The sequence below is a fragment of the Streptomyces sp. YS415 genome (assembly GCF_023544665.1).
In the GTDB taxonomy this organism is placed as follows: Bacteria; Actinomycetota; Actinomycetes; order Streptomycetales; family Streptomycetaceae; genus Streptomyces.
This window is the reverse complement of the sequence record NZ_JAMJFL010000020.1, coordinates 1-56,043: the sequence shown is the minus strand read 5'-3', so window position 1 is coordinate 56,043 and position 56,043 is coordinate 1. Positions and strand designations below refer to the sequence as shown.

Genomic DNA, 56,043 nt, shown 5'->3' with positions numbered 1-56,043 from the left:
CCGACCTGCTGACCGACCTCGCCGTCCAGGGCGTGCGCTCGGTCGCCTTCGTCCGCTCCCGGCGTGGCGCCGAGCTGATCTCGGTGATCGCCCAGGAACGCCTCGCCGAGGTCGACCGCTCGCTCGCCCGGCGCGTGGCGGCCTACCGCGGCGGCTATCTCCCCGAGGAGCGCCGCGCCCTGGAACAGGCACTGCACTCCGGCGAACTCCTCGGCCTCGCCGCGACCACGGCCCTGGAACTCGGCATCGACGTCTCCGGCCTGGACGCCGTGCTGATCGCCGGATACCCCGGCACGCGCGCCTCCCTGTGGCAGCAGGCGGGCCGGGCCGGCCGCGCCGGGCAGGGCGCGCTCGCCGTCCTGATCGCCCGCGACGACCCCCTGGACACCTTCCTGGTCCACCACCCCGAGGCCCTCTTCGACCGGCCCGTGGAGTCCACCGTCCTCGACCCCGACAACCCGTACGTCCTCGCCCCGCACCTGTGCGCCGCAGCGGCGGAACTGCCGCTGACCGAGGAGGACATGGCGCTGTTCGGCCCCGCCTGCGAGGAGCTGCTGCCCCAGCTGGAGGCCGCGAAGCTGCTCCGCCGCCGGACCAGCGCCTGGCACTGGACCCGCCGGGAACGGGCCGCCGACCTCACCGACATTCGCGGCGGGGGCGGTCGGCCGGTCCAGGTCGTCGAGTCCGGTACCGGCCGGCTGCTCGGCACGGTCGACGCGGGCGCCGCCCACGCCACGGTGCACGAGGGCGCGGTCCACCTGCACCAGGGCCGCACCTACCTGGTGCGCTCCCTGGACCTGGAGGACTCCGTCGCCCTGGTCCAGGAGGCCAGCCCCTCGTACGCCACGGTCGCCCGCGACACGACGTCCATCACCGTCCTGGAGACGGACACCGAGATCCCCTGGGGCGACGGCCGCCTCTGCTACGGCTCCGTCGAGGTCACCAACCAAGTCGTCTCCTACCTCCGCCGGCGCCTGATCACCGGCGAGGTCCTGGGCGAGACCAAACTCGACCTCCCTCCTCGGACGCTGCGCACCCGCGCGGTGTGGTGGACGGTCACCGAGGACCAGCTCGACGCGGCCCGGATCACCCCGGAGATCCTCGGCGGCGCCCTGCACGCCGCCGAGCACGCGTCGATCGGCCTGCTGCCCCTCTTCGCGACCTGCGACCGCTGGGACATCGGCGGTGTCTCCGTCCCCCTGCACCCCGACACACTGCTCCCGACGGTCTTCGTCTACGACGGCCATCCCGGCGGCGCGGGCTTCGCCGAGCGCGCCTTCCACACCGCCCGCGCCTGGCTCACCGCCACCCGCGAGGCCATCGCCTCCTGCGAGTGCGAGGCCGGCTGCCCGTCCTGCATCCAGTCCCCGAAGTGCGGCAACGGCAACGACCCGCTGCACAAGAGGGGCGCGGTACGGCTGCTCACGGAACTCCTGCGGGCGGCGCCGGAGAAGGAGTCCCCGGCGGAGACGGGGGCCCCGCCCGCGCTCTGACCTCGACGGCGAACGGTCCCCGGCCCGCCGCCGCGGACACGTCCGAGACGTCACCCACGAGCGCGCACCGCACCAGCCGGGTGCCCTGGGCCCGGGCCACCCTCTCCGCCCGCTCACAGGCCGCTCCGGCGCCCTCCACCCAGTGGTCCGCCGCCGCGAGGGCGGCGAGATCGGCACCGCCCGCCGCGCGGTGCCGGGTGACCACGGCTTGGCCGAGCGCGAGCACGACCCCGAACACCACGCAGAGGACGGCAAGGGTGGCGACGGTCCATACGGTGGCGGAGCCGCGGTCGCCGGGGCGGGGGGCGGTCGGGGGGTGAGTGCTTGGGAGTCGGCAGTCGGGGCCGCGGGCGGCCGGGGAGTGGGTGCCCGGGAGTCGCTGGGTGCTCGGGGGGTGATGGCCCGGCCGGGGGTCACCCGAATGGCGGTCACCCGAGTGGCGAGGGCTCATGGATTCACCCCGGTCCCGGGATCGGTACCGATCCCGGTCGCGGCTTCCGGCACCGGGTCGGTGTCCGGCGCGACCTCGGTGTCCGGCACTGCCGGCGAGCCCGGCCCAACCCCAGTAGCTGGCCCCATCCCCGTGTCGAGCCCCACCCCGCCCTCCTCCACCGCCGCCACGGCCTCCTCCCGTACCTCGAAGGGCAGCCCCCGCAGCGCCGGCGGCTTGGCGACCACCAGCACCCGGACCTGGTCCCCGGCCCGGGTGACGGTGACCTTCGCGCCGGACGGAGCCGCCTCCCGCGCGACCGCGGCGACCGCACCGGCCTGGTCCTGGCGCGCCGCAGCGCGGGCGCCCGTACGGGCCGCGTCCACGCACTGGATCTGGGCGGCGATCACCAGCAGCCCCCACACCAGCGCCATCGCGAACATCACCAGCACGGGCAGCACCACGGCCGACTCCGCCGTCACGAACCCCCGGTCGGCGCCGCGCCGCTCACATCCGCGCATCGAGCGCCTGCTTCACGATGGCCTGGAGCTCCGCGCTGACCTGCCCGCTGGTGACCACCTTGTAGAGCACCACGGCGAACGCCACCGCCGCGATGATTCCCATCGCGTACTCGGAGGTCACCATCCCCGAGTCCCGCCGACCGGTGAAGGCCCGCATGCGCGCCCGTACTGCCGTCACTGCCTTGTGCATTGCCGTGCTCATTGCCTTGTTCATCACAACCCCCGTGAGGATTCGGTTCCGTCGACTACGACTGGTCAGTGCCGAAGGCCGGTCATCCGCCACCCCCTCCCAGCACCCCGTCGGCCAGCCCGATCACCACGGGCAGCACGCCCACCGCGATGAACGCGGGCAGGAAGCACAGCCCCACCGGCGCGGTGACGAGGACCGCCGCCCGCCGCGCCCGGGCCGTCGCGGCGCGTGCCCAGGTGGCGCGGGCGTCCGCGGCGATGCGGGCCACCGGCCCGGCCGCCGCAATCCCGGACACATCGGCCCGCTCCAGCAACCGCGCCAGCGCCCCGGCGCCGGGCAGCGCCGCCAACGTCCGCCACGCCTGGCCCGGTTCACCCCCGAGCCGTACCTCGGCCGCGCCCCGCGCCAGCCCTTCCCCCACCGGCCCGCCCAATGCCTCACCCACGGCCTGGGCCGCGATCACCGGCCCGGCACCGGCGGCGATGCAGGCCGCCAGCAGATCAGCGGCGAGGGGAAGTTGCCGTGCCGCCTCGGCGGCGTCGTACACCGCTCTCTCGGAAGCGACACGCCGCCCCCGCCACCGGTCCACGACGACCGCACCGGCCAGGCCCACCCCGGCCCCGACGACACCACCGACCAGCACCCACCCGGCACACCCCACCGCCGCCGCGGGCAGCCACCGCCGTACCAGGGGCCGCACCTCGAACCTCGGCGCGCCCGGCGCCACTTCCACGGCGGCCACCAGTTCGGCGAGCCGCCGCCGGACCCTCCGCTCACACCGCACCACCCCCACCCACCGCACCAGCCACACCAGGCCCAGCACGATCCCCACCATTACCCCCAGCCTGTGGACAACTTCCGCACTCACCACGCCTCCCTTCGCCGGCCCTTCAGCCGACTTGACCCGTCCGCCGCCCTCGCCCGGACCTCACCTGGACCCCAGTCGCCCTCTGCCGAACCCCCGTCACTCCTGACACGCCCCCCACACCGCCCTCACACCGCCTCCGCTCCTCGCACGATCCGCAGCGCCCACCACACCCCCACCCCCTCCAGCACCCCACCGGCGAACAGACACCCCAGCCCGGCGCCGCTGTGCAGCAGCACCCGCAACGGGTCGGCGCCCATGACCGCGCCGAGGAGCAGTCCCAGGACCGGCAGCCCCGCGAGCATCAGCGCCGTCGACCTGGCGCCCGCCAACTGCGCCCGCAGATCGGCCCGCTGGTCGCGCTCGGCACGCAACGCCGCTTCGAGCCGGTCGAGTCCGGCCGCGAGGCCCGCGCCCTGGTCCACGGCCACCCGCCAGCACGCGGCGAGACCCAGCAACCCTTCGGCGCCCGGTCTCCGCGCCGCCGCCGCGAGGGCGCCTGGAACATCGCCGCCGAACCGCGCGGCCGCCAGCACCGCCGCCTGCGCGTCCCCGAGCCCGCCGGAGTCGAGCGCCGCCCGCAGCAGCGCCTCGCCCGGCTGCCGTCCCGCCCGCACCTCCCCGGCGAGCGCCGCGCACAGGGCGATCACCGCGTCCCCCCGGCGGTCCCGGGCCCGCCGCGCCGCACCGGCCAGCCGTACCCGGCGCAGCAACGGAACCGCCGCAGCACCGGCGACGAGCGGCAGCACCGACGCCCCGAGCACCGCCAGCACCATCCCCGCGACCACCGCCCACCACTCGACCCGCAACCGCCCACGCAGCCGCCGCAGTTCACCGGCCGCCTGCCGCCACCCGGGCGGCCCGGCCCCCACCACCCCGCCGCCGGCAAGCAGCAGCCGTGCCCGCCGAGCCCCGGCATCCCGCCCGCTCAGCAGCCACAGGGCGGCCCCGGCGCACACCACGGCCGCTCCCGTCGACGCCCCGCTCACACCCGTCTCACCCATGCCCGCTCCCCAACTCGCAGTCCTCGTCCCCGAGCAACTCCCGCAGCCGCCCCCAGCCCCGCTCGACCGCGAACGCCCCGGCTCCCCACCGCAGGGCCGGAACCGTCCGCACCAGCCCCGACGGATCCCGCTCCAGCACCTGCACCTCGGCGATCCGCCGCCGGCCGTCACGCCCCCGCACGAGATGCAGCACCACCGACAGCGCGGCCGCCACCTGGCTGTGCAGCGCCGCCCGGTCGAGCCCCGCCGCCGTGCCGAGGGCCTCCAGCCGGGCCGGGACATCGGCCGCCGCGTTGGCGTGCACGGTGCCGCAGCCGCCCTCGTGGCCGGTGTTGAGCGCGGCCAGCAGGTGGACCACCTCCGGTCCGCGCACCTCGCCCACGACCAGCCGGTCCGGCCGCATCCGCAGCGCCTGGCGGACCAGGTCCTGGAGCGTCACCAGCCCGGCGCCCTCCTGGTTGGCGGGTCTGCTCTCCAGCCGTACGACGTGCGGATGGTCGGGCCGCAGCTCCGCCGAGTCCTCGGCGAGCACGATCCGTTCGCCCGCCCCGACCAGCCCGAGCAGCGCGCTCAGCAGCGTCGTCTTGCCGCTGCCGGTGCCGCCGCTGATGAGGAAGGACAGCCGCGCCTCGATCAGTGCCCGCAGCACCCGGTCCCCGCCCGGCGGTACCGTGCCCGCCGCCACCAGTTCGTCCAGCGTGAACGCGCGCGGCCGTACCACCCGCAGGGACAGGCAGGTGCAGCCGACGGCCACCGGGGGCAGCACGGCGTGCAGCCGGGTCCCGTCGGGCAGCCGGGCGTCGGCCCAGGGGCGCGCGCCGTCCAGGCGCCGCCCGGCCACCGCGGCCAGCCGCTGCGCCAGGCGTCGTACGGCCGCCGCGTCGGGGAAGCGGACGCCGGTCAGCTCGAGGCCGCCGCCGCGGTCCACCCAGACCCGGTCCGGCGCCGACACCAGCACGTCGGTCACCGACGGGTCGGCGAGCAGCGGTTCCAGGGGCCCGCTGCCGACGAGTTCGGAGCGCAACTGCTCCGCGGCGCCGAGGATTTCGGCGTCCCCGAGCACCCGCCCCTGTTCGCGCAGTGCCTGCGCCACGCGCGCGGGGGTCGGCTCGCCCCCCTTCTCCGCGAGTCTGCGTCGCACGCCGTCGAGCAGGGCCGGTGTCATGTCGGATCCGGCCGCAAACGTCTCCTGGCCCAGGTAGGTGCTCATGCCGCCCCCGCCTCCAGCAGCGCCCGCTCCCAGAACGTGCGGCAGAAGCGCGCCAGCGGTCCGCGTCCGGCCGCCGCGGGCGGCGCCTTGCCGTCCTGCGGGCGGCTCAGCCCCGCTTCGACCGGTACCTCTCCGGCCAGCGGCAGTCCGAGGAGCCGGGCCACCTCGCGGTCGTCGAGTCCGGGAGCGTAGGGCCCGCGTACCGCCACCCGCAGGTCCCCCAGCACCATCCGGACCGCCGAGGCCACCCGTCCGGCGGCCGCGACGGCGCGCAGTTCGGCGGGGACCACGAGGATGCCGAGGTCGAGCTGGGCGAGCACTTCGGCGACGCCGTCGTCGATCCGGCGCGGCAGGTCGACGACGACCGCGCCGCTGCGGCGCCGGGCGGCGGCCAGCACCGCCCGTACGGCCTGCGGCGGGACGGCGACACAGTCCCCCCGGTCCCAGCTGAGCACCCGCAGGTTGTGCAGCCGGGGCAGCGACTCCTCCAGGGCGCCGCCGCCGACCCGGCCGCGTGAGGCGGCGAAAGCCGGCCAGCGCAGCCCCTCGGCCGTCTCGCCGCCGAGGAGTACGTCGAGTCCGCCGCCCAGTGGATCGGCGTCCACGAGCAGGGTGCGCAGTCCCTCCCGCGCGGAGGTGACGGCGAGGGCGCACGCGAGCGTGGACGCACCGGCGCCGCCCCGGCCGCCGATCACGCCGACGGTGAGGGCGGGCCGACCCACGCCCTCGGCCACGTCGGCGATGCGGTCGACCAGCCACTGCTCCCCGTCCGGGAGCATCAGGACATGGTCGGCGCCGATCTCGACGGCCCGCCGCCAGACCCCGGAGTCGTCCTGGTCCCGGCCGACCAGGACCACGCCCCTTCTGCGCGGAGCGCCGCGCACCCGGCGGGCGGCGTCGTCGCCGACCAGGACCAGCGGCGCGGCCTCCCAGTTGCCGTGCGGTTCGGGAACGCCGTGATGGACCTCGGGCGTGGCGCCCGCTGCCGCGCACAGCCGCAGCAGGTCGTCCAGCAGCTCGGCGTCCTCGGTGACGATCAGCGGTGCCCCCGGCCGCCCGGAGGCGGCGGGCGGCGGTTCCTGTGTGGCGGCTGCGGCCATGGTTTCTCCCCGTGTCGTGTCCCTCGCGGAGCCCTTGCGGCCGCGCGATTCCCTAAGGCGCGGAGAACCGGCGTCCGGTCTCCGTATGAGCGGCCGATACGAACCGGCCAAACGCGCCCGACTAACCGGAACCGGTCCTGAAGTCCGCCCGGCGGGACGCGTTGGGAATCACGGTGCAGCGATGCCGGAAATCGTGTGGATCTTGGTCGATAACTGTGGACAACTCGATGGTTGTGAATATCGCCGTCACCCATACCGGTGGCCCGTGTACGGGTCCCGTACGACTTCCGCAGAGCAGTGTTTCGACTACGCACCGTGACGGATCATGGGCATGACGAAGAGGCGGCCTCAGCCGCCTCGCTACGACCTAGCGGTCGGTCAAAGAAGGGGGAAAACGCATCCGGACATGCGACGACCCCCGCCGGGGGGGAGAGCGGGGGTCGTCTCCACGGCCGACTCGGGGGGGGAGGAGCCGGGCCGGGTTAGCACGGTCGCGAACGATCCGTGACTTCCATGGTGTACCCGAGAGGCCTCTCAGGCAAACCCACACGCCCCACCTTACGCCGAATGGGCTGCGCCTATGCTCAGGTCGTGGAAAACCACTCCTTGCCCCGCACAGCGGCCTTCTTTGACCTGGACAAGACGGTCATTGCGAAGTCGAGCACGCTCACCTTCAGCAAGTCGTTCTACCAAGGCGGCCTGATCAACCGCCGGGCCGTCCTGCGGACCGCTTACGCCCAGTTCGTGTTCCTCGCGGGCGGCGCCGACCACGACCAGATGGAGCGCATGCGCGCGTACCTGTCCGCGCTGTGCCGCGGCTGGAACGTCCAGCAGGTCAAGGAGATCGTCGCCGAGACCCTGCACGACCTCATCGACCCGATCATCTACGACGAGGCCGCCTCCCTGATCGAGGAGCACCACACCGCGGGCCGCGACGTCGTGATCGTGTCGACGTCGGGCGCGGAGGTGGTGGAGCCCATCGGTGAGATGCTCGGCGCCGACCGCGTGGTGGCCACCCGCATGGTCGTGGGCGACGACGGCTGCTTCACGGGCGAGGTGGAGTACTACGCGTACGGCCCGACGAAGGCCGAAGCGGTCAAGGAGCTCGCCGCGTCCGAGGGGTACGACCTCTCCCGTTGCTACGCCTACAGCGACTCGGCGACCGACGTGCCGATGCTCCAGTCGGTCGGCCATCCGCACGCCGTGAACCCGGACCGCGCGCTGCGCCGTGAGGCACTCACGCGCGGGTGGCCCATTCTCGACTTCCACCGCCCGGTACGGCTCAAGCAGCGGCTGCCCTCGCTCTCCGTCCCGACCCGTCCGGCGCTCGTGGTGGCGGCCGCCGTAGGAGCGGCGGCGGCCACCGCGGGACTCGTCTGGTACGCCAGTCGGCGCCGCACCGAACTCGCCTGACCTGCGCCCACGCCCGCCCTTGGGCCGGTTCGGCAGACTGCCGCCCGGTTAGCTCCTGTTTGAACGCAAAAGTAAAGAACGGCGGCCAGGGGTTCCACTTGCTCCGGACCTGGAGTAGAAAGGATTCAACGGCCCGCGAGACCAAGGACATCCGCGAGGATCACCTTTAAAACGCAACCGGCCCCACGGACCGAGCATGAACACCGGGCACCCACGCGACGTCGACCCGTCGATTACGGGCCAGCCGCACCAGGGCACGGGCAAAGTTCCCGACCTGATGGGCAACATATCGAGGACGCTTGGTAACCCGGTGGACATGCCAGCGGCGGTACGAACCTCTTCGTACCGCCGCAACCCTTTTCCCGGGGGCTGCTACGCCGCCCCGCGCTGCAGCGCCTCGCACACCGCCGTCGATTCGCGCGCGCCCAGCTCGATCGCCCTGCCGCAGTGGGCGATCCAGGCCGCCATGCCTTCGGGAGTGCCGGAGACGTACCCGTCGAGCGCCGCGAGGTAGGCGGCGCGGCCGAGTTCGCCGTGGCCGGCCTCGGACGGGCAGACCGACTTGGGGTCGAGCCCGCTGCCCACCAGCACGATGCGCTCGGCCGCGCGCGCGACCAGGCCGTTGTGGGACGTGAAGGGGCGCAGCGCCAGCAACTCGCCGTGCACCACGGCGGCGGTCACCAGCGCCGGAGCGGACCCGCCCGCGATGATCAGTTCGGAGAGGCCGTCCAGTCGGCCGTGGACCTCGTCCGCGCCGGGCAGCGGCAGCTCCACGAGCGGCTCGTCGACCCGCTCGCCGGCCTGGCGCGGGCGCCCGACCTCCGGACCGTTGGTGGCCGCCGCCACCAGGTGCAGCCGCGCCAGCACGCGCAGCGGCGACTGCCGCCAGATGGACAGCAGTTGGCCCGCCTCCGCGGTCAGCCGCAGGGCGGCGCCCATGAGGCGTGCCTCGTCGTCGCCGCTGAAGTCGGTGCGCCTGCGCACCTCCTCCAGGGCCCAGTCGGCGCCGGACAGCGACGCCGAGCCGCGGGCGCCGCGCAGCGCCGCCTCGGAGGTGATCTCGTTGCTGCGGCGGCGCATGACCCGGTGCCCGTAGACCCGGTCCACGGCCTTGCGCACGGACTCCACGGACTCGGCCACACCGGGCAGCGCACCCAGGGCCGCGAGCGGATCGGCGGTCCCGCCTGTCGTACTCATGAGTACGACATTACGCATCCCCGCGCTCCGCCCCACGATCGAGTGGCCTTCTTCACGTTTGTCCGCCCCTCGCACCCGGCCCGCCACTACGCTTACTGAACATGAAAATTGCTTTCGTCGGGAAGGGCGGCAGCGGCAAGACCACCCTGTCGTCCCTGTTCGTCCGGCATCTCGCGGCGACCGGGGCGCCGGTGGTCGCGATCGACGCCGACATCAACCAGCACCTGGGGGCCGCGCTCGGCCTCGACGAGCCCGAGGCGGCCGCCCTGCCGGCGATGGGCGACCGGCTCCCGCTGATCAAGGACTATCTGCGCGGCGCGAACCCGCGGATCGCGTCCGCCGAGACGATGATCAAAACGACCCCGCCGGGCGAGGGCTCCCGGCTGCTGCGGGTGCGCGAGGACAATCCGGTCTACGACGCCTGCGCCCGGCCGGTGGAACTCGACGGCGGCACCGTCCGTTTGATGGTCACCGGCCCCTTCACCGACGCCGACCTGGGGGTCGCCTGCTACCACTCCAAGACGGGAGCGGTGGAGCTGTGCCTGAACCACCTGGTGGACGGGCGCGACGAGTATGTCGTGGTCGACATGACCGCGGGCTCGGACTCCTTCGCCTCCGGCATGTTCACCCGCTTCGACATGACGTTCCTCGTCGCCGAGCCGACCCGGAAGGGAGTCTCCGTCTATCGCCAGTACAAGGAGTACGCCCGTGACTTCGGCGTCGAGCTGAAGGTCGTCGGCAACAAGGTGCACGGACCGGAGGACCTCGACTTCCTGCGCGCCGAAGCCGGGGACGACCTGCTCGTCACGGTCGGGCACTCGGACTGGGTGCGCTCCATGGAGAAGGGCCGCCCGCCCCGGTTCGAGCTCCTGGAGGACGCCAACCGCGGCGCCCTGCTCCGGTTGCAGGAGGCCGTGGACGCCACGTACGAGAGCCGGGACTGGGAGCGCTACACGCGCCAGATGGTGCACTTCCACCTGAAGAACGCGCAGTCCTGGGGGAACGAGCGGACCGGGGCCGACCTCGCCGCGCAGGTCGACCCCGCCTTCGTGCTCGGCGAGAGCGTCACCGCTCCCGCGTGAGCGGGCGCTACTGCCTGGCCGCCGGCGCCCCGGGGACGCCCTTGGGTGCCGGGGCCGGGCGGTCCGCCAGGAAGGACGCCCAGCCCTGCTTCGGGGCCTCGCCGACCGGCAGGGTGGTGAGCTTGGCCAGCACCTTCGGGTCCTGGGCGTCCAGCCAGTCGGCGAGCTGCCGGAAGGAGACGCAGCGCACCTCGGCCTTGGTGCACACCTCCTCGATGACCTCCTGGACGGCCCGCATGTAGGTGCCGCCGTTCCAGGACTCGAAGTGGTTGCCGATGATCAGGGGCGCGCGGTTGCCGTCGTAGGCCCGGCGGAAGCCCTGGAGCAGGCCATCGCGCATCTGGTCGCCCCAGAACTCGTACTTGTCGGGGTCACCCTGGCTGGTGGTGCCGGACTGGTTGACCATGAAGTTGTAGTCCATGGTCAGCTGCTCGAAGGTGTGCCCGGGGAAGGGCACGAGCTGCATCGACAGGTCCCACAGGCCTTCCTTCTTCTTCGGCCAGACCTGGTTGTTGACGCCGCTGGTGTCGTAGCGCAAGCCCAGCTCCCGGGCGGCCTGCATGAAGTTCTCCTGGCCCTCCAGGCAGGGCGTGCGGCCGCCGATGAGTTCCTTGTCGTAGTCGAAGGGCAGCGGCGAGGCGTCCTTCAGACCGGTGTTGGTCTTCCAGGACTTCACGAACTGCTTCGCCTGGGCGATCTCGTCCTTCCACTCCTCGACCGACCATTCGCCGACCCCGCGGCCCTTTCCACAGAAGTGACCGTTGAAGTGGGTGCCGATCTCGTTGCCCTCCAGCCACGCGCCGCGCAGCTGCTTCACGGTCTCGGCGATGCCCTGCTCGTCGTTGAAGCCGATGTCGGAGCGGCCCGGCGAGTGCTGCGGCGGCCGGTACAGGTCGCGCTTGTGCTCGGGCAGCATGTACACGCCGCTGAGGAAGTACGTCATCGTCGCGTTGTTGTCCCTGGCGACCTTGCGGAAGTGGGAGAACAGCTTCTGCCCGTCCTCGCCCGCGCCGTCCCAGGAGAACACCACGAATTGCGGCGGCTTCTGACCGGGCTTCAGGCGTTCGGGTCTGGACAGGTTCGGCTGGGCACCGGTGTACGAGGTCGAGCCGTCCCCGATCAGGCGGACCGGGCTCTTCGGCGGCGCCTGGACCGGCTTCTCCTTCTGCGGGCCGGGGACCCCTTCCTCGGCGCCTTCGCTGCCGATTCCGCAGCCGGCGAGTGATGCGGCACAGACCGCGGCGACCACGGCGCCCGCGGCGATCCTCTGGGTGGCGGCCATGTTCCGCCCACCTACTTTCCTTCTCTCGGGCCAACGCTGAATGGGGCGTTTTCTGGTGATCTGCCGGGAAAAGCGCCGACAGCGCCGCCAAGGTCGCACGAGGCCAGGAAGGAATTAGTACGACAAGCCGACCAAAGGGCCACTTCGCTCATTCGAGTGAGCTATTCGCCCATTTGCCCGGAAACTCTATGCTTGCCCTTTACTCTGCATTACGATCCGTTTACCGAGCGTTGATTCATCCCGCCACTGCACGCCGTGACCCACGGCCGCCGACCCGACCCCCCGCCGTCCGGACGGGGGACCACCAGATCCGCGACCGCGCTGCCCCGGAGGAGACGGGAATCCCATGTCAGCCTGCGTCCCCACCCGCGCCACCGACCCCACTCGGACCGAGCGCACCCAGTCCCCCGCCCCGCCGCCCACGCGCCGACGCCGCTTCCGGCTCGACGGCGCCGACGTGTCCGCGTCGATCGCGGTCTTCCTGATCGCCCTGCCGCTGTCCCTCGGCATCGCCCTCGCCACCGGCGCGCCCCTCCAGGCCGGGCTCGTCGCCGCCGCCGTCGGCGGGCTGGTGGTCGGCCGGCTCGGCGGCTCCCCGCTCCAGGTCAGCGGCCCGGCCGCCGGTCTCACGGTGGTCACCGCCGACCTCATCCAGCGCTACGGCTGGCGCACCACCTGCGCCATCACCGTGCTCGCCGGACTCGCCCAACTCGGCCTCGGCTGCCTGCGCGTGGCACGCACCGCGCTCGCCGTCAGCCCCGCCATCGTGCACGGCATGCTCGCCGGCATCGGCGTCACCATCGCCGTCGCCCAGCTGCACATCGTCCTCGGCGGCACCCCGCAGAGCTCCGTCCCCGACAACCTGCGCGCCCTGCCCGCCCAGTTGGCCGACCTGCACCCGGCCGCCCTGTCGGTGAGCGCGCTCACCCTCGCGCTGCTGCTGCTGTGGCCGCGCCTCCCCGGCCGGACCGGCCGCCTGCTGCGCAAGATCCCGGCCGCCCTCGTCGCCGTCGCCGGAGCCACCGCGGCCGCCTCGCTCGCGGGGCTCCGGCTGCCCAAGGTCGACCTGCCCTCATGGAGCAGTCATGCCCTCGCGGGGCTTCCCGAGGGCCCGGTGCTCGGCGTCGTGGCGGCCGTACTGACCACCACCCTGGTGTGCAGCGTGCAGTCGCTGCTCGGCGCGGTCGCCGCCGACAAGCTGGTGGCCGGGCGCCCCAACCTGCCCCCCGGCGTCGGCCGCTCGAACCTGGACCGCGAACTGCTCGGCCAGGGCGCCGCCAACATCGTCTCCGGCGGTCTCGGCGGGCTGCCCGTGGCGGGGGTGGCGGTGCGGACGTCGGCGAACGTGCACGCGGGTGCCGTGAGCCGGAACTCCACGATGCTGCACGGCGTTCTCGTAGTAGCCGCCACGCTGCTGATGGTCCCGCTCCTGGAGCTCATCCCCCTTGCCGCGCTCGCCGCACTGGTGATGTCCGTCGGCATCCAGATGGTGTCCCTGCACCACATCCGCACGGTGACCCGCCACCGTGAAGTCCTGGTCTACGCCGTCACCACCGCAGGCGTGGTCTTCTTCGGCGTCCTGGAGGGCGTGACGCTGGGGATCGCCGTCGCCGTCGCCGTCTCCCTGCACCGCCTCGCCCGCACCCGGATCACCCACGACGAGCAGGAAGGAGTCCATCACGTACACGTCCGGGGCCAGTTGACGTTCCTCGCGGTCCCGCGGCTCAGCCGCGCCCTGCACCTCGTACCGCAAGGGGCTCCCGCCATCGTGGAGTTGGACGGTTCCTTCATGGACCACGCGGCGTACGAGACGCTCCAGGACTGGCAGAACACGCACACCGCGCGGGGCGGCTCCGTCGAGCTGACCGGCCGCCGCGCGGGGCTCAAGATCTCCGAACCCGGGGTGCCCACCACCGTGCACAACGAGCCCGGGTCGGCCGAGGCGCCCGCTTCCGCCGGCTGCCGGTGCCGTCCCTGGACGCCCTGGCGCAACCACCAGTGCGAGCAGCCCCACCTCGCGCCCGCTTCCGGCGCGCGGCAGGACGGCTCCTGCGACGGTTCCGTTGACGGCGACGGCGACGGCGACGGAGGCGGGGGCGGTACGGCCGGACCGGCCCGCGGTGCCAGCGGGCACGAACTGAAGCGCGGGATCAGTGCGTTCCAGCGCCACACCGCACCGCTGGTGCGCGGGGAGCTGGCCCGGCTGGCGCGGGAGGGGCAGCGGCCCTCGCAGCTCTTCCTCACCTGTGCCGACTCGCGCCTGGTCACCTCGATGATCACCTCCAGTGGTCCCGGGGACCTGTTCGTGGTGCGCAATGTGGGCAACCTCGTGCCGCCCCCGGCCCACGCCGGGACAGGCACCCAGCCGGGCGAGGAGAGCGGGGACGACTCGGTGGCGGCCGCGATCGAGTACGCGGTGGAGGTGCTGAAGGTGCGCTCCATCACCGTGTGCGGGCACTCCGGGTGCGGGGCCATGCAGGCACTGCTCGCCACCGAACCGGGTGACGCGGGGACCCCGCTCAAGCGGTGGCTGCGGCACGGGATGCCGAGCCTGGAGCGCATGGCCGACACCGGCCGGCCGTGGCCCCGGCTGGCGGGGCGGGCACCGGCCGACGCGGTCGAGCAGCTCTGCCTGACCAACGTGGTCCAGCAGTTGGAGCATCTGCGGGCCCATGAGTCGGTGGCCCGGGCCCTGCGGGAGGGGGCGGTGGAGCTGCAGGGGATGTACTTCCACGTGGGTGAGGCGCAGGCGTACCTGCTCAGCGGGGCGGAGGAGGACCAGGTGTTCGACCACGTACGGGCGGCGGATGTGCCGGCCTGACGGGGTGGGACGGTGTCCGGAGTGCGAAAGGCAGCACAGGGACTGAACTCTGCCTGGTCAGCGTCCGTGGGTACGGATGACGGCGACTGCCGCACCACCGCCGTGGACACAGCCGCACACAGGTCTAAACCAATTTCCCGTCGGCCCTTGTCACCGGGCCCCCGGGTCTGATGAGCTGTGGCCTGGGACACAACGGACACCCTGGGAAAGGGAGATGTCGTGAGCAACGAAAGCCTGGCCAACCTCCTCAAGGAGGAGCGACGCTTCGCGCCGCCCGCTGACCTGGCCGCGAACGCCAACGTCACGGTGGAGGCGTACGAACAGGCCAAGGCTGACAGGCTCGGCTTCTGGGCCGCGCAGGCCCGCCGCCTGACCTGGGCCAAGGAGCCGACGCAGACGCTTGACTGGTCGAACCCGCCGTTCGCGAAGTGGTTCGAGGACGGCGAGCTCAATGTCGCCTACAACTGCGTGGACCGGCACGTGGAGGCCGGACACGGGGACCGGGTCGCCATCCACTTCGAGGGAGAGCCCGGCGACGGCCGCGCGATCACCTACGCGGAGCTGAAGGACGAGGTCTCCAAGGCGGCGAACGCGCTGCTGGAGCTGGGCGTGCAGAAGGGCGACCGGGTCGCCGTCTACCTGCCGATGATCCCCGAGGCGGCCGTGGCGATGCTCGCGTGCGCCCGGATCGGCGCCGCGCACTCGGTGGTCTTCGGCGGCTTCTCAGCCGACGCCCTCGCCACCCGCATCCAGGACGCCGACGCCAAGGTCGTGATCACGTCCGACGGCGGCTACCGGCGGGGCAAGCCGTCCGCGCTGAAGCCGGCCGTGGACGAGGCCGTCACCAAGGCGGGCAACGTCGAGCATGTGCTCGTGGTCCAGCGCACCGGCCAGGAGGTGGCCTGGGACGCGGACCGGGACGTGTGGTGGCACGAGATCGTCGGACGGCAGAGCGCCGAGCACACCCCGCAGGCCTTCGGGGCCGAGCACCCGCTGTTCATCCTCTACACCTCGGGAACGACGGGTAAGCCGAAGGGCATCCTGCACACCTCCGGCGGCTACCTCACCCAGGCGGCCTACACCCACCACGCCGTCTTCGACCTCAAGCCCGAGACCGACGTGTACTGGTGCACCGCCGACGTCGGCTGGGTGACCGGACACTCGTACATCGTCTACGGGCCGCTCGCCAACGGCGCCACCCAGGTGATGTACGAGGGCACGCCGGACACCCCGCACCAGGGCCGGTTCTGGGAGATCGTGCAGAAGTACGGGGTGACGATCCTGTACACGGCGCCCACCGCGATCCGGACGTTCATGAAGTGGGGCGACGACATCCCCGCCAAGTTCGACCTCAGCAGCCTGCGGGTGCTGGGCTCGGTGGGCGAGCCGATCAACCCCGAGGCGTGGATCTGGTACCGCAAGCACATCGGCGGCGACCGGACCCCGGTCGTGGACACCTGGTGGCAGACCGAGACGGGCGCGATGATGATCTCGCCGCTGCCCGGCGTCACCCACACCAAGCCCGGCTCGGCCCAGACCCCGCTGCCCGGCATCGCCGCGACCGTCGTCGACGACGAGGCCAACGAGGTGCCCGACGGCGGTGGCGGCTACCTGGTCCTGACCGAGCCGTGGCCGTCCATGCTGCGCACCATCTGGGGCGACGACCAGCGGTTCCTGGACACCTACTGGGCGCGCTTCGAGGGCAAGTACTTCGCCGGGGACGGGGCGAAGAAGGACGACGACGGTGACATCTGGCTGCTGGGCCGCGTCGACGACGTGATGCTGGTCTCCGGCCACAACATCTCCACCACCGAGGTCGAATCCGCGCTCGTCTCGCACCCGTCGGTCGCCGAGGCGGCCGTCGTCGGCGCCGCCGACGAGACGACCGGGCAGGCCATCGTCGCCTTCGTGATCCTGCGCGGTACGGCCGCCGAGACCGAGACCCTGGTGGCCGAGCTGCGCAACCACGTCGGCGCCACCCTCGGCCCGATCGCCAAGCCCAAGCGGATCCTGCCGGTGGCCGAGCTGCCCAAGACCCGCTCCGGCAAGATCATGCGCCGCCTGCTGCGGGACATCGCCGAGAACCGCGAGCTGGGAGACGTCACCACCCTGACGGACTCCACCGTCATGGATCTCATCCAGGCGAAGCTCCCCGCGGCACCGAGCGAGGACTGACCTCCGCCGCTCATCCGGACGCCCGGCGCCCCACCGCGCCGGGCGTTCCGCTGTGCCGCTTCCACCGGGGCACGCGTGCGGCGCCGCCGTACGTTAGATAGGCTAAACAAAACGTAAGACCCTCAAGGTGCGCCGGGAAGTCTGGTCGGCAAGAGTTTGTGCTGCCCACCCACCGGAGGTTCCCGTGTCCGCGCCCCGCACCCCCCGCAAGGTTTTCGGACGGCTCTCCCTGCCGGAGCGGACCTTCGTCGCGGACGCGCTGCGCGCCGAGACCGTCGGCGGTGTGCTGCTCCTCGTGGCCGCCGTCGCCGCGCTGATCTGGGCGAACGTCCCCGCCTTCCAGGACAGCTACGACAGCGTCAGCCACTTCCACATCGGACCCGAGGCCCTCGGCCTGGACCTGTCCATCGAGCACTGGGCCGCCGACGGACTGCTCGCGATCTTCTTCTTCGTCGCCGGGATCGAGCTCAAGCGTGAGCTGGTCGCCGGTGAGCTGCGCGACCCCAAGGCCGCCGCACTGCCGGTGGTGGCCGCGCTGTGCGGAATGGCCGCGCCGGCGCTCGTCTACGTCCTCACCAACGTCGCCGGCGGCGGCTCCATGGACGGCTGGGCCGTGCCCACCGCCACCGACATCGCCTTCGCGCTCGCCGTGCTCGCCGTCATCGGCACCTCCCTGCCGAGCGCGCTGCGCGCCTTCCTGCTCACCCTGGCCGTCGTCGACGACCTCTTCGCGATCCTGATCATCGCGCTGTTCTTCACCGAACAGATCGACTTCGCCGCGCTCGGCGGCGCCGTCCTCGGCCTCGTCGTCTTCTGGCTGCTGCTGCGCAAGGGCGTGCGCGGCTGGTACGTCTACCTCCCGCTCGCGCTCGTCATCTGGGCCCTGATGTACAACAGCGGCGTCCACGCCACCATCGCCGGAGTCGCCATGGGCCTGATGCTGCGCTGCACCCGGCGCGAGGCCGAGCAGCACTCCCCCGGCGAGCACATCGAGCACCTGGTCCGGCCGCTCTCGGCGGGACTGGCCGTGCCGCTGTTCGCACTGTTCAGCGCCGGTGTCACCGTCTCCGGCGGGGCGCTCGGCGAGGTGTTCACCCAGCCCGAGACCCTGGGTGTCGTGCTCGGGCTCGTGCTCGGCAAGTCGCTCGGCATCTTCGGCGGTACCTGGCTCACCGCCCGCTTCACCAAGGCATCGCTCAGCGATGACCTGGCCTGGGCCGATGTGTTCGCCGTGGCGACCTTGGCGGGAATCGGCTTCACCGTCTCCCTGCTCATCGGCGAGCTCGCCTTCGAGGGCGACACCGCCCTGACGGACGAGGTCAAGGCGGCCGTCCTGGTGGGTTCCGTCCTCGCGGCGATGCTGGCGTCGGTGCTGCTGAAGGTACGGAACAGCCGGTACCGCCGGATGGTCGAGACCGAGGAGCGCGACGACGACCACTCCGGCATCCCCGATATCTACGAGGAGGACGACCCGGCGTACCACCTGCGGATGGCGGCCATCCACGACGCCAAGGCCGCCGAGCACCGCCGCCTCGCCGAAGTGAAGGCCGCCGAGCAGGCGCGGCTTGCCGAAGTGACGGGTGGGGCAGGCGAGGAGGACGACCGTCGGGCATGATCTGACGGGACGGTACAAAAGACGAGACCTCACCCATAGGGTCAGTAGAGGGAGAACGCGATGAGCGCACCCGACGGCAGCCCGGTCGGCGCCGAACGCAGCATCGGCCAGCTGTTCGCCTCGGCGACGACCGACATGTCAGCGCTGGTGCACGACGAGATCGCACTGGCCAAGGCCCAGCTCAAGCAGGACGTCAAGCGCGGGGCGACCAGCGGCGGCGCCTTCATGGTGGCGGGCGCGGTACTGGTCTTCTCCCTGCCGATGCTCAACTTCGCGCTGGCGTACGGGATCCGCACCTGGAGCGACTGGAATCTCGCCGTCTGCTTCCTGCTGTCCTTCGCGGCGAACGTCCTCATCGCGCTCGTCCTCACGCTCATCGGCTGGGTCTACGCCAAGAAGACCACGAAGAGCAAGGGCCCGCAGAAGGTCGCCGCGTCGATGAAGGAGAGCGCGGGCGTCCTGCAGAAGGCCAAGCCGCACCCGCGTCCGGCGCCGGCCCTGGAGGACCGGTCGCCCGCCGCCATCGAGGCTGTGGCACGCTCATCGTCATGACGGACCCGGTCCCCTCCCCTTCGGCACAACCCGCCTCGGTCGTCCGACTCGATGGTCCCTGGACCCATCGGGACGTGGCGGCCAATGGTGCGCGCTTCCACATCGCCGAGATGGGTGACGGGCCGCTGGTCCTGCTCCTGCACGGATTCCCGCAGTTCTGGTGGACCTGGCGGCACCAGTTGCCGGCGCTCGCCGACGCCGGGTTCCGGGCCGTCGCCATGGACCTGCGCGGCGTCGGCGGCAGCGACCGCACCCCGCGCGGCTACGACCCCGCCAACCTGGCGCTCGACATCACCGGTGTGATCCGCTCGCTGGGCGAGCCGGACGCCGCCCTCGTCGGGCACGACCTCGGCGGCTACCTGGCCTGGACGGCGGCCGTGATGCGCCCCAAGCTGGTGCGGCGGCTGGCGGTGGCGTCCATGCCGCATCCGCGGCGCTGGCGCTCGGCGATGCTCTCCGACGTCAAGCAGACGGCCGCGGGCTCCTACATCTGGGGGTTCCAGCGGCCCTGGGTGCCGGAGCGCCGGCTCACCGCCGACGACGGGGCGCTGGTGGGGCGGCTGGTCCGGGACTGGTCCGGGCCGCGGCTGCCGGAGGACGACGCGGTGGACACGTACCGCCGCGCGATGTGCATCCCCTCCGCCGCGCACTGCGCGATCGAGCCGTACCGCTGGATGGTCCGCTCGATGGCCCGTCCCGACGGCATCCAGTTCAACCGGCGGATGAAGCGCCCGGTCCGGGTGCCGACCCTGCATCTGCACGGGTCGCTCGACCCGGTGATGCGCACCCGCAGCGCGGCCGGTTCCGGCGAGTACGTCGAAGCCCCCTACCGCTGGCGCCTGTTCGACGGTCTCGGGCACTTCCCGCAGGAAGAGGATCCGGTCGCTTTCTCGACCGAACTGATCAATTGGCTGAAGGATCCCGAACCCGATCGGTGACCGTTCCGACGCACCCGGTACCGGGATCTGAACACCTGTACTACGAACAGCCAATTGCCCGGCGCATAGGCCAATTGGGGGCACTGGGGGCGGTTATCGACCTTGGGGCGGGGGCAGACGTCGGGGTATGGGCTGGACGCACGACTACAGTGACGCAGCACGCACTCGACGCTCGGGCAACGCCCTGAGCTCCCCCCGAGGCGGTGCCACCCCGCAGCTCGCGGGAACCGATTTGAGGGTGGGCATTCCGCGCATCCTGCGCCGCCGGGCCCGCTGGGTCACGGTACGCCTGCGTCACCCCCGCGGCTGAGCTCCTCCGGCGGGATCCACCCGGCTCACAGCGCGCAGCTGTCGCTGTCCACCTGCTGGTTCGCGGTGCGGCCGGCGGTGATGTCGTCCTGGATCTCGTCCGCGGTGAGCGCGTAGCCGGTGTCGGCGTCGTCGAGCGACTTTGCGAAGACCACGCCGTACACCTTGCCGTCGGGCGTGAGCAGCGGGCCGCCGGAGTTGCCCTGGCGCACGACCGCGTACAGCGAGTAGACATCGCGGTGCACGGTGCCGCGATGGTAGATGTCCGGGCCGTTGGCCGGGATACGGCCGCGGACCCGGGCCGCGCGCACGTCGTACGCGCCGTTCTCCGGGAAGCCGGCGATGATCGCGTCGTCGCCGCTGCGGGCGTCGGTGGAGGTGAACTCCAGCGCGGGCGCGTCCAGATCCGGTACGTCGAGCACGGCGATGTCGCGCTTCCAGTCGTACAGGACGACCTGGGCGTCGTACTTGCGGCCCTCTCCGCCTATCTGGACGGTGGGTTCGTCGACGCCGCCCACGACGTGCGCGTTGGTCATCACGCGGCGGTCGGCGTAGACGAAGCCGGTGCCCTCCAGGACCTTGCCGCAACTGTCCGCGGTGCCCACGACCTTGACGATGGAGCGCTTCGCGCGGGTGGCGACCTTGCTGTTCGCCAGGGCCGGGTCGGGGGGCTGGACGTCGGTGATGGGCTCGTTCGAGAACGGGCTGAAGACCTGCGGGAAGCCGTTCTGCGCGAGGACCGAGGAGAAGTCCGCGAACCAGGTGTCGGCCTGCGCGGGCAGCGCCCGGGACACCCCGAGCAGCACCTTGGAGTTGCGGACCTCCTTGCCGAGCGTCGGCAAGGTGGTGCCGGCCAGCGCCGAGCCGATCAGCCAGGCGACCAGGAGCATCGCGACGACGTTGACCAGGGCGCCGCCGGTGGCGTCCAGGGCGCGGGCCGGGGTCCAGGTGATGTACCGGCGCAGCTTGTTGCCGAGGTGGGTGGTCAGGGCCTGGCCGACGGAGGCGCAGACGATGACGACGACCACGGCGACGACGGCGGCGGTCGTGCTCACCTCGGAGTTGTCCGTCATGGCGTCCCAGATCACCGGGAGCAGATAGACGGCGACGAGACCGCCGCCGAGGAAGCCGATCACCGACAGGATGCCGACGACGAAGCCCTGGCGGTAGCCGACGATCGCGAACCACACCGCGGCGACCAGCAGCAGGATGTCCAGCACGTTCACCGCTTCAAGCCTCGCCTCGTCACTTCACGCCCCCGGATTGCAGAACACGGCGTCCACCCTGTCATGACCGCCAGTCCAGCGGGACCTGGTTGTCCCGGTCCCAGGGCAGCTCCCAGCCCGCGAAGTGCAGCAATCGGTCGATGATCCCGGCGGTGAACCCCCAGACCAGGGCCGATTCGACCAGAAATGCCGGACCACGGTGGCCGCTGGGGTGGACGGCGGTGGCGCGGTTGGCGGGGTCCGTGAGATCCGCCACGGGGACGGTGAAGACCCGGGCCGTCTCGTTCGGATCGACGACGCCGACCGGGGTCGGCTCGCGCCACCAGCCCAGCACCGGGGTGACGACGAAGCCGCTGACCGGGATGTACAGGCGGGGCAGGACGCCGAAGAGCTGGACGCCGGCCGGATCGAGCCCGGTCTCCTCCTCGGCCTCGCGGAGAGCGGCCCGCAGCGGTCCGTCGGCCTTCGGGTCGCCGTCCTCGGGGTCGAGGGCACCGCCGGGGAAGGAGGGCTGGCCGGCGTGGGAGCGCAGCGAGCTGGCCCGCTCCATCAGGAGCAGCTCGGGTCCGCGCGCGCCCTCGCCGAACAGGACCAGCACCGCGGACTGCCGCCCGGCGCCGTCCTCCGGCGGCAGGAACCGGCTCAGCTGCACCGGCTGGACCGTCTCCACGGCACGCACCACCGGATCCAGCCAGCCGGGCAGGCCCTCCTTGCTGAGCGCCACCGGCCCGCCCTGCGTGTTGCTCGCGCGTGTCATCGCCACCCCCGTCGTCCTGCCGTGTCCAACGCCGGGCCAGGTCGAGATCGTTCCTGGGCCGGTCCCTGAGATCGACCCCGGAAAGGTCCCTGAGGCGGACCCTGAGCCGGTCCCCGGCCTCGCCGAGGCGGACCGTGGGCCGGCCCTCGACCTCGCTGAGACGTTCCCCGGCCCCGCTGAGGCGGAGCCTGAGTCGGTCCCCGGCCCCGCTGAGGCGGAGCCTGAGACGGTTCCGGGCCTCGCTGCCGACGGCCCGTCATCCGGACCCCAGCGGCGGGGCCGCCCTGCCGCCCGCGTCCAGATACGCCTGCGGGGGCTTCAGCCGCTGGCCGGGGAAGCCGCCCTTCTCGTACTTGAGCAGCTTCTTCGCCTTCTCCGGATCCGTCTCGCCCTCGCCGTACGCTGGGCAGAGCGGGGCGATGGGGCAGGCGCCGCAGGCCGGTTTGCGGGCGTGGCAGATACGGCGGCCGTGCCAGATCACGTGGTGCGAGAGGTCGGTCCAGTCGCTCTTGGGGAACAGCGCGCCGATCTCGGCCTCGATCTTGTCGGCGTCGGTCTGCTCGGTCCACCGCCAGCGTCGTACCAACCGCTGGAAATGGGTGTCCACGGTGATGCCGGGCCGCCCGAAGGCGTTGCCGAGCACCACGAAGGCGGTCTTGCGGCCGACGCCGGGCAGCTTGACGAGGTCCTCGAGCCGTCCCGGCACCTCGCCGCCGAACTCCTCCGACAGGGCCTTGGACAGCCCTATGACCGACCTCGTCTTGGCCCGGAAGAACCCGCACGGGCGCAGAATCTCCTCGACCTCCTCGGGGTTGGCCGCGGCCAGGTCCTCAGGGGTCGGGTACTTCGCGAACAGGGCCGGGGTCGTCTGGTTGACCCTCAGGTCGGTGGTCTGGGCCGACAGGACGGTGGCGACCAGGAGCTGGAAGGAATTCTCGAAGTCCAGCTCGGGATGGGCGTACGGATAGACCTCGGCGAGCTCGCGGTTGATGCGGCGGGCCCGGCGGACCAGGGCGGTGCGCGACTCGGCCTTCGCGGGCTTGACGGCGGCCTGCTTCACGGGCGCCGTCTTCTTCGCCGTAACCGACGCGCGCTTTGCCGCTTTCGCCGGTTTCCTTGCGCCACCGGGGTCTTGTTCGCCCACAGCGGAATCACGACGTACAACCACCCGCCCAGCCCCCTTGGCCTGTGCTCTCACCGGCGTTTTGGACACCCGGCCAGCCTAAAGCCCGACACCGACATCCGCCCCGAGCCCTGAAGATCGGCGCCCAATTGGACCCCTGCCGCTTACCCCGGGACACGTGTGCGGCATCCTTGTGACAGATCACACTGTTTGGACCGTCCGGCAAAACGGGGAACACGGTCCCCTGGTACCAAGGGGGAGCAAGATCCCCTGAGCAGGTCGACAAGGAGAGAACTCGTGGACGACGTTCTGCGGCGCAACCCGCTCTTCGCGGCGCTCGATGACGAGCAGTCCGCGGAGCTCCGCGCCTCCATGAGTGAGGTGACCCTCGCGCGCGGTGACTCCCTGTTCCACGAGGGCGACCCCGGTGACCGGCTCTATGTCGTCACCGAGGGCAAGGTCAAGCTGCACCGCACCTCCCCCGACGGCCGCGAGAACATGCTCGCCGTCGTCGGCCCCGGTGAGCTCATCGGCGAGCTGTCGCTGTTCGACCCGGGCCCGCGTACGGCGACCGCCACCGCGCTGACCGAGGTCAAGCTGCTGGGCCTCGGCCACGGCGACCTCCAGCCCTGGCTGAACGCCCGCCCCGAGGTGGCCACCGCGCTGCTGCGCGCCGTCGCCCGCCGGCTGCGGCGCACCAACGACGCGATGTCCGACCTCGTCTTCTCGGACGTCCCCGGCCGTGTCGCCCGCGCGCTGCTGGACCTCTCCCGCCGCTTCGGCGTGCAGTCCGAGGAGGGCATCCACGTCGTCCACGACCTCACGCAGGAAGAACTGGCCCAGCTGGTCGGCGCGTCCCGCGAGACGGTCAACAAGGCCCTCGCGGACTTCGCCCAGCGCGGCTGGCTGCGCCTGGAGGCCCGCGCGGTGATCCTGCTGGACGTCGAGCGCCTGGCGAAGCGCTCGCGCTGACCCGTACGGCTGTCCCGGGGCTCGTCTCTTCGTGAGGCGGGCCCCGTGTCGTGTTCCGGGTCGTGTTCCGGGTGGCGTGTTCCGGCCCTCGGCCTGGAACGCCGGACGGGCGGCCCCTGGGGCCTGCGCGCCGCGCCGAAAATGCGTCGCCCGGGTTCCTCCCCCCCGGGCACAGTTGGGCCATGACGGAAGGCGTGCAGCGCCCCGGACTCGACTCCCAGGGCCGCATCGAGCGCGAGGGGTCCCTCGGACGGATCGCCCACGACTTCCGGCCGGTCGTCTCCGCCGCTCGCGACCGGCTGCTCGATGTGTTCGGGGGGCGGATGCACAGCGCGTACCTCTACGGGTCGATTCCGCGCGGCACCGCGCGCGTGGGGCGCAGTGATCTCGACCTGCTGGTGCTCCTGCGCGGCGAGCCGACCGAGGGGGACCGCGAGGACGCGCGGGCGCTCGGTGAGGGGCTCGACAAGGAGTTCCGGTGCATCGACGGGGTCGGCACGCTGCTGTACGGCCGGGCGCGCGTGCTGAGCGAGCTGGAGCGGTACGACATGGGCTGGTTCCTCGCCTGCCTGTGCACGCCGCTGCTGGGCGAGGACCTCGCCGAGTACCTGCCGCGCTACCGGCCCGACTCCCTGCTCGCCCGGGAGACCAACGGCGACCTCGCGCTCCTGCTGCCCCGCTGGCGCGAGCGGATCGCGGGCGCGGCCGACTCCGACGAGGCGCGCAGGCCCCTCGTGCGGTTCATGTCCCGCCATCTCGCGCGCACCGGGTTCACGCTGGTCATGCCGCGCTGGAACGGCTGGACGAGCGACCTGGGCGAGATGGCGGAGGCCTTCGGGGCGTACTACCCGCAGGGGGCGGAGCAGATGCGTGCCGCGGCCGTCCGCGGACACGAGCCGACCGGCGATCCGGCGGTGCTGCGGTCGTACGTCGAGGATCTGGGCCCCTGGCTGGCCGAGGAGTACGCGCGCGTGCACGGCGTGAAGGTGCCACGCCCCGACTGAGTCGGCCGGGGCAGGCGGGTGGAGCGCTCGCGCTCGGGGAGCGGCTAGATCAGGCCGTGTTCGCTCAGGTAGTCCAGCTGTGCCCGCACCGACAGCTCCGCCGCCGGCCACAGCGAGCGGTCCACGTCCGCGTACACATGGCCCACGACCGCCGCGGGCGTCCGGTAGCCGTCCTCGACCGCCGTCTCGATCTGGGCGAGGCGGTGGGCCCGGTGGGCGAGGTAGAACTCGACGGCGCCCTGGGCGTCCTCCAGGACCGGGCCGTGGCCGGGCAGCACCGTGTGGACGCCGTCGTCGACCGTGAGCGAGCGCAGGCGGCGCAGGGAGTCCAAATAGTCGCCGAGGCGGCCGTCGGGGTGGGCCACGACCGTCGTGCCGCGGCCCAGGACGGTGTCGCCGGTCAGGACCGCCCGGTCGGCCGGGAGATGGAAGCACAGGGAGTCGGCGGTGTGCCCGGGCGTCGGTACGACCCGCAGCTCCAGGCCGCCGACCCGCACGACCTGCCCGGCGCCGAGTCCTTCGTCGCCGAGCCGCAGTGCCGGGTCCAGGGCACGGACCTTGGTGCCGGTCAGTTCGGCGAAGCGGGCGGCGCCCTCGGCGTGGTCGGGGTGACCGTGCGTCAGGAGGGTGAGGGCGACGCGCTTGCCGGCCTGCTCGGCGGTGTCGACGACGTTGCGCAGATGGCCCTCGTCGAGCGGGCCGGGGTCGACCACGACGGCGAGGTCGGAGCCGGGCTCGGACAGGATCCAGGTGTTCGTGCCGTCCAGGGTCATCGCGGAGGCGTTGGGCGCGAGGACGTTCACCGCGCGCGGGGTGGCGGGGCCCGAGAGGACGCCACCCCGCGGCCGGCCGGGAAGAGTGCGTGCGTCCGTCATGCGTGGGCTCCACCGGTCGGTTCGGTCGGGATGTGCTTGGTGAACTCGTCGTGGCCAGGCCAGGACAGCACGATCTCGCCGTCCTCCAGGCGGGCACGCGCGATGACGGGCGTCATGTCCCGCGCGGGGGCGGCGGCGAGCGCCTCGGCGGCCGTGGCGCAGGGGGCCAGCTGGCGCAGGGTGGCGATGGTGGGCGGCATCATCAGCAACTCGCCCTTGTCGTACGACTCCGCGGCCTCCTGGGGCCGGATCCACACCGTGCGGTCGGCTTCCGTGGAGGCGTTGCGGGTGCGCTGGCCCTCGGGGAGGGCTGCGACGAAGAACCAGGTGTCGTAGCGGCGGGACTCGAACTCCGGGGTGATCCAGCGGGTCCAGGCACCGAGCAGGTCGGAGCGCAGGACCAGGCCCCGGCGGTCGAGGAACTCGGCGAAGGACAGGTCGCGGGCGACGAGGGCGGCGCGGTCGGCCTCCCAGTCGGCGCCCGTGGTGTCGCCGACGACGGAGTCGGGGGCCGGGCCCGCGAGCAGGACGCCCGCCTCCTCGTACGTCTCGCGTACGGCCGCGCAGACGATCGCCTGGGCGCTGTTCTCGTCGACGCCGAGCCGCTGCGCCCACCACGCGCGCGTGGGGCCCGCCCAGCGGACGTGGTGATCGTCGTCGCGGGGGTCGACGCCGCCGCCGGGGTAGGCGTACGCACCGCCGGCGAAGGCCATGGACGCGCGTCTGCGGAGCATGTGGACGACGGGGGTGCCGGTGGCGGTGTCCTTCAGGAGCATGACCGTGGCCGCGCGCTTGGGGGGCACGGGGGTGAGGGTGCCTTCCGCGAGCGCGCGGATGCGGTCGGGCCACTCCGGGGGGTACCACTGACCGTTCGCCATGCTCGGAGGCTATCTCGGGGCGCGCGGATGTTCGAGAGGTGCCTGGGGTGAGAGCGGGGGCGGCCGCACTTCCCGGCGTTGATGGGTGCCCCCCAGAGGGCCCCCAGCGGCACGACCGTTCGCCGTGGTGGCAGGGGCGCACGCCGTACGACGGCCCCTGCCTCCCGGGCGGGCCGCAGGACGTAGCGGAGCCGGTACGGCTCGCCCCCGGCGCCGGCTACGCCTGCGTCAGCTCCACCTGGACCTCGACCTCCACCGGCGCGTCCAGCGGCAGGACCGCGACGCCGACCGCGCTGCGGGCGTGGACGCCCTTGTCGCCCAGGACCTCGCCCAGGAGTTCGCTCGCGCCGTTGAGGACGGCGGGCTGGCCCGTGAAGTCGGCGGCCGAGGCGACGAAGCCCACGACCTTCACCACGCGCGCGATACGGTCCAGGTCACCGGCGACCGACTTGACCGCGGCGAGGGCGTTGAGGGCGCAGATGCGGGCCAGTTCCTTGGCCTCCTCCGGCGTGACCTCCGCGCCCACCTTGCCGGTGACCGGGAGCTTGCCCTCCACCATGGGGAGCTGGCCGGCGGTGTAGATGTACACGCCCGACTGGACCGCCGGCTGGTACGCGGCGAGCGGAGGCACGACCTCCGGGAGCGTGAGACCCAGTTCGGCGAGCTTCGCCTCGACCGCGCTCACGCCCCCTTCACCTGCTTCTCCCGCTTCAGGTAGGCCACCAGCTGCTCCGGGTTGTTCGGCCCGGGCACGACCTGGACGAGCTCCCAGCCGTCCTCGCCCCAGGTGTCCAGAATCTGCTTCGTGGCATGGACGAGCAGCGGCACGGTTACGTATTCCCACTTGGTCATGTGGCCGACTTTAGCCGCTGCCGTACCGGCCCCCGCGCGCACGTTGTCCACAGCCTCCGGCGTGATCCGGCGGCCGACTGGTTAGGCTCGAATACGTGAGCAGGCTCCAGGTCGTCAGCGGCAAGGGCGGGACCGGAAAGACCACGGTCGCCGCCGCGCTAGCCCTCGCCCTCGCCACCGAGGGGAAGCGGACGCTTCTCGTCGAGGTGGAGGGCAGGCAAGGCATCGCTCAGCTCTTCGAGACTGAGACGCTGCCCTATGAGGAGCGGAAGATCGCCGTCGCTCCAGGTGGCGGGGAGGTGTACGCCCTCGCCATCGACCCCGAACTCGCCCTTCTGGACTACCTCCAGATGTTCTACAAGATGGGCGGCGCCGGCAGAGCGCTCAAGAAACTCGGCGCCATCGACTTCGCCACCACCGTCGCCCCGGGACTGCGGGACGTCCTGCTGACGGGCAAGGCCTGCGAGGCCGTACGACGAAAGGACAAAAGCGGGCGTTTCGCGTACGACTACGTCGTCATGGACGCCCCGCCCACCGGCCGCGTCACCCGCTTCCTGAACGTCAACGACGAGGTCGCGGGGCTCGCCAAGATCGGCCCGATACACAATCAGGCGCAGGCGGTGATGCGCGTGCTGAAGTCGTCCGAGACGGCCGTGCACCTGGTGACGCTGCTGGAGGAGATGCCGGTCCAGGAGACCGCGGACGGCATCGCCGAACTGCGCGGGGCGCGGCTGCCGGTGGGCCGGGTCATCGTGAACATGGTGCGACCCCAGGTGTTGGACGCGACCCAGCTGGAACTCGTACGCGGCACACCCCGTACGGCCATCGCGCAGTCCCTGTCGGCGGCCGGTCTCGGCGGGGCGCGGCGCGGCGGGCACGCGGAGCGGCTGGTGGATCCGCTGCTGCGGCAGGCCGAGGAGTACGCCGAGCGCTTCACCCTGGAGCACGAGCAGCGGGCCGTCCTCGGCGACCTGGGCCTGCCGCTGCACGAACTGCCGCTGCTCTCCGAGGGAATGGACCTGGCAGGGCTGTACGAACTGGCCACCGAGCTGCGAGAGCAGGGGATGTCATGAGCCCGGAAGCCCCCACAGGCGCCCATCACCACCTCGCCCCCGCCCGCATCCTGGAGGTGGATCCGCTCCTGGACGACCCCAGGACCCGGATCATCGTGTGCTGCGGCTCCGGCGGCGTCGGCAAGACGACCACCGCGGCAGCGCTCGGGCTGCGGGCCGCCGAGCGCGGCCGGAAGGTCGTGGTGCTCACCATCGACCCCGCCCGCCGGCTCGCCCAGTCCATGGGCATCGACTCGCTCGACAACACCCCGCGCCGGGTGAAGGGCCTCGACGACTCCGCGAGCGGCGAACTGCACGCCATGATGCTCGACATGAAGCGCACCTTCGACGAGATCGTCGAGGCGCACGCGGACCCCGAGCGGGCCGCCGCGATCCTGGGCAACCCCTTCTACCAGTCGCTCTCGGCGGGCTTCGCGGGCACGCAGGAGTACATGGCGATGGAGAAGCTGGGCCAGCTGCGGGCGAAGGAGGAGTGGGACCTCATCGTCGTCGACACCCCGCCCTCCCGCTCCGCGCTGGACTTCCTGGACGCCCCCAAGCGGCTCGGCTCGTTCCTCGACGGCAAGCTGATCCGGGTGCTGCTCGCCCCCGCCAAGGTCGGCGGGCGCGCGGGCATGAAGTTCCTGAATGTCGGCATGTCGATGATGACCGGCGCCCTCGGCAAGCTGCTGGGGGGCCAGTTGCTCAAGGACGTCCAGACGTTCGTGGCCGCGATGGACTCGATGTTCGGCGGCTTCCGTACCCGCGCGGACGCGACGTACAAGCTGCTCCAGGCGCCCGGGACGGCGTTCCTGGTGGTCGCGGCGCCGGAGCGGGACGCGCTGCGGGAGGCCGCGTACTTCGTGGAGCGGCTGGCCGCCGAGGACATGCCGCTGGCGGGTCTGGTGCTCAACCGTGTCCACGGCAGCGGCGCCGACCGGCTGTCCGCCGAGCGGGCGCTCGCCGCCGCGGAAAATCTTGAGGAGTCCCGCATTGTCGATCAGGAGGGCGGGAAAGCTGGTCTTCGTAACTCTCCCGACACGTACGGCAGTTCAGAATCTCCCGCATCCGAGGCCGTCGAGGAAGGCTCCCCCGCCGCCATGGACACGGCCACGGCAGGCCAGGATGTGCACCCCACCACCGACCAGCTCACCGCCGGCCTGTTGAGGCTGCACGCGGACCGTATGCAGTTGCTCTCCCGCGAGCAGCGCACACGGGATCGCTTCGCCGCGCTCCACCCGGAGGTGGCGGTGGCCGAAGTGGCCGCGCTGCCCGGCGATGTGCATGACCTCGCGGGACTGCGCGACATCGGAAACCGGCTGGCGGCAGGCCGACCGGAGCTGCCCAACCCCGGGGCCTGAGCCGACCGGAACCGTCAGCTCACCGCAGCGTAGTTCTCGTACACCTGGTCGTCATCGAGGGACACCAGGCCCGCCCCGCGCTCGTACTCACTACGAGCGGTCTCCAGCAGCCGGCGCCACGAGGTGACGGTCGGCCGCCTGCGCAGCAGCGCGCGGCGCTCCCGCTCCGTCATGCCTCCCCATACGCCGAACTCGACGCGATTGTCGAGCGCATCGGCCAGACATTCGGTACGCACCGGACATCCGGTGCACACCGCCTTGGCCCTGTTCTGCGCTGCTCCCTGAACAAACAGTTCATCCGGATCGGTAGTGCGGCAGGCCGCCTGCGCACTCCAGTCGGTTACCCAGCCCATACCGGCGCCGTCCTCTCCCGAATCGAGGCTCCCCCACGGCGGCAGCGGCATATTCACCGCCGCCAGTTGAGGACGTTACGGAAGGTGGGGACAGCGCAACACCCCCAGCGGGCCCAATCTTGAATGGCCCGAACGGACTATGGGTAAGCGGCAGATCACCCGGGGGAGTGAGCTGGTGACATGCGTGATCATCCCGGCAAAGCGGGACAGTTCAGTTGAGTCACAACGGGCGCCAGGTGACACACAAGGCGGATTCGGACACGCCCCCATCAAAAAAATGATGGCCGACCGGAACGATTCGGGTTCGCCGGACGTATTGATACGTGGACCTACTGCTGTGACAGTTGGGAGCAGCTTAGGCCAAGGCATATACGCGTGTCCGGCGAATGAGAACGTAGGCTGCCCCTATGCCAAAGAAGCGCTCGGGCGGTGGTCTGTCGCCAACGCAGCAGGCCGCCAAGTTCCTCGGTGTCAGTGTGCTCTCGGGAGCCGTCCTGGCGGGAATCGCCCTGCCCGCGGTCGGTGCGCTGGGGCTGGCCGCCAAGGGCTCGGTCGAGAGTTTCGACGAGCTCCCCGCCAACCTCAAGACGCCGCCGCTGAGTCAGCGCACCACGATCCTCGACGCCAAGGGCGGCACGCTCGCCACGGTCTACTCGCGCGACCGCACGGTGGTGGACCTCCAGGACATCTCGCCGTACATGCAGAAGGCGATCGTCGCGATCGAGGACGCCCGCTTCTACCAGCACGGCGCGGTCGACCTGAAGGGCATCCTGCGCGCCCTGAACCGCAACGCGCAGACCGGCGGGGTCGCCGAGGGCGCCTCCACGCTCACCCAGCAGTACGTGAAGAACGTCTTCGTGGAGGAGGCCGGCGACGACCCCACGAAGGTCGCCGAGGCCACCCAGCAGACCCTCGGCCGCAAGATCCGCGAACTGAAGTACGCGATCCAGGTCGAGGAAGAGCTCGGCAAGAAGAAGATCCTCGAGAACTACCTGAACATCACGTTCTTCGGCCAGCAGGCCTACGGCGTCGAGGCCGCCGCGCAGCGCTACTTCTCCAAGTCCGCGAAGGACCTGAAGCTCCAGGAGGCCGCGCTCCTCGCCGGCATCGTCCAGTCGCCCTCGCGCTACGACCCGGTCAACGACGAGGCCGAGGCCGTCAAGCGGCGCAACACCGTGCTCCAGCGCATGGCCGAGGTCGGCGACATCTCCCGGGCGCAGGCCGACAAGGCCGCGGACAAGCCGCTGGGCCTGAAGGTCAGCAAGCCCAAGAACGGCTGCATCACCGCCGTCAAGGGCGCGGGCTTCTTCTGCGACTACGTCCGCGCGGCCTTCCTGAGCGACCCGGTCTTCGGCAAGACCAAGGAGGCCCGGGCCAAGATCTGGAACCAGGGCGGTCTGACCGTCCGGACCACCCTCGACCCGCAGGCCCAGGAGTCGGTCCAGCAGTCGGTCAAGGACCACGTCAACCAGAGCGACGACGTGGCGACCGCGGCGACCATCGTCGAGCCCGGCACCGGCAAGATCCTCGCCATGGGCCAGTCCCGTCCGTACGGCTTCGGCAAGAACGAGACCCAGATCAACCTCTCGGTCGACGCGGCCATGGGCGGCGGCGCGGGCTACCAGCCCGGTTCGACGTTCAAGCCGATCGTGGCCGCGGCGGCGCTCGAGGGCGGGATGCCGCCGAACAAGGTGTACGGATCGCCGTACCAGATGGACTACCCGACCCCGGTGTCGACCTGCGAGGGCGGCACCTGGGACGAAAAGGGCGTCCCGCTGGAGAACGAGAACGAGTCCGAGGTCGGCCCCTACGACATGCGGGAAGCGACCGCGAAGTCGGTCAACACCTACTACGTCGAGATGATCAGCGACATCGGCATCTGCCCGGTGACGGAGATGGCCGAGAAGATGGGCGTCGAGCGCGCGGACGGCGGCAAGCTGGCGCAGGCCCCCTCCATCGCCCTCGGCACCCAGGAGATGTCCCCGCTGACCATGGCGAACGGCTACGCCACCTTCGCCTCGCGCGGGATGTACTGCACGCCGATCGCCATCGAGTCCATCACCCAGCGCGTCGGTGGCAAGGACAAGTCGCTGGAGGTCCCGAAGTCGACCTGCTCGCGCGCGATGTCCGAGAGGACCGCCGACACCATCAACACGCTGCTGCGGGGCGTGGTCGAGGACGGCACGGGCCAGCAGGCGGGCCTCGGCGGCGGCCGCCCGAGCGCCGGCAAGACCGGTACGACGGACGAGCGGTTCGCGGCCTGGTTCGTGGGCTACACCCCGAACATGGCCGGTGCGGTGTGGGTCGGCGACCCCGCGCACAAGCGGAAGATGCAGAACATCACCATCGGTGGTGTCTGGCACGCCAAGGTCTTCGGTGGCCAGGTGCCCGGCCCGATCTGGCGCGACATGATGTCCGGCGCGCTGGAGGGCAAGGAAGCGCCCGAGTTCAGCCTCGTCGACATCCCGAGCAGCAACACGGGTGACCGGGACCGCGGCGACGGTGACGGTGACCGTGGCGGCGACGGGGACAACGACAACGGCAACGGCGACGAGAACGGCAACAACGGCAACGACAACGGCGGCCTGTTCGGCGGGGTCGTCGACGGCGGCACGAGCACGGGCGCCGACGGCGGCACGAGCACCGGCACCGATGGCGGTACGACCGTACCGACGCCGTCGTTCTCCATCCCGGAGGACTTCTTCCAGGGGCAGACGAACGGGAACGGCTCGGGCGGGCGGGACTGATCCGCACGGCCGCGCTGCCGTACTGCGCCGGCTGGGACGACTGCGGCCCCTTTCCCTCTACGGAGGGGAAGGGGCCGTAGGTCTGTCTACGGAGAGCTAGGAGCCGTAGGCCTCTCTGCGGCGACGGCGAGAAGGAGCCGTGGGCCTGTCTACGGCGAGGTAGTGGCCGCAGGTCTGTCTGTCGTCGAGCCGGTCAGCCCGCGAGGAGCTTCTTCACGGCGGCGGCGACGCGCCCGCCCTCCGCCTGACCTGCCACCTTCGGGTTCACGATCTTCATGACCGCGCCCATGGCCCGCGGCCCCTCGGCACCGGCCGCCCGGGCCTCGTCGACGGCCTCGGTGACGATCCGCTCCAGTTCCTCGTCGCTGAGCTGCTTCGGCAGGTACGCGGCGAGCACCTCGCCCTCCGCCTTCTCCCGCTCGGCGGACTCGGCACGGCCACCCTGGGCGAAGGCGTCCGCGGCCTCGCGACGCTTCTTCGCCTCCTTGGTGATCACCTTGAGGACCTCGTCGTCGGAGAGCTCGCGCTTCTCCTTGCCCGCGACCTCCTCCTTGGTGATCGCGGTGAGCGTCAGCCGGAGCGTCGCGGAGCGGAGCTCGTCGCGCTCCTTGATCGCGGCGTTGAGGTCATCCTGCAGCTTCGACTTGAGCGTGGTCATGGCGTCGATTGTCGCAGGTACGGGCGGGAGAAAGCCCCTCGATTTCCCCAGCCGTCGCTTGAGGGGCGGCCAGACACGGGAGTTGGGGACGATCTGACACGATGGAGGTATGCGCGCGCGATACGGAGTACCCCTGGGAATGGCGGCGGCCGGCGCCGCCGGTCTGTTGTATTCGGCGGGTTTCGAGGCCCGCTCCTTCCGCCTGCGGCGGGTGACGGTCCCCGTCCTCCCCGCCGGTATGCGTCCACTGCGCGTGCTGCAGGTCTCCGACATCCACATGGTGAGCGGGCAGCGCAAGAAGCAGCGCTGGCTGCGCTCGCTGGCGGGCCTGCGCCCCGACTTCGTGATCAACACCGGCGACAACCTCTCGGACCCCGAGGGCGTACCGGAGGTGCTGGACGCGCTGGGTCCGCTGATGGAGTTCCCGGGCGCGTACGTCTTCGGCTCCAACGACTACTACGGCCCCAAGCTCCGCAACCCCGCCCTCTACCTGATCGAGAAGGCGCAGGGCAAGCACGGCCTGAACGGCAACCCGCCGGCCGTCGGCGCGATCCACAACCCGTGGGAGGACCTGCGGGACAGCTTCGACACGGCGGGCTGGGTGAACCTGACCAACACCCGCGGCGTCGTGAAGGTCGACGGCGCGTCGGTGGAGCTGACGGGGCTCGACGACCCGCACATCAAGAGGGACCGGTACGCCGAGGTCGCGGGTGGCCCGTCGGGTACGGCGGACTTCTCGATGGGCGTGGTGCACGCGCCGTACCTGCGCGTCCTGGACGCCTTCGCGGCGGACGGCTACCCCCTGATCCTGGCCGGCCACACCCACGGCGGCCAGCTCTGCATCCCCTTCTACGGCGCCCTGGTCACCAACTGCGACCTGGACACCGACCGGGTGAAGGGCCTGTCGACGCACACGGCGGACGGCCGTCGGGCCTACCTGCACGTCTCGGCGGGCTGCGGGGCGAACCGTTACACCCCGTTCCGCTTCGCGTGCCCGCCGGAGGCGACGCTGCTGACGTTGGTGGAGGCGGGGCGGTAGGGGGCGGGGCAGGGGGCGGGGTCTGGGGCTCCCTTAGGGGTTGCCGCTGACGGGGGTGCCGTTGCCCGTGGATTTGCCGCTGACGTGGGTGGCTGCTCGCGTGGGTTGCCGCTCACCGGGGGTTGACCGCTGGCGTGGGTTGCCGCTGACGTAACCCGCACGGACCGCCCACATGGCCCGTTTCGCCCCATTTGCTTAGCGTGAGGGGCATGACCGCCCCCATACCCAGGGACCTCCCGGACCTGCCCGCGATCCCGGGCATTCCCGGGTTCCTGCCCTCCCCCGTGCCCGCCACGGCCGTGGTGGAGCCCGTGCGCCGCCGCCTGGCCACCGTGTTCCGCCTGCTGGTCGCCCTGCTGGCGGCCGGGGCGGTGACGATCGACCTGGTCCTCGGCAGCCCCCTGCGGGTGCTGAGCCACTTCACGATCCAGAGCAACATCCTGCTGGCGCTGGTCATGGTGCTGGCCGCCCGCCGGGCATGGGCGGCCCGCCGCCCCCTGGCATCGGGCCTGACGGGCGCGGCCTTGCTGTACGTGGCCACGACGGGCCTGGTGTACCACCTGCTCCTGGCGAACGCGTCGAGCCCGTTCTCGATGACGGGAGACGCGGCATCGCCGACGGGCTGGCACGCGGTGACGAACTTCGTCCTGCACACGATCACCCCGATCGCGGCGGCCCTGGACTGGCTCCTGCTGACGGCACCGGGCAGCCTGCACCTGCGCCAGGCAGCGGCCTGGCTCCTCTACCCCCTGGCCTACCTGGCCTTCTCCCTGGCCCGGGCCGAACTGCTCCCGGCCGGCACACCGGCCCGCTACCTCTACCCCTTCCTGGACGTAGAGCTGCACGGCTACAAGGGGGTCCTGGGCAACGCCCTCCTCATCGGCCTCTCCGTCTACGCCCTGGCCGTCCTCCTGGTCGCCCTGGACCACGTCCGCCCCAACGCGGTCCGCCACCGGGCCCACCACCGCGCCAAAACCGGATTTCGTCTCCAGCCACCGGTGGGCTAAAGTAAACGACGTCACCGCGTCGAGCGGGGACATCGGGGTGTAGCGCAGCTTGGCAGCGCGCTTCGTTCGGGACGAAGAGGTCGTGGGTTCAAATCCCGCCACCCCGACAGTGAAGTACCAGGTCAGGGGCTTGATCCGCATCGCGGGTCAGGCCCCTGAGTGCTTTCCCAGTCCGGCTTGGGAGAAATCTGGGAGAAGATCTTGGAATCTCGCTCCCAGACGGCCACCTCTTGGTGCTCCCTCGAACCCGTGGGATGAAGCGCCGTTCCCCGGCTCCCACCCGCGTCGCACGGCGCAGCCCTTCGGTTCAGGCGAGTAACCATCGCTTCGGATGTAGGTCCGCTTCAAAGCCGCCTCTGCGACGCCGCGCCACCCTTAGGGTTCTGGCATGCCTATCCCCCGTGAGCCCAACGGCCGGCCATTAACTCTCTACACCCTGGATCTTGATGCCGCTCTCGTCTATGTCCGCGAAGCACTGTCGGAGGGATTGAACGTAGAGATCACCGACCGAGACCTCCGCGACACAAAGACTTATCGCACCTTTCAGGCTTCACCGGTCCTGGTGAAGTACTGGAGCGTCTCTGTCACGGACGGCGCAAGCGCGATGGGCCACCGGTCGGCCTCTGCCCATCAGATCATCGAGGCAGTAGAAGCCTTGACGCCTGAGGTGTATGGGGCCATCCATGCTGATGACCTCGTGGAGTTCTGTCGCAACTACTACAAGAACCTCGCCGGCGCGGCAGATCACACCGGCCGATGAGCAATGACCAAGAGCGAGTCTGCGGTGAGCCTAGAAGCCCTGCCCTCCTGTTCGATGCAGACGGGAGTCTGTACGTCATCCATGACCTGGCCCTGACCGATCAGCTCCTGGAAACACCGGAAGAAGTGCACAAGGCCTTTGACGGCCTGGGACGTCCGCTGGAAGGAGTTGGGCCAGCTGGTGATGTGACGCTGCGTCTGACGAGTGAGGATCCGGAGGGGCCCAAGGTCCGAGCGAGCGTAGCTCGCTACTACTCCGTCCACGCGAGCAGGCACCACACCAGGATCCCTCCCCAGGAAGAGGACCTGGCTGCGTTCATCTTGGCCGTCGCCAACGATGAAGTCATCGAGTAGAGGCGGCGCCACTCAATGCGGTAAGTACGTTGCACGACCCGGCCTCGCGCCGCCAATGACAACTTTCGTAACGTGCTCAGTTTCTGACCAGCCGATACCTGGCCAGAAGCCGCATGTGTCAGAGGTGGGGCATAGGGTTCGCCCATCTGCCTCTTGACCCTGGGGGAATCGTGGCCGCGTGGCTGTTGACCTGCAACCCTGACGTTTTCGACATCGCAAGCTTCCGCAGCGACGGCCAGGTCCTCACGTCATGGGCTATCGCACGACACAAGAGCGAAGTTGCTGCCGGCGACGATTTCGCACTGTGGGTAACAGGTGCCAACGCCGGCTTGATCGCTTACGGCCACTTCACCGGCAGCGCGGCCCGCGGCAAAGCCGATGCGGAGTACTGGGCGAGCGATCCCGGAGAGAAGGACTACGTTCCCCTCGAAGTTGATGAGTGGCTGGACCGCTTGGCGCCCAAGAGCCAGCTTGCTGGTGATCCTCGCATGGCCGGCGCCAGCATCCTCACCCAGCCGTTTGCAGGCAATCCCCACCGACTCACCCACAGCCAGTGGGATGCCGTCCTTGCCGCCATCAACATCTCGAAGGGTGCAGACCCCGAATGGCACCTGACCCCCGGCGACGAGATTCGGCGGGTCGAGCTGCACGACCGTTACGGCGGGAGCTCTCAGAACGGAATCAGTCCGTCTAGGACAACGAGCAACATCCTCATCTTCACTGCGGCCAGCTCAGGTCACCAGCATGGCTATTACGACACGTGGAACGAGGATGGGACGTTCCACTACACCGGCGAGGGCCAGACTGGCGACCAGAAGATGGTGCGCGGAAACAAAGCCATCTACGAACACCGGGAGACCGGCAAACGTCTAAGGCTATTCGAGGGCGCACGCGGAACGGTTCGCTATCTGGGTGAATGGACCCTTGACCCGGAACAGCCGTACTCCGAGGGAGAGGCGCCGGCTACCGGCGGCGGTCCCCTCCGGAAGGTCATCCGCTTCCATCTGGTCCCCGTTGATGCCGCGATCGACGCCCCCGATGTGCAGATCGGGCATGCATATGTAGCACCGAACGAGAGCGTGGCACCAGTCCCTGCCATACCAAGCACTCCAGACCCTGACCTAGTGGGGCGGAACCTGTCCACTCATCGGAAGCTGCAAAACGCACTCGCGAAGGAAGCGCAAGGGCGCGGCTTCACCGCCTTGTCACCCGATGCATCCGATCCTGATTTCGACGTTGCTTGGCGTGACCCTGAGGGGCGAGTAACAGTCTGCGAAGTCAAGTCCCTGACGCACGCCAACGAAGCACGCCAACTCCGGGCAGGGCTTGGGCAAGTTCTCGACTATCACGATCAACTCAGCCACCGCGCGCCTTCAGTGTCAGCGGTTCTGTGGGTTGAGCGCGAGCCTTCAGAGTCAAGGTGGGTTGAGCTGTGCGCCCGTGTAGGTGTAACCCTCGCCTGGCCCGGACAGGAAGACGTGGCCTTCAAAGCCTGACCGGTCAAGCACCACCAAGGCAGATGTGAGTTGCAACACAATCAGCATTCCTGAATGCGCCCTTAGTTATCGTTTGTACCGATCTCACCGGGGACCAAAAACCGGTCTCCGGTTTATGAACCTTTTGTCTCCTCGGGTTCAAGCGTAAGAGCAGGTCAGAGCGGTCCGGCGGAAATCTCGACGCTAACCCGCATCCCGTCTCGTCACTTATGCACCTAATGTCCTGCCGGGTAGTCAGCGCATCACAGTGAAGCCATGATTGCGGCACCCTGTTCGTACAGAACTCGCCCACGCCACCGAGCCGGCAAGCCATTGGTGACGCGGGCGAGTACGAGACGCCGTGGAGGCATCAACATGAGTGTGACGCAGGTGCAGTCAAACGCGCCAATTCCTGCGGTTCCGATCTGGATCATTACCGTGATCGTCATCGTGATCGCGATATGGCCCGCTTTCGGGAGGACGGTCGGTGTACTCAGTGATGCACTGGCTGTCACGGTTGCACTGACTGCAGGCGGCTACCTGCGGGGGAAGGTCCGTCGCCAGCTCATCCCTGACGCTCGGAAAGTCGAGTGACGAGCTAGAGATGCTCAACTCCCGCTGCCGCAGCAGCAGGAACTGAAGGGGCCAACCTACTCATGGTGAGTAGGTTGGCCCCCAGTCGCTGACTCCCCGAAAGTTCCCGCGAGCACTGTTGCGGATGCTCTTACCATCGTGCTCTCAGACGCTGCTGCAAAAGGTCATTGAGCACAGCTACCGGGGACTTGAGGCACATCGCCAACCGAGCATCGAGGGATGCCTCCCACTCAGCGGTGAGGTTCGCCATGAGCTGCTCGCGCATCTCCCGGGTGATGTGCGTGTAGCGCGCCTGTACCGAGCCGTCGATGTGCCCCATGCGCTCATCCATGAGCTTGGGCGGTGTACGGAACCCTTCCATGCGCGTCTTGTGCGTATGGCGCAGGCCATGAGGAGTGAGCCCCTTCGCGATCGGCACCCAGCAACTGTCCGCCCGCGACTGTGCTCCCCTTCCCCGCACCGGGACACCGGGCCAGGGGTCGGCGAGCACGGGCACCGGTCGCGCTTCCTGGGGCGCCTTCTTCGGGTACCAGCCGGAGACAGCCGGGGTGAAGAGCCAGGTGGCGAATCCGTTCCGTCGCCAGTGCTCGGCTTGGTCGACGGCACCCCCTCCGCGGGTGAAGCCGAGAGCGCCGATGGCTTCCCGTACACGGGCCCTGGTGGTTTCGGCTACGACGTCCGGTCGGTTGAGGACGTTGGACACAGTGCCTGTCGAGACGCCGGCGCGTCTCGCTACGTCCACCACCTTCGCGCCGGTCTCCCCCGTTCGGGAGACACCCTGTCCACGGAACATGTAGGTGTTGCCGTGGCAGGAGCAGGGCTTCGGTTGGGTGCGGGCAATGTGGCCTGTCCAGAGCCGAGTTAGCCACGTCGGAGCGTCGATGGTGCGGTAGCTGTCGTCTTTGGGTGGGCAGCGCTCGAACTCTCCCGAGTCGAGTTCGTAGAGCTGCCACTCCACACGGAGAGCAGCGCGACGGATGAACTGGGTCTCCAAGCCCACGATTTCGCCCCACCGCATCCCGGTGTATCCCTTGGTCACCACGGCTACGAATTCGTCGTCCCGCCCTGACAGCAGGGCGGCACGCTCAGCGCTCAGGAGAATGCCGAGCGGATCCGTGACGACCTTCTCCGGCCCGCGGTCACGCGAGCGGCCCGCGCGCTTCCCTCTGCCTCGCCGCTTCGTCGCAGGATTCGCACTGATGAGTTCCTCGTCTACGGCGTCTTCGAGGACCAGGTGAAGCGTGCCGCGCCACGTCTTTACGCTCGATACGGCGTAGAGCGCCTTCTCCTTCTTCTCCCATGCGTCGACATCCGTGCGCTGGATCGAAGCAAGCGAGCGGTCTTCGAACTCGGGGAGTAGGTGTTCCTCCAGGTGGCGACGGTAGTTCTGCATGGTTGAAGCAGCGAGATCCTGAGCGGCGTACCACCGTGAGGCGTAATCACCGAAGGTGATCTGTCCCGCTGCCGGGTCCTTCCAGGCTCCCGCGCGTACCTTCGCCTCTTCAGCGTCGGCCGCCTGCTTGGCTTCGCGCTTCGTTCGGAAGCGGATGGTGTTTCCCTGGTCGTCTGCGACCGTGCCGTACTTGCCCGGTGCGATTTTGTAGCGGCCACGCCAGTACGTGCCGCGGTCTTCTGCGAACCCCATTCGTCCTCTCAACGACAGCGATGGGCGGGAGCCGTGACTCGGCTCCCGCCCATCGAGGTCTTTCGTTCTTCGTCAGACAGCGTTCCGAGCGCGCCGGGGGCGCCGTGCTTGAAGCTGCATGGCGGGCACGTCGAAGGGGACGAACGTGCGTCGGCGAGTCGAAGTAGCGCTGATCTGAGGTGTGTTCACCGGGTCGGGTCGTTCTTCGAGGATGTGGAAGATCTCCTCCACGTGATTTCGCGTGAAGCGGTAGCCGCTGCCGCTCCGGAGGAACGGGATGCGGCGCCGCCGAGCCTGTTCCTTCACCCACCACTCGGAGCAGTCGAGCGCCTCAGCGACTTGCGCAGCGGAGTAGGACTTGGGGAGGTCGGGGTTCTTCTCACCCGAGTGCATTGGCTCCTCTTCCTCTCAGGTCCGCTACTTCCGCTACCTCCGCTACCGCCCTGGTCAGAGGCATGATCCAGGTAGCGGATAGAGGTAGCGGTAGCGGATGGAGCCGCTACCAGCTCCGGGTTCGTGACCGCGGGGCGGGTAGCGGATGGGGTGTTGCGGTAGCGGATGCGGAGCGGCTTGCCGCTACCCGGAAACCGCCTCTGAGCTGCCCGGTAGCGGAGGTAGCGGAAGTAGCGCACTTTCCGCGGGGGGTGGGCAGTAGCGCTGCCACGCGTCATGCAGATCGCTCGCGTAGTAGCCCTTCATGACGCTCCCGCCTGCCTTGATGTTGCGGGCCGCGATGGGTGTGTTGTCCGCGGTCATGTACTCCCGCAGCATCCGCGAAAGCCCGCGGGCGTCGAGCGGCTTGCCGCTCATGTCCGCCCACGGCGCCTCTTCGAGGCTGTGCAGCCTGTCGAGGATGGCGACGGTTGGCAGGCGGTCGATGCCGTTGAACACGTAGTCGCGCAGGTCGGTGAGCAGGCGGATACCGATGCTCCCCTTGTCGCTGGTCTTGGCCGCGTTCACCAGCTCGATGCAGGCAGTGCGGGCCCGCTCCGGCCACGTGCCGCCCGCCGCGTCCGCGATGGCGAGCAGGGGCTCCCACACGTCCGCGGGCCGGTCGCTGACGCCCTCCGGGAGCTCCGGGAACACTCCGTCGACCAGGTGGCGGACGGACTGCGCCCATGCGGCGAGCCGATCGCGCAGCGCGTGGCCCTCCTTCTCGTGGATGCGCTGCCGGAACGGCTCAACCCGCTCGTTCGGTGCACGGCGGCGCATGCGGACGATGACCGAACGCGTGAGGATCGTGTCCGGCAGCGAGCCGAGTCCCGCGACCGCGACCCCGCAGAAGGACGGGAACTCCTGCACCTGCTGATTGGACCCATCGCCGACGCAGCGCCACATGACGCCGGAACGGCGGTGCCCTGCGTTCAAGAATCCGCGGAGTTGTTCGTTCTCTCCGGCTTTGGGGCCAAAGACGGTGTCGATCTCGTCGAAGAGGATGGTCGGCCGTCCCTCCATCCCGGACACCGCGCGGAAGAGCGCGGAGGCCGAGGCGTTGACCGCCACCATCGGTTGCGGCACGAGGGTTTCCACGATCTCCAACGCGCGGGACTTGCCGGAGCCCGGCTCCGGGGAGAGGAACGCGAGCCGCGGTGTGGAGTCGAAGCAGTCGAGCAGGTGCGCGTGTGCGTCCCACAGCGTCACGGCGACGTATGCGGCTTCGAGGGGGAAGATGTTGAAACGGCGGTGGAAGGCTTCCACCTCATCAAGCAGTGCGGAGCCGTCCATGGCGGGTGCCGGCGGGTTGGCGCTCATGCCGCCTGCCTCCCTTCCTGGTTGGTGCGGAGCGGGCATGCGTCGCGGTGGGCGGTGTGGTCGTCGATCAGGACGAGCACCTTCGTGTGGCCGATGGCGCTGCGGTCCCTGCCGCACAGACACTTCGAGGTGGCGGTAGGCACGGCGTCACGCGGCGCGCAGATGCACAGCCACGCGATCGGGTACCGGCCGTCGCCCTGCTGCGGGTCAGGACGAAGAGCAGAAGGGACGCCCTTGCGGGCGGCTCCTTTCGGCTCGCCCACGGCCGGACGGGGCGCGGCTTGTGCGGCGGCGCACGGACCGGTCCGGGTGGCGGGAAGGCTCTTCAGGGGAGGGCGGGGCGGGGTGCTCATGCCGCCCTCCCCTGACTGTTGCGGGCAATCGACCAGTTCAGACCGCTGCGAATGGTCGCTTCACACGACCGCGGCGACAAACCGGCCTGCTCCCCCGCCCACTGAAGAGCCTCCTCAACCTGCTCCCTGGGGAGGTCGCCCCACGCGATGAACCGCCCCAAGGCTCGCGCCGCCCGCAGCAACGTGGCGTTGCGTTCGCCCTCCGGTGCCTGCCGCACGGACGCGGTTTCCGCGTTCAAGCCCGATGCGGCATAGCTGGACGCCCGCACAGACGATGGTGCAGCCGTTAGTGCCCGCAATGCCTGACGTGCCGTCAGGAAAGCGCACAGCCACTCCGGCAGGGGAGCGGGCGGCATGTCGTTGAGGACCGCGTAGGCACCCGCAGCGGTGAGGCTGCCGGGGGCGACGACGTAGCCACCCCACGCGCGGGTGTCGATGCGTTTGCCGAGCCGTCCGGCCGTGTTGCCGAGCCGGGCACCAGACGGGGCGGTGAAGTACAGGTGGACCCCACCGCTCGCAGTCCGCACCGTGCGAGTAGTGGGCACGGCCTGTCCGGCGCGCTCGCAGAGCGCCGTGAAGGTCGTCACGCCGTTAGGCGTGTCCGCACTGCTCTTCCGCTTGGGCAGGTCGAGGTCGACGACGACCAGCCCGGACGGCCCGGTTGCGATGCCGACGTTGAACGGCAAGTCGCCCCACGCGCGGCGGATGCGGTCGGGGTCGATGGTGGCGCGCTGTTCCCACTTGCGGTGACCGCCCGCGCAGTCCCCGATGCCGGGGCACACGTCCTCACCGTGTAGGGCCGGGCGCTTGCCGCCGGGACGGAGTGGGAGGACGGCCCATCCCCGCTCCGCGGCATCGAGGGCGGCGAACAGGAGGTGACGGTTCATGCCGTCACCCCGATCACGCTCGATGGGGTGGCATGGGCCGGATGGCCCTCGCCGTTTGCACGACGTTGGGTCATGCTGAAGGTCTCCTTGTTCTGTTGGAGGGACAGGAGAACCGGGGCGGGCGCAGGCTTGTGGTGAGACGGCGCCCGCCTCGGGCGTAGCTAGCCGTGGAAGTGGTTGCGCTTGAAGACGGCCTTGCGGATGTTGAAGGTGTTGCCGCCGCTGTGGCCGCTCGCGCTGAAGACCTGCACGGCGACCCATCCGCCGAAGATGACGGCGGCGAGGGTGATGAGCTGAGTGATGAGCGCGGTCAGCGCAGTGATGAACGCGGCCAGCAGGAACAGCCCGCCGCAGGCGGCACCGAACCCGATGCCCCCGAGTGCGATGTTCACCGCTGCGCGCGAGACGGGCGGCTTGGCCGCGACCGGTTCGGGCTTGGCGGGTTCGAGGGAGTAGCCGGTGACGACGCGGCCGTCCGGCAGGACGATGCTCGCCACGGATGGGATGCTGCCCGGCTGTACCGGTACGACCGGCGCCGACGGCATCGGGGCGAGCGGGGTGGGCCGGTGGACTTCCACGGTCGCCTCACGGCGGCCGGGCACGAGGTTGGCGTGCTCGTACACAGCGAGCCTCCTTCAGTTCCCGAGGGCGGACAGGGCGTCGGCGGACGCCTGCACGAGGTTGTGGATGGGCTCGTACGCGCCGGTCCCGGCGACGAAGAACCCGAAGAGGAACAGCGCGATGGCCGCACCGCCTCCGGCGGACTTGGTCTTGACGGCGAGGGCGGACGCGGCGCCGAACAGCAGCACGGCGGAGATGTTCAGGATCATCGGGAGCCTTCCGTTCAGGGGGTGTCGGTGCCGGCGCGGTAGATGCGGGCCCAGCGGTTGTAGAGCCAGCGGCCGACGCGTATACGCTTGCCGGTGGCCTTGCAGCGGCGGCAGTCCTTGCCGCGCTTCTGGCGGCCCTTGCGGTCGGTCTTCATCTGGAAGCCCCAGCCGTTGCACTTGCGGCAGTTGCCGAACGGCGAGGCAGCGCACACGGCGGCGTAACATAGCGTTACACCCAGAATCAGGGTGATAGCGAGCAGGACAGGGGTCATGGCGGACCCTTCCAGGCGGTTTTCAGGGGTTTCCGCAGGTGGGCCGCTATCCGCTAGCGGCCTGATCAGAGCGGGTTTGGGGCGCTAGCGGGGCCGCTAACGTTAGCGGGGTGTGCCGCTAGCGCTAGCGGCCCCGGAGTCTTAGCCCGCGTCCCGCTTTCCGTCACGCTCCGCAATCGCCGTGACGATGTGGGAGCGGTCAATGCCGCGCCGGTTGACGACCTTGCCCTTGACCCGGCGGCCCACCTGGATCGTGGAGACGCCGTGCGGTTTCAGAGCCGCGGCCAGTCCCTCGGGGTCCCAGCCGTCGTAGACCTCCTCGCGCAGCTCTGCGAGCCGGGCAACGACGGTTTCGGACCACACCTTGGGCTCATCGGCCGGCGCCACGGCGAGGATGTCGCGCAGCAGGTCATACGCGCTGGTGACCGACTCGGGTGCCTCCCCGAGTGCGTGCCCGGACAGGGTGCCCGCTTCCTCGCGCAAGCGACGGGCGCGGGCACCGATGACTTCGGCGCCCTGACCGTCGATGTAGATGGAGCGAACGATCCGGGCGTCCGAGCCTTCACCGACGAAGTAGTGAATGCCCTTGTCACCCCAGGCGAACATGGTCGCCCGCACGCCCCGCTTGTACGCGGACGTGCCAAGCACCATGTCGTTTTCGAGCTGACCCATGACCTTCAGGCACCACCGGGCCGAAGCGTTCGCGCTGATGCCGGTGGGCAGCGCCTTGGCGTCCGGGCGCTGCGTGGCAAGCAGCAGCACGATGCCAGTGGCCGGACCGCGCTTGACCAGGTCGGTTGCGATCTCCTCGAACTCCTTGGCGTGCTCGGGGTGCTCGAACAGCACCTGGCACTCATCCACTCCAATCACGATCGGGTGCAGACCCAGGGAGCGCTTGTCGGCGAGAGTGCTGGTCACCTTCGACTCCGGGCAGACATCCCGCGGAAGCGAGCGGATCACCTTGGTGCGGCGCCGCAGTTCCTCGCGCAGTGCCCGGAAGTCGTTCAGGCAGTACTCGATGGACTCGTCGTCGTCGCCCGCGGCATGGCGGTGTGAGACGGCATCGCCGACCGGGTCAAGGTCGCCCGTGCCCTTCATGTCGTAGGTGTGCAGCTCCGCGCGCGGGTCCAGCGCAGCGATGAGCAGCAGCAGTCTGAGCAGGAAGGTCTTGCCCATGCGCGGGATGGCGCCGATGACGCCCGCGATGTACATCAGCGTCGCCTCAACCCAGCGTCCGCGCTGGTCAGTGCCGTAGGCGACCGGCTTGAACAGGTCCACCGAACCCGACTTGAGCAGCGGCCACTTGGGCTGCTTGGCGCGGGACATGTCCTGATCCCCCACCCACAGGACGAGGTGACCGGTGTGCTCATCCGGTACCGCCTCGGGCCACACGCACCCGAGCGGGCGGCGCAGGCCGGAAGCGAGCCGGTCGCGACGCTCGATGACGTCGGTCACCGTGACGCCGTACGGGAGGTTGCCCTCCGCGCGCCATCCGGGGCCGTCACGGGTGATCGGGGCGGTGAACTCGAACCCGTCGCGCCCCTTGGCCTGCGCCTGGTTTATGGCGGGGATGCCGAGAGCACCCAGCGCCCGCAGCACGATGTCACTGGTGAGCTTGACCGCCTTGGGCAGTTCCACCGCGCGGTGGATGACCGGGGCATCCGCGCGGCGTCCGGCGAACCCGAGCGCCATCACGACCGCGCTCACCGACACCGCCTGAAGCCAGTCGGGGGCGAGCACGTAGATGGCGAGCGCTGAGCCGAGCCCGACGAACATGGCGAGCACGGCAACGAGGGTGCGCAGGCGGACCCGTCCATCGCGCTGCCGCGACAGCTTCAGGTACTCCGCGGCGTCCTCACGCCGGACCGCGGCGAGTCGGACCGGTTCGCCCTCACGGTCGGCCACCCATCGCATCGTGCCGCCCACGAATCGGGCGGCGCCGGTCGGGGCTTGCAGGGCGAGCCGGGCGGCATAGACCGGGGCGCGCAGCGCGTGATACCCGGCAGCGTGGGCGTAGTGACGGGCCACCCACGCCGTGGCAGTCCGCAGTTCTGCCACCGACCGCAGCCACACGGGAACGACCGCACGGCGCTGGGCACCGAGCAGCCGACCGAGGTAGCCCGGACCGGTGGCCGTCGGGGTCGGCAAGTCGACCATCACGCGCGCGGTCGGGTCGCCCGACTCGGCACCCGACCGACCGGTCTCGGAGTCGGCCGACGGGTCGGAGTCGGGTCGGGCGGTCGGGTCGGCCGACTCGGTACGGGCCGACCGTGCCTTGTCGAGGTCGACTACCTCGCCGCCGGAGTCGGCGGCCATGTCGGCTTCGAGTCGGTGGAAGAGTTCGTTCTCGTCGTCGGGGTGCTTCACTGAAGGTTCCTTCCAGTGGGAGGCAGGGCGGGGTCCGGCCGTCGCTGTAGGAGGTGGGCGGACGGACCCCGCCGGATCGTGGTGCTACGGGGGGTGGCATGGGGAAATCTGAGTTCAGGACGCGGCCGTGCAAGTGGTGCGGCCAGCCGGTGCAGCAGCCAGAAAGCCGCTGGCGAAGGCGGCGTTTTTGCAGCAAGTCACACCGCCGCAGAAGCCGAGTCCTCGAAGCCGTCCTGGAGTTCCTGGACATCTGGTAGGTCAGGCAGCGCGCTGTTCCTCGGGGTAGGCGCAGGGCACGCACATGCCGAGCGACGTGGGGATGACGTATCCGGCGTCCTGTCGGCAGGTGGGGCACGTGCGGCGGGCACGGTTCGCCTTGGCGAGCGCGGCCCACTTGCCCGGCGTCATCGGCCGGACGGGCTTGGCGCGGTCGACGCGGTAGAGGTAGGCGACCAGGGGGCCGCGCCGGTAGCGCGGGCGCATGATCTGCGCCGCGATGGACTGCCCACCGGGCCGTAAGCCGCGGGCCCGTAACTGCCGTTTGGTGGCAAGTCCGTCGGGGGCATAGCGCCACGGATAGGTGGGCAGTCCGTGCCTCGCGCCGGTCGGGTCGAAGCACTTGGCGAACATCAGGCAGCCTCAGCCGTCGTGCCGTCGCCCTCCGCGTCGTCCACGGAATGCAGCGGACGACCGTCGGCGCGCTCTGCCTTCAACTGCTCCCGCAGCTTGCGGGCGTTGGCCTGCGAGACATGCAGCGTGGTGCGCAGACGGTCCGCGGTCAGCTCCGCCTCGGACCACTCTGCCGTGACCGTACGCGCCTCGGTCAGCGCCTCCTCGAAGGTGCGCTGAGTCTTGGCCCTGCCCTTGGCGGGGGTCCGGCGACGCGGGCGCGGCTTGGCGTCGACCGGTGCCGGCGGATTGTCTGCCGGGGGCGGCGCGGGCGTCTCCTGCTCGGCAGCGGGGACCAGGTCGCCCATCCGCAGCATCACGCGCTCGCGCCGCGGGGTCTTCGAGCGCCACTTACGGCCGTAGCGCTCGCGCAGGTCCGCGCGGGCCAACTGCCGTTCCTTCTCGCGCGCCAAGGCATCGGAGTAAGAGGTGATCTCCCACAGCGTCATGCGGCGCCACAGCGCGAATGTGGAGGGGAAGGCAAGCAGCCAGCGGGAGAACCGGATTTTTTCCATGCGGCGGCCGGTGGCCGCGCCGATCCGCACGGCGTAGATGTGCGCGCCGATCTCGGAGAACACAACCCACAGCAGCGGCATCGTGCCGTGGGCGATCTTGGCCCACATGCCCTGTCCGGCGGCGATGTTCAGCCCGCAAGTGATCAGGGTGAGCACCCACGGCACGAACCGCACCCACGCGAGCGCCATGTCCATCCGGATCAACAGCAGGTTGGCGACGGTGAACACTGGGATGGCCACATCGATCCCGACCGGCAGCATCCACGGAACGTGGAAGCCCCATCGGGCAGCGGCGGCCGACACGGCGTCGAAGGAAGAGATCAGACCGAGCGCGCCGACGCCGGCCGCGGCAAGCGCGCCAACTCCGGCAAGGCCCATCTCCGGCTTCGTCAGCGGCGGCACTCCGGACAAAGGCGCCTCGGGAGCGCGGTTGGTGGTCATGCCGCTACCCCCTTGCGTGCCGCGCGGCGGCGCCGGGCGGGGCGCGTCAGGGGGATGACATCGAACAGGTCCGGGTTCTCCTCGATGACCTGCGCGGCGATGCGGATCAGGTCGTCGGGAAGGTTCGGATCGTCGGCGAGGATGTCGCGCGCCGCGTCCTCACGGGCCGCGCGCTCTTCGTCCGTCTCGCCCTCGACCCCAAGCCACAGCTCAACCGGGGTACCGAGCGCCAGCTCCGCGAAGTCCGCGGCAGAGATGGCCTGTTGGTGGCCGATGTACGTGCGCATGACAGCTCCTGAAGTGGGAGGGACACGGAGCCGGAAAGTCGCAGGCGTTTGGTGAGACGGCGACTACTCCGGAAGAACCCAAGCCGCAGCACGGCAGGGGAAAGCGCCCCGACCAGAAGTCGAACCCGGTCTACGACCATCGGGGCAGTGGTGCAGGGTCAGCCGTTGCGGACGCGGCCGGAGACGGTGTTGGCGGACACGTTCAGGTGCCGGGCGCCGGAGATACGCACGTCACCAGAGACGCTGTTGGCACTGACGGGCCCGGCGGCGCCATTAGTCGCCAGCACCCTGATGTCCCCCGAGGTAGTGCCCAGGGTCGCGCCGCGACCGTCGTACAGGTCGACCTCGATGTCACCGGAGACCGACTGTGCGCTAATCAGCTCGGTGACGCGGCCGGCGTGGATGTCGCCGGAGGTGGTGTTGGCGCGCAGTTCCCGGACGCCATCAGCGTCGACGCTGCCAGAGACGGAACGGAACTCCACCCGGTCGACGTAGCCGAAGACCTCCGCGTCGGCGGACTGGGACACGACCGCGAGGGAGGAGTGCGGGGGCAGGCACACCGTGGCCTCGATCGGGCTGTCGGTCGGCATGGTGTTCGTGCCGCCGGAGATGACGCGGCCGTCGACGATGGTCAACCCGGTCACCGATCCGTAGACCGTGCCGACGTTCTGCACGATGCGGTTGCCGCGTCGGCTCTGCACGATCACGTTGCCGGGCATCTCCGGCACCTCGAGGCCGAACGCCTGCCCACTCTGCATGCTGCGGGCGCGGTTGATGGCGTCGGCCGCGGCCCCGGTGGCGTCGTCGGTACGCAGCACGACGCGGGCGGTGGTCAAGCTGTCGAGGACCTGAACGCGGACGCTGCCGACCGGCAGCGACAGGCCCAGGATGATGGGGCCGGAGGTCTCGGAGACGAAGGTGCGCTCAGTCATGGTCAAGCTCCCAAGGCTTGTTGGAGTGGAGCACGGGATGAGCGAAGGAGCGGGACGGCCGCGGCATTGAAGTGGTGAGACGGCGGCCGTACCGCGAAGCCCTCATGCCGCGATGCGGCGGGGCGGCGCCCCCGAACCGAGTCGAACGGCTCGTACGACCATCGGGGCGGTAGTGCATGTCTCCTTCATCGCGACCGCGCTCCCGTGTCAGGTAGAGCTGTCCGGCCTCGAAGTAGGCGTATGGAGACGTGACCTCTCGGTCTAAGCCCTCCGGTTAATGACAAGGCGCCGGGTCGCCTCCCCCCGTCCGATGCGGGGCTCCTGGTCGTGCGGTCTTGCAGGTCAAGCACTTGCAGACACAGCCGGCCAAGCCCTTTCGGGCTTGCCGTGCTGACGTGTAACAGCATGGACTAGCACGTGCTACTACGCAAGAGGGTCGCGGAGACTCGTGCTAGGTCGTGCTAGGGGTGGGTACGCTCGATGGCGTGATGAGCGCTGAAATCTCGAAAGACGACCCCAGACCGGAGTCCGAGCAGGCGGCTGACATCCTGCGGAAAGAGATCCTGCGTGGCGACATCAAGCCGGGGGCCCATGTGGGCTCCGTGCGAGACTTGGCCACACGATTCAAGATCTCGGGAATGACGGTTCAGCGAGCCCTTGCGATCCTGCGTGAGGATGGGCTCATCGTGACCACGTCGCGCGGCAGCTACGCCCGCGATCCCCAGGAAGCCACCGAAGACAGCGGAGCCAACGCAGGTGTCGACCTTCCCGAAGTCCTGCGTCAGCTCGAACATCTCACCTCCCAAGTCTCGGAACTTCGCGGCAGGCTCGAAGCGCTCGAAAGCCGCTCCCTGCCGGGTGGTGCTTGATCTGCAACCAGCATGCGCGGAACGGGAGTTGAGAGGTAAGTGACAGCCAGGGGACGGAAGATCGAAGGAGGGGACATGTCAGGTGACACCCGCCTGTCACCTTCCCTGTCCCCCCGCCTTACGCGCGAGACTCGGAGCAGGCACTCGGAGGAGGGCGCATGAACGACGACAGGCCGGCATGGGCGCGGCGCATCGCTGCGGAACGAGCGGCCCGTGATTGGTCGCAGCGTGACGCCGTGAGGGCACTGCGGGGGCACGCTCCGACAGAGCTGCCCGCGGAAGACAGCATGATTCGCCAGTGGAAGCGCTGGGAGTCAGGCCAGATGCCGAACGACTTCTACCAACCGATCATCGCAGCCGTCTTCGGCACGGTGACGCACGCGCTCTTCCCTGCGCCTTCCCGACGAGACGGGGACACGGAGATTCTGGCAGCGTCCGGCATGGAGACGCTGGAGATCGTAAGCCGCCTCAACCGGTCGGACGTCGACAACGCCACGCTCGATGCTCTGCGGATCACGGCGGACCGGCTCTCCTCGGAGTACCCGTTCATGCCGAGCGAACAGCTCCTCGTCGAGGGGCGCCAGTGGCTCCGCCGCGTCGTCGACCTGCATAAGAAGAGCCTCACACTCGCCCAGCACCGCGAAGTTCTCGCACTGTCCGGGTGGCTCGCGCTCCTGGTCGGCTGCGTCGAGTACGACACGGGCGACCGTCACGCGGCCGAGTCGACGCGACAAGCGGCACTCTCGCTCGCGACCGAGGCAGACCATGCCGAGGTCGCCGGGTGGGCACACGAGATGCGAGCCTGGTTCGCCCTCACGACCGGGGACTACCGCGGCGTCATCGCAGCGGCGCGGGCCGGAGCGGAAGTGGCGCCGCATCACGGCGTTGCTGTGCAGCTCGCAGGCCAGGAAGCCAAGGCGTGGGCGCGGCTCGGGGACCGCCGGCAAGTTGAGGTCGCACTGGATAAGGGGCGGCGGCTGCTCGAAGCGATGCCGTACCCGGAGAACCTGGACAACCACTTCGTGGTGGACCCCGCCAAGTTCGACTTCTACGCAATGGACTGCTACCGCCTGGTCGGCGAAGACAAGCTTGCGCGCACCCTCGCCGAAGAGGTTCTGAGAGCGGGGACGGACTTCGACGGAACCGAGCGCTCGCCCATGCGAAACGCGGAGGCTCGCGTCACCCTCGGCGTCACAGCGGCGCGCGAAGGCGACTTGGAGCAGGCCCTCACGTTGGGGGAACGTGCCCTTGAAGGCACCCGTCAGTCCGTACCGTCGCTTATCATGACCAGTCGGGAACTGGCAGCCGAGATGCGGCTTAGGTACAGCTCCGAACCGGCAGCACAGGAATACCTTACACGATTGCGTGTCCTCGCCGAAGAAAAACCCGGGTTCTTGCCGCGTTGAACAATGTCGCGGCCGCGAATTCACCGCTGGTCGATTTTCCCTACGTAGGGCTTGTCCCTCCCTGCGTCCTATCGAGCAGGGTGGAAATAAGTATGCGATCTGGCATACCCGCGAATAGATAGAACAGAGATTCTGGAACGTAACCTGGTTTACGAAACCAGTTGCGCACCCGAGCGCCCTGGCCTTGGTCATCCGCCATCTCGCCAAGCACTGTTTCCGTGTCTTCGTAGATGTGCGGCGGACGGAGTCGCCCCCTTGAGCGATTCAACATAAAATCGCTGAGAACGGTCTCTCCATTTGGCATCAAGCTGCGCCCCCAGGCGCTCAGAGATTGGCTGCCAGCAGCAAATACATCGTTTACAGCATTCGACGATTGCACTCGGTGCCAAATCTCAAGCAATGTGGGATGTTCTTCTGCTTGACCGGAAGCTACTGCGATATTTATGAAGAACCGCGCCATTAGGATTGCATTTCGCCGAACGTCTACGGGCACCTGAGTTCCAAGCACGGCTCTCACGCCCTCACGAATCAGAAGATCGGTGATGCTGACGGCACCAGTTCCACGCGGCGCTACATGGCAAGCGCTAAGAATAACCACGGGTGGCGGCCTTTCCAACCCGAGTTCAACGCAAAGCTCGTCTCCGATAACCAGTCCAGCACTGTTGTTACCCAGTGCTCCATGCGCACTGATAACAAGAAAATGTGGCATCTCGTCAGCTATGGCGCGGCGCAACTCATCCCGACTTTGAGCCTCGACGATATTCATCGTTATACCGCTTGCCTCAAGGTGCACGATCTCACGTGCCGTTCGCCATCCGATACGCGAGAGCTGTCCGACAGGGTCACGCGACGGGATGCATTCCGCAACCAAGACGCGAATATTTCGGTTCAGCTCTATAGGTACCGCAGGACTGAGCTCTTCCTGAATGGTCCTGAGCAGCGGAATTAGTGGACGATAAGCGATCGGGATTCGCGCCGACAATGGCGCACTGTCACCAGGCATCCGCAATATACCTATTGGGAAATTCGTGAAAACCGTGAGCATTCCAGCACGCCTGATAATCTCGATCAGCGTTTGGCTCCACAAAGGCTTGGCAGCTTCGTTTAGGCGATCAAGCAGTCGCCTTACGCTTGCTCCGCTTTCAGTCCCGGAGAAATGTCGCTCCAACTCAGCTAGCGCGACAAATGCCTCCGGCGGAACGGAGGGAAGCAAGAATCCAATACCGCTTTGACTAAGCGCCTGGTGTGTAGCTACAAATTCTATGGCGGCACGCTCAACGAGCTCGTCTGATCGCAGATGCATTTCTGGAGACCAGGTGTCCTCAGGATGCAATGCAGAAAGCGGTCGCCCCCGTGAACGCAAGGCAGTGTCGTAAGCGATGCGCGCATAAGCGGGAGCCACGCCTGGGAGAGCCAGCGTTACGGGGATATGCATGCGCGCCTCAGCGTATGCACGTGGCAGCTCTTGTTCCGCCTGATCGATTCCTACGCCTTCTCTTTCAAGCCGCGCCAGAGCAGAAAGAAGTGCCTGCTCATGCAAAGTCCGAGCAGTTAGGGAATCTAGGTCTTCGAGTGAATTTATTTGCGCCTCAGCAGTGTCGTCACCCATCTGCCGGGCAAGCCAGCGACGAGGCAGATCCATAGGCGCAGTGTCAAGCCGACGCGTCAACTGCGGTTCACGCCCCAAGTATTCAACTTCGGGCCTATATCGCTTATGTATCTGCTTCCAATGCTCTCTGATGCTATCGCTTGACATATCAGAGTACTTGACCGGCGGGAAGGCAAATCCTAATGCCTCGGCCCGCCGACCACACTCTTCGGCTAGGCCGTCTGGACAAACAGCCAGTACGGGGTCGAGCCCAGCCATAAATCCTGCGCAATGTTCCTGGTCAAAAATCTCAATTGGAACAAATAGAATCTGATGACCCAGGTGGAGCTGTTGGCTCAACTTGAGCAACGTGACGGAGGAATCAGCCAACTGATAGACCGTATTTGGCAGGTGCAGGCAATACCACAAGCCTGGCAGCGCCGCTGATGCTGCGCGCGATAGTCCATGCGGTACGGTGACCTCGGCGTCTTCGCCCAGTTGTCGAAAGAGGAATGGACTGTAGGTCTGCCCCTTGAGATCCTCGCCTTCCTCGAATACGACCGCATACATAGGCATCGGCGGCGGGACCCATCGTGATGTCGATGGCCTATCTGGGACCACTTGCGAGCTCCATTTCCGCCGTGCTTTACACGTTGCATTGCCCACGCCTAGCGGTCGTCCCCCCGGAGCGAGCAGCCCTCGCTACCAGCCAGCACAACAAGGCGGGCGCATGGAGGTGAACAGACACACCACCCGCCTCCCCACGACGATAGGTTAGAGGCCATCGTGATGTCTGCGATCTCCATGTTCAGTCACGAATCGGTCACTGTCGTACCGGTCTCTGTGCTTAGTTGCCTTGCCGGGCATGTGGACTCTCCAGCGGGCAGCAGCCATGTAATCCAGGGGCTTGGGGCAGCGCTTCCCGTAGTGCCCGAGGGGTTGGACTTGGCCGGTAGCGTCGGGAGAAATCTGGGAGAAGATCTCCCCCCGGCGTCTCCCGAAGACTCGGCGAGACCAACTCGAACCAAGCCTTTGACCTGCATAAACGGCTTCGATGCCATCTCTGGATCTTGCCCTGACCTTGTTCGGGACGAAGAGGTCGTGGGTTCAAATCCCGCCACCCCGACGCTGTACAGAGGGCCTGGTGTGTAAATTGCACCAGGTCCTTTGTCGTGCTCGGGGACCGATGAGTTTGGGTGGGGTGGGGAGTCTCTTCTTCGGTTGTGCCGTTCGGCTTGAGGGGAGAGGTTTCGTATGAGCGCCGCTGTTAAGGGGCCCGCCAGCTACTTTCCGTCCATTGAGAAGAAGTATGGGCGGCCGATCCCGGAGTGGATGGAGTTGATCCGGGGGGCCGGGCTCGTCAAGCACATGGAGCTGGTGGGGTGGCTCAAGGCGGAGCATGGTGTGGGGCACGGACATGCCAATGCTCTGGTGGCGTACGCCCTGGCCGACGACAGGGACAAGCAGGGGTAGGTTTCGCGTTCACGTTTCGTCGTACGGGTCCTGCGGGGGTGCCGTCGGGGTTGCTTTCGTCACCTTCAGGTAGGGGATGGGGGCGCCGTTCACCGGGTCTTTGGTGGTGCGGGGGGTGTAGGTGCCCGTTACGCGTAGCCAGGTGTCCGGGCGGAGTACCGGGGGGACCTGGCCGGTCAGGGCGATCTTGATCGGCTGGGCGTCCGCCGCGCAGCAGTTCAGGGTCATGCGGACCAGGTAGGGGGTGCCTGAGGGGGACAGCGCTACGAAGCCGGTGATCTCCACGCGGCGGTCCTTCAGGGTGCGGCCCTGGTCGTAGACCGCTCTTGCCGCGTAGTCCGGGAGGGAGAGGGGGGTGGGGTCGTGTGGGGGCAACTCTTCGTAGCCGTAGGGCTCTTGGAGGGCCGTACCGGTGCGTAGTGCGCTGTATGAGCCCAGGGCCGGTGGGGCGACCAGGATCAGGGCCAGGACCGG

54 protein-coding genes, 1 tRNA gene and 1 pseudogene (1 of these 56 only partly in view) are annotated in these 56,043 nt (G+C 69.6%); 24 read left to right on the top strand and 32 right to left on the bottom strand.

Annotation, left to right across the window (positions count from 1 at the left end):
* Positions 1–1,493: the 3' portion of a DEAD/DEAH box helicase gene (locus M8H82_RS24160; RefSeq protein WP_250077048.1), read on the top strand. Its footprint begins 997 nt before the window's first position; 1,493 of the gene's 2,490 nt are visible here — the last part of the coding sequence; its start codon lies beyond the left edge, outside the window; its stop codon occupies positions 1,491–1,493.
* Here the strand turns inward: M8H82_RS24160 and M8H82_RS24155 are convergent.
* The 7 genes and pseudogenes from M8H82_RS24155 to ssd all read right to left on the bottom strand — a co-directional run bounded on the left by M8H82_RS24155 (position 1,423) and on the right by ssd (position 6,813).
* Entirely contained in the window at positions 1,423–1,944 is a 522-nt protein-coding gene (locus M8H82_RS24155) for an Rv3654c family TadE-like protein (RefSeq protein ID WP_374211694.1), read from the bottom strand. The genes M8H82_RS24160 and M8H82_RS24155 overlap by 71 nt on opposite strands.
* 152 nt (positions 1,945–2,096) lie before the next feature.
* Positions 2,097–2,444, bottom strand: a pseudogene (locus M8H82_RS24150) (TadE family type IV pilus minor pilin); the annotation flags it as partial.
* A complete protein-coding gene (locus tag M8H82_RS24145) occupies positions 2,431–2,634 on the bottom strand; it encodes a DUF4244 domain-containing protein (RefSeq protein WP_250077046.1) in 204 nt (67 codons plus the stop codon). The gene M8H82_RS24145 and the pseudogene M8H82_RS24150, both read right to left, overlap by 14 nt.
* A gap of 82 nt (positions 2,635–2,716) precedes the next feature.
* Complete coding sequence (locus M8H82_RS24140; RefSeq protein WP_250077044.1) at positions 2,717–3,502, bottom strand: type II secretion system F family protein; 786 nt, start codon at positions 3,500–3,502, stop codon at positions 2,717–2,719.
* Between the two features lie 125 nt (positions 3,503–3,627).
* The gene (locus tag M8H82_RS24135) at positions 3,628–4,503 is read right to left on the bottom strand and encodes a type II secretion system F family protein (RefSeq protein WP_250077042.1); all 876 of its coding nucleotides are present in this window, start codon (positions 4,501–4,503) and stop codon (positions 3,628–3,630) included.
* Positions 4,496–5,713, bottom strand: a complete 1,218-nt coding sequence (locus M8H82_RS24130; RefSeq protein WP_250077040.1) for a TadA family conjugal transfer-associated ATPase — start codon at positions 5,711–5,713, stop codon at positions 4,496–4,498. Before M8H82_RS24130 ends, M8H82_RS24135 begins: the two co-directional genes overlap by 8 nt.
* Positions 5,710–6,813, bottom strand: coding sequence for a septum site-determining protein Ssd (gene ssd, locus M8H82_RS24125; protein ID WP_250077038.1), 1,104 nt, complete (start codon positions 6,811–6,813; stop codon positions 5,710–5,712). Before ssd ends, M8H82_RS24130 begins: the two co-directional genes overlap by 4 nt.
* Positions 6,814–7,380: 567 nt before the next feature.
* Between ssd and M8H82_RS24120 the strand changes: the two genes are divergently transcribed.
* Positions 7,381–8,226, top strand: coding sequence for an HAD family phosphatase (locus tag M8H82_RS24120; RefSeq protein WP_250077036.1), 846 nt, complete (start codon positions 7,381–7,383; stop codon positions 8,224–8,226).
* 372 nt (positions 8,227–8,598) lie between these two features.
* Here M8H82_RS24120 and M8H82_RS24115 read toward each other — a convergent pair whose 3' ends face one another.
* Positions 8,599–9,423, bottom strand: coding sequence for an oxidoreductase (locus M8H82_RS24115; protein WP_250077035.1), 825 nt, complete (start codon positions 9,421–9,423; stop codon positions 8,599–8,601).
* A gap of 101 nt (positions 9,424–9,524) precedes the next feature.
* Here M8H82_RS24115 and M8H82_RS24110 point away from each other — a divergent pair, with 101 nt between their 5' ends.
* Positions 9,525–10,505: an ATP-binding protein gene (locus tag M8H82_RS24110; protein ID WP_250077034.1), complete on the top strand. Its 981-nt coding sequence runs from the start codon at positions 9,525–9,527 to the stop codon at positions 10,503–10,505.
* A gap of 7 nt (positions 10,506–10,512) precedes the next feature.
* Here the strand turns inward: M8H82_RS24110 and M8H82_RS24105 are convergent, their stop codons facing one another.
* A complete protein-coding gene (locus tag M8H82_RS24105) occupies positions 10,513–11,787 on the bottom strand; it encodes a hypothetical protein (protein ID WP_250077033.1) in 1,275 nt (424 codons plus the stop codon).
* A gap of 346 nt (positions 11,788–12,133) precedes the next feature.
* Here M8H82_RS24105 and M8H82_RS24100 point away from each other — a divergent pair, with 346 nt between their 5' ends.
* The 6 genes from M8H82_RS24100 to M8H82_RS24075 all read left to right on the top strand — a co-directional run bounded on the left by M8H82_RS24100 (position 12,134) and on the right by M8H82_RS24075 (position 20,198).
* A complete protein-coding gene (locus tag M8H82_RS24100; RefSeq protein ID WP_250077032.1) occupies positions 12,134–14,608 on the top strand; it encodes a SulP family inorganic anion transporter in 2,475 nt (824 codons plus the stop codon).
* Positions 14,609–14,827: 219 nt separating this feature from the next.
* Entirely contained in the window at positions 14,828–16,783 is a 1,956-nt protein-coding gene (gene acs / locus M8H82_RS24095; protein ID WP_250077031.1) for an acetate--CoA ligase, read from the top strand.
* Between the two features lie 184 nt (positions 16,784–16,967).
* On the top strand, positions 16,968–18,398 hold the full coding sequence (gene nhaA / locus M8H82_RS24090) for a Na+/H+ antiporter NhaA (RefSeq protein WP_250077029.1): 1,431 nt from the start codon (positions 16,968–16,970) through the stop codon (positions 18,396–18,398).
* Positions 18,399–18,458: 60 nt separating this feature from the next.
* Positions 18,459–18,950 (top strand): phage holin family protein, encoded by a 492-nt coding sequence (locus M8H82_RS24085; protein WP_250077027.1) that lies wholly within the window; start codon positions 18,459–18,461, stop codon positions 18,948–18,950.
* A complete protein-coding gene (locus tag M8H82_RS24080) occupies positions 18,947–19,888 on the top strand; it encodes an alpha/beta fold hydrolase (protein WP_250077026.1) in 942 nt (313 codons plus the stop codon). Before M8H82_RS24085 ends, M8H82_RS24080 begins: the two co-directional genes overlap by 4 nt.
* Before the next feature lie 127 nt (positions 19,889–20,015).
* Positions 20,016–20,198 carry a hypothetical protein gene (locus M8H82_RS24075; protein ID WP_250077025.1) on the top strand — a complete coding sequence of 61 codons (183 nt, stop codon included), beginning with the start codon at positions 20,016–20,018 and terminating at the stop codon, positions 20,196–20,198.
* 25 nt (positions 20,199–20,223) lie between these two features.
* Here M8H82_RS24075 and M8H82_RS24070 read toward each other — a convergent pair whose 3' ends face one another.
* From M8H82_RS24070 to nth, 3 genes are all read right to left on the bottom strand, one after another.
* Positions 20,224–21,423, bottom strand: a complete 1,200-nt coding sequence (locus M8H82_RS24070; RefSeq protein WP_250077024.1) for a MarP family serine protease — start codon at positions 21,421–21,423, stop codon at positions 20,224–20,226.
* Positions 21,424–21,484: 61 nt separating this feature from the next.
* Complete coding sequence (locus M8H82_RS24065) at positions 21,485–22,180, bottom strand: CoA pyrophosphatase (protein WP_250077023.1); 696 nt, start codon at positions 22,178–22,180, stop codon at positions 21,485–21,487.
* A gap of 256 nt (positions 22,181–22,436) precedes the next feature.
* The gene (gene nth / locus M8H82_RS24060) at positions 22,437–23,324 is read right to left on the bottom strand and encodes an endonuclease III (protein WP_308293276.1); all 888 of its coding nucleotides are present in this window, start codon (positions 23,322–23,324) and stop codon (positions 22,437–22,439) included.
* Positions 23,325–23,600: 276 nt separating this feature from the next.
* Here nth and M8H82_RS24055 point away from each other — a divergent pair, with 276 nt between their 5' ends.
* Complete coding sequence (locus M8H82_RS24055; RefSeq protein ID WP_015658871.1) at positions 23,601–24,275, top strand: Crp/Fnr family transcriptional regulator; 675 nt, start codon at positions 23,601–23,603, stop codon at positions 24,273–24,275.
* Between the two features lie 182 nt (positions 24,276–24,457).
* Positions 24,458–25,279 carry a nucleotidyltransferase domain-containing protein gene (locus tag M8H82_RS24050; RefSeq protein WP_250077021.1) on the top strand — a complete coding sequence of 274 codons (822 nt, stop codon included), beginning with the start codon at positions 24,458–24,460 and terminating at the stop codon, positions 25,277–25,279.
* Positions 25,280–25,323: 44 nt separating this feature from the next.
* Here the strand turns inward: M8H82_RS24050 and M8H82_RS24045 are convergent, their stop codons facing one another.
* The 4 genes from M8H82_RS24045 to M8H82_RS24030 form a co-directional block, all read right to left on the bottom strand.
* Complete coding sequence (locus M8H82_RS24045) at positions 25,324–26,154, bottom strand: MBL fold metallo-hydrolase (RefSeq protein WP_250077020.1); 831 nt, start codon at positions 26,152–26,154, stop codon at positions 25,324–25,326.
* Complete coding sequence (locus tag M8H82_RS24040) at positions 26,151–27,032, bottom strand: NUDIX hydrolase (RefSeq protein ID WP_250077019.1); 882 nt, start codon at positions 27,030–27,032, stop codon at positions 26,151–26,153. Before M8H82_RS24040 ends, M8H82_RS24045 begins: the two co-directional genes overlap by 4 nt.
* A gap of 217 nt (positions 27,033–27,249) precedes the next feature.
* Entirely contained in the window at positions 27,250–27,717 is a 468-nt protein-coding gene (locus tag M8H82_RS24035) for a RidA family protein (protein ID WP_250077018.1), read from the bottom strand.
* The gene (locus tag M8H82_RS24030; RefSeq protein WP_250077017.1) at positions 27,714–27,884 is read right to left on the bottom strand and encodes a DUF4177 domain-containing protein; all 171 of its coding nucleotides are present in this window, start codon (positions 27,882–27,884) and stop codon (positions 27,714–27,716) included. Before M8H82_RS24030 ends, M8H82_RS24035 begins: the two co-directional genes overlap by 4 nt.
* Positions 27,885–27,979: 95 nt before the next feature.
* On the opposite strand from M8H82_RS24030, the gene M8H82_RS24025 reads away from it, so the two are divergent.
* Both M8H82_RS24025 and M8H82_RS24020 read left to right on the top strand, forming a co-directional pair.
* Positions 27,980–28,957 (top strand): ArsA family ATPase, encoded by a 978-nt coding sequence (locus M8H82_RS24025; protein ID WP_250077016.1) that lies wholly within the window; start codon positions 27,980–27,982, stop codon positions 28,955–28,957.
* Positions 28,954–30,297, top strand: coding sequence for an ArsA family ATPase (locus M8H82_RS24020; protein WP_250077015.1), 1,344 nt, complete (start codon positions 28,954–28,956; stop codon positions 30,295–30,297). The genes M8H82_RS24025 and M8H82_RS24020 overlap by 4 nt, the downstream gene beginning before the upstream one ends.
* Positions 30,298–30,311: 14 nt before the next feature.
* Here the strand turns inward: M8H82_RS24020 and wblA are convergent, their stop codons facing one another.
* Entirely contained in the window at positions 30,312–30,650 is a 339-nt protein-coding gene (wblA, locus tag M8H82_RS24015) for a transcriptional regulator WblA (protein WP_250077164.1), read from the bottom strand.
* Between the two features lie 407 nt (positions 30,651–31,057).
* Here wblA and M8H82_RS24010 point away from each other — a divergent pair, with 407 nt between their 5' ends.
* On the top strand, positions 31,058–33,397 hold the full coding sequence (locus M8H82_RS24010) for a transglycosylase domain-containing protein (RefSeq protein ID WP_250077014.1): 2,340 nt from the start codon (positions 31,058–31,060) through the stop codon (positions 33,395–33,397).
* Between the two features lie 193 nt (positions 33,398–33,590).
* Here the strand turns inward: M8H82_RS24010 and M8H82_RS24005 are convergent, their stop codons facing one another.
* A complete protein-coding gene (locus tag M8H82_RS24005) occupies positions 33,591–34,055 on the bottom strand; it encodes a GatB/YqeY domain-containing protein (protein ID WP_250077013.1) in 465 nt (154 codons plus the stop codon).
* A 109-nt stretch (positions 34,056–34,164) separates the two neighbouring features.
* Here M8H82_RS24005 and M8H82_RS24000 point away from each other — a divergent pair, with 109 nt between their 5' ends.
* The 7 genes from M8H82_RS24000 (at position 34,165) to M8H82_RS23970 (ending at position 39,283) form a co-directional block, all read left to right on the top strand.
* Complete coding sequence (locus tag M8H82_RS24000; RefSeq protein WP_250077012.1) at positions 34,165–35,094, top strand: metallophosphoesterase; 930 nt, start codon at positions 34,165–34,167, stop codon at positions 35,092–35,094.
* A gap of 209 nt (positions 35,095–35,303) precedes the next feature.
* Complete coding sequence (locus M8H82_RS23995; RefSeq protein WP_250077011.1) at positions 35,304–36,101, top strand: Pr6Pr family membrane protein; 798 nt, start codon at positions 35,304–35,306, stop codon at positions 36,099–36,101.
* Positions 36,102–36,134: 33 nt separating this feature from the next.
* Positions 36,135–36,208 (top strand) — tRNA-Pro (locus M8H82_RS23990).
* Between the two features lie 281 nt (positions 36,209–36,489).
* Positions 36,490–36,861 (top strand): hypothetical protein, encoded by a 372-nt coding sequence (locus M8H82_RS23985; RefSeq protein WP_250077010.1) that lies wholly within the window; start codon positions 36,490–36,492, stop codon positions 36,859–36,861.
* The gene (locus tag M8H82_RS23980) at positions 36,858–37,214 is read left to right on the top strand and encodes a hypothetical protein (protein WP_250077009.1); all 357 of its coding nucleotides are present in this window, start codon (positions 36,858–36,860) and stop codon (positions 37,212–37,214) included. Before M8H82_RS23985 ends, M8H82_RS23980 begins: the two co-directional genes overlap by 4 nt.
* Positions 37,215–37,384: 170 nt before the next feature.
* On the top strand, positions 37,385–38,710 hold the full coding sequence (locus M8H82_RS23975) for a YDG/SRA domain-containing protein (RefSeq protein ID WP_250077008.1): 1,326 nt from the start codon (positions 37,385–37,387) through the stop codon (positions 38,708–38,710).
* Positions 38,711–39,064: 354 nt separating this feature from the next.
* The gene (locus M8H82_RS23970; protein WP_250077007.1) at positions 39,065–39,283 is read left to right on the top strand and encodes a hypothetical protein; all 219 of its coding nucleotides are present in this window, start codon (positions 39,065–39,067) and stop codon (positions 39,281–39,283) included.
* A 130-nt stretch (positions 39,284–39,413) separates the two neighbouring features.
* Here the strand turns inward: M8H82_RS23970 and M8H82_RS23965 are convergent, their stop codons facing one another.
* From M8H82_RS23965 to M8H82_RS23905, 12 genes are all read right to left on the bottom strand, one after another.
* On the bottom strand, positions 39,414–40,928 hold the full coding sequence (locus tag M8H82_RS23965) for a LacI family DNA-binding transcriptional regulator (RefSeq protein ID WP_250077006.1): 1,515 nt from the start codon (positions 40,926–40,928) through the stop codon (positions 39,414–39,416).
* Positions 40,929–41,504: 576 nt separating this feature from the next.
* Positions 41,505–42,680 carry a DUF3631 domain-containing protein gene (locus tag M8H82_RS23955; protein WP_250077004.1) on the bottom strand — a complete coding sequence of 392 codons (1,176 nt, stop codon included), beginning with the start codon at positions 42,678–42,680 and terminating at the stop codon, positions 41,505–41,507.
* On the bottom strand, positions 42,677–43,033 hold the full coding sequence (locus M8H82_RS23950) for a hypothetical protein (protein ID WP_250077003.1): 357 nt from the start codon (positions 43,031–43,033) through the stop codon (positions 42,677–42,679). Before M8H82_RS23950 ends, M8H82_RS23955 begins: the two co-directional genes overlap by 4 nt.
* A complete protein-coding gene (locus tag M8H82_RS23945; RefSeq protein WP_250077002.1) occupies positions 43,030–43,920 on the bottom strand; it encodes a bifunctional DNA primase/polymerase in 891 nt (296 codons plus the stop codon). The genes M8H82_RS23950 and M8H82_RS23945 overlap by 4 nt, the downstream gene beginning before the upstream one ends.
* 161 nt (positions 43,921–44,081) lie before the next feature.
* Complete coding sequence (locus M8H82_RS23940) at positions 44,082–44,543, bottom strand: hypothetical protein (RefSeq protein ID WP_250077001.1); 462 nt, start codon at positions 44,541–44,543, stop codon at positions 44,082–44,084.
* 12 nt (positions 44,544–44,555) lie between these two features.
* On the bottom strand, positions 44,556–44,750 hold the full coding sequence (locus tag M8H82_RS23935) for a hypothetical protein (RefSeq protein ID WP_250077000.1): 195 nt from the start codon (positions 44,748–44,750) through the stop codon (positions 44,556–44,558).
* A 14-nt stretch (positions 44,751–44,764) separates the two neighbouring features.
* Positions 44,765–45,022 (bottom strand): hypothetical protein, encoded by a 258-nt coding sequence (locus M8H82_RS23930; RefSeq protein WP_250076999.1) that lies wholly within the window; start codon positions 45,020–45,022, stop codon positions 44,765–44,767.
* 141 nt (positions 45,023–45,163) lie between these two features.
* Positions 45,164–47,389, bottom strand: coding sequence for a cell division protein FtsK (locus M8H82_RS23925; RefSeq protein WP_250076998.1), 2,226 nt, complete (start codon positions 47,387–47,389; stop codon positions 45,164–45,166).
* 258 nt (positions 47,390–47,647) lie between these two features.
* Positions 47,648–48,019 (bottom strand): RRQRL motif-containing zinc-binding protein, encoded by a 372-nt coding sequence (locus M8H82_RS23920; protein WP_250076997.1) that lies wholly within the window; start codon positions 48,017–48,019, stop codon positions 47,648–47,650.
* Complete coding sequence (locus tag M8H82_RS23915; RefSeq protein ID WP_250076996.1) at positions 48,019–49,014, bottom strand: DUF2637 domain-containing protein; 996 nt, start codon at positions 49,012–49,014, stop codon at positions 48,019–48,021. Before M8H82_RS23915 ends, M8H82_RS23920 begins: the two co-directional genes overlap by 1 nt.
* Complete coding sequence (locus M8H82_RS23910; RefSeq protein ID WP_250076995.1) at positions 49,011–49,301, bottom strand: hypothetical protein; 291 nt, start codon at positions 49,299–49,301, stop codon at positions 49,011–49,013. Before M8H82_RS23910 ends, M8H82_RS23915 begins: the two co-directional genes overlap by 4 nt.
* Before the next feature lie 158 nt (positions 49,302–49,459).
* Positions 49,460–50,233 (bottom strand): DUF4097 family beta strand repeat-containing protein, encoded by a 774-nt coding sequence (locus tag M8H82_RS23905; RefSeq protein WP_250076994.1) that lies wholly within the window; start codon positions 50,231–50,233, stop codon positions 49,460–49,462.
* A 488-nt stretch (positions 50,234–50,721) separates the two neighbouring features.
* Here M8H82_RS23905 and M8H82_RS23900 point away from each other — a divergent pair, with 488 nt between their 5' ends.
* Both M8H82_RS23900 and M8H82_RS23895 read left to right on the top strand, forming a co-directional pair.
* Positions 50,722–51,102, top strand: coding sequence for a GntR family transcriptional regulator (locus tag M8H82_RS23900; RefSeq protein WP_250076993.1), 381 nt, complete (start codon positions 50,722–50,724; stop codon positions 51,100–51,102).
* Positions 51,103–51,260: 158 nt separating this feature from the next.
* On the top strand, positions 51,261–52,508 hold the full coding sequence (locus M8H82_RS23895) for an XRE family transcriptional regulator (protein ID WP_250076992.1): 1,248 nt from the start codon (positions 51,261–51,263) through the stop codon (positions 52,506–52,508).
* A gap of 40 nt (positions 52,509–52,548) precedes the next feature.
* Here M8H82_RS23895 and M8H82_RS23890 read toward each other — a convergent pair whose 3' ends face one another.
* Entirely contained in the window at positions 52,549–54,672 is a 2,124-nt protein-coding gene (locus tag M8H82_RS23890; protein WP_250076991.1) for a CHAT domain-containing protein, read from the bottom strand.
* A gap of 678 nt (positions 54,673–55,350) precedes the next feature.
* Between M8H82_RS23890 and M8H82_RS23885 the strand changes: the two genes are divergently transcribed.
* Positions 55,351–55,569, top strand: coding sequence for a DUF4287 domain-containing protein (locus tag M8H82_RS23885; RefSeq protein WP_250076990.1), 219 nt, complete (start codon positions 55,351–55,353; stop codon positions 55,567–55,569).
* 9 nt (positions 55,570–55,578) lie between these two features.
* Here the strand turns inward: M8H82_RS23885 and M8H82_RS23880 are convergent.
* The coding region (locus tag M8H82_RS23880) for a TIGR03943 family protein (RefSeq protein WP_250076989.1) at positions 55,579–56,043 on the bottom strand (465 nt) is incomplete at its 5' end.

What these genes read in the sequence shown, in the direction of transcription:
- M8H82_RS24010 (WP_250077014.1), top strand. Translation starts at nt 31,058, where the DNA reads ATGCCAAAGAAGCGCTCGGGCGGTGGTCTGTCGCCAACGCAGCAGGCC.
- M8H82_RS24005 (WP_250077013.1), bottom strand. Translation starts at nt 34,055, where the DNA reads ATGACCACGCTCAAGTCGAAGCTGCAGGATGACCTCAACGCCGCGATC.
- M8H82_RS24020 (WP_250077015.1), top strand. Translation starts at nt 28,954, where the DNA reads ATGAGCCCGGAAGCCCCCACAGGCGCCCATCACCACCTCGCCCCCGCC.
- M8H82_RS24130 (WP_250077040.1), bottom strand. Translation starts at nt 5,713, where the DNA reads ATGAGCACCTACCTGGGCCAGGAGACGTTTGCGGCCGGATCCGACATG.
- M8H82_RS23900 (WP_250076993.1), top strand. Translation starts at nt 50,722, where the DNA reads ATGAGCGCTGAAATCTCGAAAGACGACCCCAGACCGGAGTCCGAGCAG.
- M8H82_RS23915 (WP_250076996.1), bottom strand. Translation starts at nt 49,014, where the DNA reads ATGACCACCAACCGCGCTCCCGAGGCGCCTTTGTCCGGAGTGCCGCCG.
- M8H82_RS23950 (WP_250077003.1), bottom strand. Translation starts at nt 43,033, where the DNA reads ATGAGCACCCCGCCCCGCCCTCCCCTGAAGAGCCTTCCCGCCACCCGG.
- M8H82_RS24000 (WP_250077012.1), top strand. Translation starts at nt 34,165, where the DNA reads ATGCGCGCGCGATACGGAGTACCCCTGGGAATGGCGGCGGCCGGCGCC.
- M8H82_RS23965 (WP_250077006.1), bottom strand. Translation starts at nt 40,928, where the DNA reads ATGGGGTTCGCAGAAGACCGCGGCACGTACTGGCGTGGCCGCTACAAA.
- M8H82_RS23985 (WP_250077010.1), top strand. Translation starts at nt 36,490, where the DNA reads ATGCCTATCCCCCGTGAGCCCAACGGCCGGCCATTAACTCTCTACACC.
- M8H82_RS24065 (WP_250077023.1), bottom strand. Translation starts at nt 22,180, where the DNA reads ATGACACGCGCGAGCAACACGCAGGGCGGGCCGGTGGCGCTCAGCAAG.
- M8H82_RS24145 (WP_250077046.1), bottom strand. Translation starts at nt 2,634, where the DNA reads ATGCACAAGGCAGTGACGGCAGTACGGGCGCGCATGCGGGCCTTCACC.
- M8H82_RS23905 (WP_250076994.1), bottom strand. Translation starts at nt 50,233, where the DNA reads ATGACTGAGCGCACCTTCGTCTCCGAGACCTCCGGCCCCATCATCCTG.
- M8H82_RS24075 (WP_250077025.1), top strand. Translation starts at nt 20,016, where the DNA reads ATGGGCTGGACGCACGACTACAGTGACGCAGCACGCACTCGACGCTCG.
- M8H82_RS23885 (WP_250076990.1), top strand. Translation starts at nt 55,351, where the DNA reads ATGAGCGCCGCTGTTAAGGGGCCCGCCAGCTACTTTCCGTCCATTGAG.
- M8H82_RS24045 (WP_250077020.1), bottom strand. Translation starts at nt 26,154, where the DNA reads ATGACGGACGCACGCACTCTTCCCGGCCGGCCGCGGGGTGGCGTCCTC.
- M8H82_RS23945 (WP_250077002.1), bottom strand. Translation starts at nt 43,920, where the DNA reads ATGAACCGTCACCTCCTGTTCGCCGCCCTCGATGCCGCGGAGCGGGGA.
- M8H82_RS23935 (WP_250077000.1), bottom strand. Translation starts at nt 44,750, where the DNA reads ATGATCCTGAACATCTCCGCCGTGCTGCTGTTCGGCGCCGCGTCCGCC.
- M8H82_RS24100 (WP_250077032.1), top strand. Translation starts at nt 12,134, where the DNA reads ATGTCAGCCTGCGTCCCCACCCGCGCCACCGACCCCACTCGGACCGAG.
- M8H82_RS24050 (WP_250077021.1), top strand. Translation starts at nt 24,458, where the DNA reads ATGACGGAAGGCGTGCAGCGCCCCGGACTCGACTCCCAGGGCCGCATC.
- M8H82_RS23890 (WP_250076991.1), bottom strand. Translation starts at nt 54,672, where the DNA reads ATGCCTATGTATGCGGTCGTATTCGAGGAAGGCGAGGATCTCAAGGGG.
- M8H82_RS23895 (WP_250076992.1), top strand. Translation starts at nt 51,261, where the DNA reads ATGAACGACGACAGGCCGGCATGGGCGCGGCGCATCGCTGCGGAACGA.
- M8H82_RS24085 (WP_250077027.1), top strand. Translation starts at nt 18,459, where the DNA reads ATGAGCGCACCCGACGGCAGCCCGGTCGGCGCCGAACGCAGCATCGGC.
- M8H82_RS24030 (WP_250077017.1), bottom strand. Translation starts at nt 27,884, where the DNA reads ATGACCAAGTGGGAATACGTAACCGTGCCGCTGCTCGTCCATGCCACG.
- M8H82_RS24135 (WP_250077042.1), bottom strand. Translation starts at nt 4,503, where the DNA reads ATGGGTGAGACGGGTGTGAGCGGGGCGTCGACGGGAGCGGCCGTGGTG.
- M8H82_RS24110 (WP_250077034.1), top strand. Translation starts at nt 9,525, where the DNA reads ATGAAAATTGCTTTCGTCGGGAAGGGCGGCAGCGGCAAGACCACCCTG.
- M8H82_RS24080 (WP_250077026.1), top strand. Translation starts at nt 18,947, where the DNA reads ATGACGGACCCGGTCCCCTCCCCTTCGGCACAACCCGCCTCGGTCGTC.
- M8H82_RS23930 (WP_250076999.1), bottom strand. Translation starts at nt 45,022, where the DNA reads ATGACCCCTGTCCTGCTCGCTATCACCCTGATTCTGGGTGTAACGCTA.
- M8H82_RS24155 (WP_374211694.1), bottom strand. Translation starts at nt 1,944, where the DNA reads ATGAGCCCTCGCCACTCGGGTGACCGCCATTCGGGTGACCCCCGGCCG.
- M8H82_RS24105 (WP_250077033.1), bottom strand. Translation starts at nt 11,787, where the DNA reads ATGGCCGCCACCCAGAGGATCGCCGCGGGCGCCGTGGTCGCCGCGGTC.
- M8H82_RS23995 (WP_250077011.1), top strand. Translation starts at nt 35,304, where the DNA reads ATGACCGCCCCCATACCCAGGGACCTCCCGGACCTGCCCGCGATCCCG.
- M8H82_RS24120 (WP_250077036.1), top strand. Translation starts at nt 7,381, where the DNA reads ATGGGCTGCGCCTATGCTCAGGTCGTGGAAAACCACTCCTTGCCCCGC.
- M8H82_RS23910 (WP_250076995.1), bottom strand. Translation starts at nt 49,301, where the DNA reads ATGCGCACGTACATCGGCCACCAACAGGCCATCTCTGCCGCGGACTTC.
- M8H82_RS24115 (WP_250077035.1), bottom strand. Translation starts at nt 9,423, where the DNA reads ATGAGTACGACAGGCGGGACCGCCGATCCGCTCGCGGCCCTGGGTGCG.
- ssd (WP_250077038.1), bottom strand. Translation starts at nt 6,813, where the DNA reads ATGGCCGCAGCCGCCACACAGGAACCGCCGCCCGCCGCCTCCGGGCGG.
- wblA (WP_250077164.1), bottom strand. Translation starts at nt 30,650, where the DNA reads ATGGGCTGGGTAACCGACTGGAGTGCGCAGGCGGCCTGCCGCACTACC.
- M8H82_RS23980 (WP_250077009.1), top strand. Translation starts at nt 36,858, where the DNA reads ATGAGCAATGACCAAGAGCGAGTCTGCGGTGAGCCTAGAAGCCCTGCC.
- M8H82_RS23970 (WP_250077007.1), top strand. Translation starts at nt 39,065, where the DNA reads ATGAGTGTGACGCAGGTGCAGTCAAACGCGCCAATTCCTGCGGTTCCG.
- M8H82_RS24040 (WP_250077019.1), bottom strand. Translation starts at nt 27,032, where the DNA reads ATGGCGAACGGTCAGTGGTACCCCCCGGAGTGGCCCGACCGCATCCGC.
- M8H82_RS23955 (WP_250077004.1), bottom strand. Translation starts at nt 42,680, where the DNA reads ATGAGCGCCAACCCGCCGGCACCCGCCATGGACGGCTCCGCACTGCTT.
- M8H82_RS23920 (WP_250076997.1), bottom strand. Translation starts at nt 48,019, where the DNA reads ATGTTCGCCAAGTGCTTCGACCCGACCGGCGCGAGGCACGGACTGCCC.